General features: G+C 65.6%; 49 protein-coding genes and 1 other RNA gene. 23 read left to right on the forward strand and 27 right to left on the reverse strand.

Annotated elements, in window-relative coordinates; translation table 11 throughout:
* Window positions 1–641 precede the first annotated feature (641 nt).
* The 5 genes from trpS to AB4061_RS33750 all read right to left on the reverse strand — a co-directional run bounded on the left by trpS (window position 642) and on the right by AB4061_RS33750 (window position 7,635).
* Entirely contained in the window at window positions 642–1,664 is a 1,023-nt protein-coding gene (gene trpS / locus AB4061_RS33730; RefSeq protein ID WP_441640521.1) for a tryptophan--tRNA ligase, read from the reverse strand.
* A gap of 155 nt (window positions 1,665–1,819) precedes the next feature.
* The gene (gene rsmA, locus AB4061_RS33735) at window positions 1,820–2,641 is read right to left on the reverse strand and encodes a 16S rRNA (adenine(1518)-N(6)/adenine(1519)-N(6))-dimethyltransferase RsmA (protein ID WP_441640522.1); all 822 of its coding nucleotides are present in this window, start codon (window positions 2,639–2,641) and stop codon (window positions 1,820–1,822) included.
* A gap of 20 nt (window positions 2,642–2,661) precedes the next feature.
* Window positions 2,662–3,711, reverse strand: coding sequence for a 4-hydroxythreonine-4-phosphate dehydrogenase PdxA (pdxA, locus tag AB4061_RS33740; protein WP_441640523.1), 1,050 nt, complete (start codon window positions 3,709–3,711; stop codon window positions 2,662–2,664).
* 18 nt (window positions 3,712–3,729) lie between these two features.
* Window positions 3,730–5,220, reverse strand: coding sequence for a peptidylprolyl isomerase (locus AB4061_RS33745; protein WP_441640560.1), 1,491 nt, complete (start codon window positions 5,218–5,220; stop codon window positions 3,730–3,732).
* 9 nt (window positions 5,221–5,229) lie between these two features.
* Entirely contained in the window at window positions 5,230–7,635 is a 2,406-nt protein-coding gene (locus AB4061_RS33750) for an LPS-assembly protein LptD (RefSeq protein ID WP_441640524.1), read from the reverse strand.
* Window positions 7,636–7,791: 156 nt separating this feature from the next.
* On the opposite strand from AB4061_RS33750, the gene AB4061_RS33755 reads away from it, so the two are divergent.
* The 16 genes from AB4061_RS33755 (at window position 7,792) to AB4061_RS33830 (ending at window position 22,878) form a co-directional block, all read left to right on the forward strand.
* The gene (locus tag AB4061_RS33755; protein ID WP_441640525.1) at window positions 7,792–8,826 is read left to right on the forward strand and encodes an aminoglycoside phosphotransferase family protein; all 1,035 of its coding nucleotides are present in this window, start codon (window positions 7,792–7,794) and stop codon (window positions 8,824–8,826) included.
* 31 nt (window positions 8,827–8,857) lie between these two features.
* Window positions 8,858–9,610 carry an AzlC family ABC transporter permease gene (locus AB4061_RS33760; protein ID WP_441640526.1) on the forward strand — a complete coding sequence of 251 codons (753 nt, stop codon included), beginning with the start codon at window positions 8,858–8,860 and terminating at the stop codon, window positions 9,608–9,610.
* Entirely contained in the window at window positions 9,607–9,945 is a 339-nt protein-coding gene (locus AB4061_RS33765) for an AzlD domain-containing protein (RefSeq protein WP_043343742.1), read from the forward strand. Before AB4061_RS33760 ends, AB4061_RS33765 begins: the two co-directional genes overlap by 4 nt.
* Before the next feature lie 17 nt (window positions 9,946–9,962).
* Window positions 9,963–10,703 carry an N-acetylmuramate alpha-1-phosphate uridylyltransferase MurU gene (murU, locus tag AB4061_RS33770; protein ID WP_441640527.1) on the forward strand — a complete coding sequence of 247 codons (741 nt, stop codon included), beginning with the start codon at window positions 9,963–9,965 and terminating at the stop codon, window positions 10,701–10,703.
* Between the two features lie 81 nt (window positions 10,704–10,784).
* Complete coding sequence (locus AB4061_RS33775) at window positions 10,785–12,167, forward strand: aminopeptidase P N-terminal domain-containing protein (RefSeq protein WP_441640528.1); 1,383 nt, start codon at window positions 10,785–10,787, stop codon at window positions 12,165–12,167.
* Entirely contained in the window at window positions 12,164–12,673 is a 510-nt protein-coding gene (locus tag AB4061_RS33780; protein ID WP_441640529.1) for a hypothetical protein, read from the forward strand. The genes AB4061_RS33775 and AB4061_RS33780 overlap by 4 nt, the downstream gene beginning before the upstream one ends.
* A complete protein-coding gene (locus tag AB4061_RS33785) occupies window positions 12,654–13,901 on the forward strand; it encodes a UbiH/UbiF/VisC/COQ6 family ubiquinone biosynthesis hydroxylase (RefSeq protein WP_441640530.1) in 1,248 nt (415 codons plus the stop codon). Before AB4061_RS33780 ends, AB4061_RS33785 begins: the two co-directional genes overlap by 20 nt.
* A gap of 228 nt (window positions 13,902–14,129) precedes the next feature.
* Window positions 14,130–15,224, forward strand: coding sequence for a tRNA dihydrouridine synthase DusB (gene dusB / locus AB4061_RS33790; RefSeq protein WP_441640531.1), 1,095 nt, complete (start codon window positions 14,130–14,132; stop codon window positions 15,222–15,224).
* Window positions 15,221–15,454: a Fis family transcriptional regulator gene (locus AB4061_RS33795; protein ID WP_006156396.1), complete on the forward strand. Its 234-nt coding sequence runs from the start codon at window positions 15,221–15,223 to the stop codon at window positions 15,452–15,454. Before dusB ends, AB4061_RS33795 begins: the two co-directional genes overlap by 4 nt.
* 17 nt (window positions 15,455–15,471) lie before the next feature.
* A complete protein-coding gene (gene purH / locus AB4061_RS33800; RefSeq protein WP_441640532.1) occupies window positions 15,472–17,046 on the forward strand; it encodes a bifunctional phosphoribosylaminoimidazolecarboxamide formyltransferase/IMP cyclohydrolase in 1,575 nt (524 codons plus the stop codon).
* Window positions 17,047–17,602: 556 nt separating this feature from the next.
* Complete coding sequence (ruvC, locus tag AB4061_RS33805; protein WP_174427462.1) at window positions 17,603–18,148, forward strand: crossover junction endodeoxyribonuclease RuvC; 546 nt, start codon at window positions 17,603–17,605, stop codon at window positions 18,146–18,148.
* Between the two features lie 78 nt (window positions 18,149–18,226).
* A complete protein-coding gene (locus AB4061_RS33810; RefSeq protein ID WP_441640533.1) occupies window positions 18,227–19,414 on the forward strand; it encodes a glycerophosphodiester phosphodiesterase in 1,188 nt (395 codons plus the stop codon).
* A 165-nt stretch (window positions 19,415–19,579) separates the two neighbouring features.
* Entirely contained in the window at window positions 19,580–20,161 is a 582-nt protein-coding gene (gene ruvA / locus AB4061_RS33815) for a Holliday junction branch migration protein RuvA (RefSeq protein ID WP_441640534.1), read from the forward strand.
* Between the two features lie 47 nt (window positions 20,162–20,208).
* Complete coding sequence (ruvB, locus tag AB4061_RS33820) at window positions 20,209–21,264, forward strand: Holliday junction branch migration DNA helicase RuvB (RefSeq protein ID WP_441640535.1); 1,056 nt, start codon at window positions 20,209–20,211, stop codon at window positions 21,262–21,264.
* Window positions 21,265–21,439: 175 nt separating this feature from the next.
* Complete coding sequence (locus AB4061_RS33825) at window positions 21,440–22,024, forward strand: BPSL1445 family SYLF domain-containing lipoprotein (protein WP_441640536.1); 585 nt, start codon at window positions 21,440–21,442, stop codon at window positions 22,022–22,024.
* A gap of 128 nt (window positions 22,025–22,152) precedes the next feature.
* A complete protein-coding gene (locus AB4061_RS33830; RefSeq protein ID WP_441640537.1) occupies window positions 22,153–22,878 on the forward strand; it encodes a queuosine precursor transporter in 726 nt (241 codons plus the stop codon).
* Between the two features lie 26 nt (window positions 22,879–22,904).
* Here AB4061_RS33830 and AB4061_RS33835 read toward each other — a convergent pair whose 3' ends face one another.
* From AB4061_RS33835 to tyrS, 5 genes are all read right to left on the reverse strand, one after another.
* Entirely contained in the window at window positions 22,905–23,579 is a 675-nt protein-coding gene (locus AB4061_RS33835; protein WP_441640538.1) for a histidine phosphatase family protein, read from the reverse strand.
* Between the two features lie 89 nt (window positions 23,580–23,668).
* The gene (locus tag AB4061_RS33840) at window positions 23,669–24,328 is read right to left on the reverse strand and encodes a YbhB/YbcL family Raf kinase inhibitor-like protein (protein ID WP_441640539.1); all 660 of its coding nucleotides are present in this window, start codon (window positions 24,326–24,328) and stop codon (window positions 23,669–23,671) included.
* A 47-nt stretch (window positions 24,329–24,375) separates the two neighbouring features.
* Window positions 24,376–24,543 carry a hypothetical protein gene (locus tag AB4061_RS33845; protein ID WP_441640540.1) on the reverse strand — a complete coding sequence of 56 codons (168 nt, stop codon included), beginning with the start codon at window positions 24,541–24,543 and terminating at the stop codon, window positions 24,376–24,378.
* Between the two features lie 22 nt (window positions 24,544–24,565).
* Window positions 24,566–25,066 carry a D-aminoacyl-tRNA deacylase gene (gene dtd / locus AB4061_RS33850; protein ID WP_441640541.1) on the reverse strand — a complete coding sequence of 167 codons (501 nt, stop codon included), beginning with the start codon at window positions 25,064–25,066 and terminating at the stop codon, window positions 24,566–24,568.
* 19 nt (window positions 25,067–25,085) lie between these two features.
* Entirely contained in the window at window positions 25,086–26,327 is a 1,242-nt protein-coding gene (gene tyrS, locus AB4061_RS33855) for a tyrosine--tRNA ligase (RefSeq protein ID WP_441640542.1), read from the reverse strand.
* A 228-nt stretch (window positions 26,328–26,555) separates the two neighbouring features.
* Between tyrS and AB4061_RS33860 the strand changes: the two genes are divergently transcribed.
* Entirely contained in the window at window positions 26,556–27,935 is a 1,380-nt protein-coding gene (locus tag AB4061_RS33860; RefSeq protein ID WP_441640543.1) for a M23 family metallopeptidase, read from the forward strand.
* Between the two features lie 19 nt (window positions 27,936–27,954).
* Complete coding sequence (locus tag AB4061_RS33865) at window positions 27,955–29,097, forward strand: anhydro-N-acetylmuramic acid kinase (RefSeq protein ID WP_441640544.1); 1,143 nt, start codon at window positions 27,955–27,957, stop codon at window positions 29,095–29,097.
* 16 nt (window positions 29,098–29,113) lie between these two features.
* Here the strand turns inward: AB4061_RS33865 and AB4061_RS33870 are convergent, their stop codons facing one another.
* Entirely contained in the window at window positions 29,114–30,028 is a 915-nt protein-coding gene (locus AB4061_RS33870; protein ID WP_441640545.1) for a LysR substrate-binding domain-containing protein, read from the reverse strand.
* A 92-nt stretch (window positions 30,029–30,120) separates the two neighbouring features.
* Here AB4061_RS33870 and AB4061_RS33875 point away from each other — a divergent pair, with 92 nt between their 5' ends.
* Window positions 30,121–30,918 carry a phytanoyl-CoA dioxygenase family protein gene (locus AB4061_RS33875; RefSeq protein WP_441640546.1) on the forward strand — a complete coding sequence of 266 codons (798 nt, stop codon included), beginning with the start codon at window positions 30,121–30,123 and terminating at the stop codon, window positions 30,916–30,918.
* 74 nt (window positions 30,919–30,992) lie between these two features.
* On the opposite strand, the gene erpA is transcribed toward AB4061_RS33875, so the two are convergent.
* From erpA to rplM, 5 genes are all read right to left on the reverse strand, one after another.
* The gene (erpA, locus tag AB4061_RS33880) at window positions 30,993–31,361 is read right to left on the reverse strand and encodes an iron-sulfur cluster insertion protein ErpA (protein WP_017225530.1); all 369 of its coding nucleotides are present in this window, start codon (window positions 31,359–31,361) and stop codon (window positions 30,993–30,995) included.
* A 110-nt stretch (window positions 31,362–31,471) separates the two neighbouring features.
* A complete protein-coding gene (locus AB4061_RS33885) occupies window positions 31,472–31,885 on the reverse strand; it encodes a bactofilin family protein (protein WP_441640547.1) in 414 nt (137 codons plus the stop codon).
* 34 nt (window positions 31,886–31,919) lie between these two features.
* Complete coding sequence (locus AB4061_RS33890; protein ID WP_441640548.1) at window positions 31,920–32,669, reverse strand: DUF6776 family protein; 750 nt, start codon at window positions 32,667–32,669, stop codon at window positions 31,920–31,922.
* Window positions 32,670–32,939: 270 nt separating this feature from the next.
* Window positions 32,940–33,332, reverse strand: coding sequence for a 30S ribosomal protein S9 (gene rpsI / locus AB4061_RS33895; protein ID WP_006156414.1), 393 nt, complete (start codon window positions 33,330–33,332; stop codon window positions 32,940–32,942).
* A gap of 11 nt (window positions 33,333–33,343) precedes the next feature.
* Window positions 33,344–33,772: a 50S ribosomal protein L13 gene (gene rplM, locus AB4061_RS33900; protein ID WP_006156415.1), complete on the reverse strand. Its 429-nt coding sequence runs from the start codon at window positions 33,770–33,772 to the stop codon at window positions 33,344–33,346.
* Window positions 33,773–34,536: 764 nt separating this feature from the next.
* On the opposite strand from rplM, the gene AB4061_RS33905 reads away from it, so the two are divergent.
* Window positions 34,537–34,959, forward strand: a complete 423-nt coding sequence (locus AB4061_RS33905) for an OsmC family protein (protein WP_441640549.1) — start codon at window positions 34,537–34,539, stop codon at window positions 34,957–34,959.
* Window positions 34,960–35,046: 87 nt separating this feature from the next.
* On the opposite strand, the gene rnpB is transcribed toward AB4061_RS33905, so the two are convergent.
* The 5 genes from rnpB to AB4061_RS33930 form a co-directional block, all read right to left on the reverse strand.
* Window positions 35,047–35,388: RNase P RNA component class A (rnpB, locus tag AB4061_RS33910), an RNA gene on the reverse strand.
* Between the two features lie 43 nt (window positions 35,389–35,431).
* Window positions 35,432–36,268, reverse strand: a complete 837-nt coding sequence (locus AB4061_RS33915; protein ID WP_441640561.1) for a DUF3025 domain-containing protein — start codon at window positions 36,266–36,268, stop codon at window positions 35,432–35,434.
* Between the two features lie 95 nt (window positions 36,269–36,363).
* On the reverse strand, window positions 36,364–37,398 hold the full coding sequence (pyrC, locus tag AB4061_RS33920; protein WP_441640550.1) for a dihydroorotase: 1,035 nt from the start codon (window positions 37,396–37,398) through the stop codon (window positions 36,364–36,366).
* Between the two features lie 46 nt (window positions 37,399–37,444).
* A complete protein-coding gene (locus AB4061_RS33925) occupies window positions 37,445–38,785 on the reverse strand; it encodes a glycerate kinase type-2 family protein (RefSeq protein WP_441640551.1) in 1,341 nt (446 codons plus the stop codon).
* Window positions 38,782–39,870 carry a tartrate dehydrogenase gene (locus tag AB4061_RS33930; RefSeq protein ID WP_441640552.1) on the reverse strand — a complete coding sequence of 363 codons (1,089 nt, stop codon included), beginning with the start codon at window positions 39,868–39,870 and terminating at the stop codon, window positions 38,782–38,784. The genes AB4061_RS33925 and AB4061_RS33930 overlap by 4 nt, the downstream gene beginning before the upstream one ends.
* Window positions 39,871–40,000: 130 nt before the next feature.
* Here AB4061_RS33930 and AB4061_RS33935 point away from each other — a divergent pair, with 130 nt between their 5' ends.
* Window positions 40,001–40,831: a class II glutamine amidotransferase gene (locus tag AB4061_RS33935; protein ID WP_043343649.1), complete on the forward strand. Its 831-nt coding sequence runs from the start codon at window positions 40,001–40,003 to the stop codon at window positions 40,829–40,831.
* A 211-nt stretch (window positions 40,832–41,042) separates the two neighbouring features.
* On the opposite strand, the gene AB4061_RS33940 is transcribed toward AB4061_RS33935, so the two are convergent.
* The 6 genes from AB4061_RS33940 to AB4061_RS33965 form a co-directional block, all read right to left on the reverse strand.
* Window positions 41,043–41,777 carry an amino acid ABC transporter ATP-binding protein gene (locus AB4061_RS33940; protein ID WP_441640553.1) on the reverse strand — a complete coding sequence of 245 codons (735 nt, stop codon included), beginning with the start codon at window positions 41,775–41,777 and terminating at the stop codon, window positions 41,043–41,045.
* On the reverse strand, window positions 41,774–42,457 hold the full coding sequence (gltK, locus tag AB4061_RS33945; protein ID WP_441640554.1) for a glutamate/aspartate ABC transporter permease GltK: 684 nt from the start codon (window positions 42,455–42,457) through the stop codon (window positions 41,774–41,776). Before gltK ends, AB4061_RS33940 begins: the two co-directional genes overlap by 4 nt.
* 11 nt (window positions 42,458–42,468) lie before the next feature.
* Window positions 42,469–43,197 (reverse strand): amino acid ABC transporter permease, encoded by a 729-nt coding sequence (locus tag AB4061_RS33950; protein WP_441640555.1) that lies wholly within the window; start codon window positions 43,195–43,197, stop codon window positions 42,469–42,471.
* Window positions 43,198–43,260: 63 nt separating this feature from the next.
* Window positions 43,261–44,160: a glutamate/aspartate ABC transporter substrate-binding protein gene (locus AB4061_RS33955; protein WP_441640556.1), complete on the reverse strand. Its 900-nt coding sequence runs from the start codon at window positions 44,158–44,160 to the stop codon at window positions 43,261–43,263.
* 366 nt (window positions 44,161–44,526) lie between these two features.
* Window positions 44,527–45,834 carry a Glu/Leu/Phe/Val family dehydrogenase gene (locus AB4061_RS33960; RefSeq protein ID WP_441640557.1) on the reverse strand — a complete coding sequence of 436 codons (1,308 nt, stop codon included), beginning with the start codon at window positions 45,832–45,834 and terminating at the stop codon, window positions 44,527–44,529.
* A gap of 189 nt (window positions 45,835–46,023) precedes the next feature.
* A complete protein-coding gene (locus AB4061_RS33965) occupies window positions 46,024–46,995 on the reverse strand; it encodes a LysR family transcriptional regulator (protein ID WP_150987952.1) in 972 nt (323 codons plus the stop codon).
* A gap of 174 nt (window positions 46,996–47,169) precedes the next feature.
* Between AB4061_RS33965 and AB4061_RS33970 the strand changes: the two genes are divergently transcribed.
* Window positions 47,170–47,766, forward strand: coding sequence for a cysteine dioxygenase (locus tag AB4061_RS33970; protein ID WP_441640558.1), 597 nt, complete (start codon window positions 47,170–47,172; stop codon window positions 47,764–47,766).
* A gap of 60 nt (window positions 47,767–47,826) precedes the next feature.
* On the forward strand, window positions 47,827–48,285 hold the full coding sequence (locus AB4061_RS33975) for an Lrp/AsnC family transcriptional regulator (RefSeq protein ID WP_441640559.1): 459 nt from the start codon (window positions 47,827–47,829) through the stop codon (window positions 48,283–48,285).
* Window positions 48,286–48,603 lie beyond the last annotated feature (318 nt).

Consider the following 48,603-nt stretch of genomic DNA (forward strand, 5'->3'; position numbering starts at 1 on the left):
CTTTTTTGTCTTGCCAAAAAAGTAGGCAAAAAAGGCGCGCCGGATGGGGCGACACCCCCTCGGGATTTCACGAAAAGAGCGGCCGGGACCCAAACTCGCATCGCCTTAAGGCGATACTCAGACATGGGTCCCTCTTTTCCGCTCTTTTCATGAAATCCCGAGGCGCCCCATACGGCCTAGGTAAACCTTSACGGCTCGCTKCGCATCGCGCWYGGGTGTTTCCCGCCCCCAAGGCGGGAAACACGGCTTACCACAGAGGGATCAAGTTTCGATTCGGTGTAGCCGTGATTGCCGCCCCCTGGCGGAAATCACCTGCCCGCGATGCGCAGCGAGCCGTCTGCTTTTCATCTCCCGTTATGGGGCGCCTCGTCGCCGGGCGAAAAGAGCGGAAACGAGGAGGCCATGTTTGAGTATCGCCTTAAGGCGATGCGAGTTTGGCCTCCGGCCGCTCTTTTCGTCCGGCGACGAGGGGGGGTCGCCCCATCCGGGTCGCTTCTTTGCCTACTTTCTTGGCGAGACAAGAAAGTAGGTCGCCGCCCCGCAGGGGAGGTGAAACTGCCTTTGACTTTAAGCTTTTGACCTTGAAGTCGAACTTAAGCAGTTGAACTTAAGCAGTTGCAACCCCACGCCCCTCAAAAAACTCAGAACCGGAACGTTCCCAACGCCTCACGCACTTCATCCAGCGTAGCCTGCGTCACCAAGCGAGCCCGCTCCGTCCCCTGCTTCAAGATATCAAACACAGAGGCCGGATCCTTCGCCAGCTCCTCGCGCCGCTCGCGAATCGGCGCCAGCAGCGCCTGCAGCACCCCATCCAGCCTGCGCTTGAGCACCATGTCGCCTAAGCCGCCGCGCCGATAATGTTCCTTCAACTCGGCCACTTCCTCGACCGCCTCGTCGAACGCGTCGAGGTAGGTGAACACCACATTGCCCTCCACCTGGCCCGGATCGGACACCTTGAGGTGGTTGGCGTCGGTGTACATGCGCATGACCGCTTCCTTGACCTGCTCGGGCGAGGCCGCCAGCGAGATCGCGTTGCCTTGCGACTTGCTCATCTTGGCCTTGCCGTCGACGCCGGGCAGCCGGCCAAAGCGCGGGATCAGCGCGGCGGCTTCCGGCAGCACTTCGCGGCCAACCTGGTGGTTGATTCGGCGCGCGATCTCGTTGGTCTGCTCGATCAGGGGCGCCTGGTCCTCGCCGACCGGCACCACGGTGGCCTTGAAGCCGGTGATGTCGGCTGCTTGYGAAGCCGGGTAGCACAGGAAGCCCGCCGGGATATCGCGGCCGAAGCCGCGCGCCTGGATCTCATCCTTGATGGTCGGATTGCGCTCGAGCCGGGCGACCGTGACGAAGTTCAGGTACATCAGGGTCAGCTCTGCCAGCGCGGGCAGGTGCGACTGCACCGTGATGGTGGTCTTGGCCGGGTCGATGCCAACCGCGAGGTAATCGAGCGCCACCTCCAGCACGTTGCGCCGCACCTTGTCCGGATCGTGCGCGTTGTCGGTCATGGCCTGGGTGTCGGCCAGCAACAGATACTGCTTGTGGGTATCCTGCAGCGCCACGCGGCTCTTGAGCGAGCCAACGTAATGGCCCAGGTGAAGCTGGCCGGTGGGGCGGTCGCCGGTGAGGATGACCTTGCGCTGGGGCGCCTGCGTTTCGCTAGTCATGGCATTTCCTTGGGTAAGAGAAGCGCCGCGGTGCCGGTCAGCGCAGGCAGAGTGCTGCCAACCGGGCTGCGGCGGCTGGAGTCGGAATCAGGGGATGACGACGTGCCGCTGCGCTCAGCAGCGCCACCAATGGGAACGAGAGCCGGTAGCGCGCATCATGTAGCCGGGGTTTCAAGCTGGCGCGCCAGGCCGACGTACTCGGCCACGGGGACTTCCTCGGCGCGCCGCGCCAGGTCGAAGCCAAGCGCCTCAAAATCAACCTGGTCGCGCAGCATCGACAGTGTATTGCGCAGAACCTTGCGCCGCTGCGAGAACGCCGCAGCCACCACGTCGCCCAGCACCGTCAAGTTGCACGCGGGATACGGAGAGCGCAACTGGCCATCGGCCTGGCGCGGCCAGGGGATCATGCGCACCACGGCGGAGTCGACCTTGGGCGGCGGGTTGAACGAGGCTGGCGGCACGTCGAGCACATGCTCCATGTGATAGCGCACCTGCAGCATGATCGACAGCCGCCCGAAGGCCTTGCTGCCTGGCTCGGCCACCATGCGCTCGACCACTTCCTTTTGCAGCATGAAGTGCTGGTCGCGCACCTGGTCGGCAAACTCGGCCAGGTGGAACAACAGCGGGCTGGAGATGTTGTAGGGCAGGTTGCCGACGATGCGCAGCGGCTTGCCGGCTTCGCACAGCTTGCCGAAATCGAAGGCCAGCGCGTCGCCGGCGTGGATCACCAGCCGTTCACCGTAGCGGCGGCGCAAGCGCTCCACCAGGTCGCGGTCAAGCTCGACCACCTGCATCTGCGGCAGGCGCTCCAGCAGAGGCTGGGTCAGCGCGCCGAGGCCGGGGCCGATCTCGACCAGGGTGTCGCCGTGCTGCGGGTCGATGGCACTGACGATGCCGTGGATGATGCCGTCATCGACCAGGAAGTTCTGTCCGAATCGTTTGCGGGCCACATGGCCCTGGTGTACGTTGGAACGCATAGTTAGGTCTCGCTCGGGCGTCAGCGTGTTGCCACCAGCGGCGCGGCGCGCGGCCGGCCGTTGGCGTGGCCGGCCATGGCGATGGCGTTGCGGATCGCCTCGATCATGCTGCCGTGCTCGGCCTGGCCACTTGCGGCCAGATCGAGCGCGGTGCCATGGTCGACCGAGGTGCGGATAAAAGGCAGCCCCAGCGTGATGTTCACGCCGTGGCCAAATGTGCCGTACTTGAGCGGGGCCAGGCCCTGGTCGTGGTACATCGCCAGCACGCAGTCGGCCCCATCGAGATGACGGGGCTGGAACAACGTGTCGGCCGGGTACGGGCCGCGGGCATCGATGCCCGCGTCCACGGCATGGGCCAGCGCGGGAATGATCACATCGATCTCCTCATGGCCCATATGGCCGCTTTCGCCGGCATGCGGGTTCAGACCGGTGACCAGGATACGCGGCCGGGCGATGCCGAAATGCCGGCGCAGGTCGTGGTCGACGATGGCCAGCGTTTCTTCCAGCATGGACACGGTCAGCGCGTCGGGCACCGCGCGCAGTGGCAGGTGGGTAGTGGCCAGCGCCACGCGCAGCATGGCATTGCCATGCGCGGGCTGCGGGCCGGCCAGCATCATCACTACGCGCGGCACGCCGGCGCGCTCGGCCAGGTATTCGGTGTGCCCGGTGAAGGGCACGCCGGCATCGTTGATGGTGCTCTTCTGCACGGGCGCGGTCACCATGCCGGCAAAACGCCGCGTGCCGTCGGTCCCGCCCATGCAGCCATCGATAGCGGCATCGAGCAAGGCGAGCACGTAGCCGCCGTTGCGCGCATCCAGCCGGCCAGCATCGCAAGGCACGGCCAGAGGGATGTCGTCGCACACCACGCTGCCATCCGCAAGCCGGTACGCCCAGGCTTGCGCGACGCCCAGTGCGGCGGCGCGCGCCGCCAGCAGTCCCGCGTCGCCAAGCACGTGAAAACGCGCCTGCGGATGCTCGCCGGCAAGTTGCAGCAAGGCGCCAACGGTTATGTCGGGCCCAATGCCGGCGGGTTCCCCGGTGGTGATGGCTAGCGTGAGCGGCTTGGACATGGTGGCGACGCGTTCTGGTTAGCGCTGGCGGTTGACGCGGTATTCCACGTAGGCGGCCTGGCGCAACTGGCGCTGCCAGTCTTCATACGCCGCGCGCGCCTTCTGCTCGCGAAGCTCCGCGCGGGCAAAGTCGCGCTGCTTCTCCGGCGTGATCTCGGTCTCGCGGCGATTGAGCACCTGGATCAGATGCACGCCGAACTGCGTGACAATGGGCTCGGACACCTCGCCCGGGCGCAGGCGGCTCATGGCCTGCTCGAACTCCGGCACCAGCTCGCCCGGCGATACCCAGCCGAGATCGCCGCCGTTCTGCGCCGACCCATCCTGGGAGAAGCGCTTGGCCGCCTCGGCGAAATCGCCGCCGTGGGTGATCCGGTCGCGCAGCGTGGCCAGCTGGCGGCGTGCCTCGGCCTCCGGCATGTTGGGGCCCGTGCGGATCAGGATATGGCGCACCTGGGTCTGCGTGATGTGATTGCTGGCCGCCGGGTTCGACGCTGCCGGCGGCGCGGTGCGCTTGGCCACCAGCTTGAGCACATGGAAACCGTTAGCGCTCTCGATGACCTGGGGCGCCACGCCACCAGGCTGCAGGTCAAGCACGGCGTTGGCAAACAGTGCCGGCAGCCGGCCGATTTCGCGGAAACCGAGCGAGCCGCCCTGGGCGGCCTCGGGGCCGTCTGAGCCCTGTGCCAGCTGGGAGAAATCCGCGCCGCCCTGCGCCTGCTTGAGCAGGCCCTCGGCCTTGGCGCGCAAGGTGGCCTTCTGCGCTTCGGAGGCATCCTCAGGCACGCGCACCAGAATCTGGGCCACGTTGTATTCGGTGGGGCCGCTGTCGGCGGCGCCCTGGCCGCCACGGGCGGCGAGATAGTTGTCGATCTCGCCGTCATAGACCTGGATCTTGGAGTCGACTTCGCGCTCGCGCAGGCGGATCACCTGGACCTGCTTGCGCAGCTCGTCGCGGTACTTGGTCCAGGTCATGCCGCTACGCTCGACCTGGCTGCGCAGGTCGGTCGCATTGATGTGGTTTTGCTGCGCCACCGACTCAATGGCGCGATCGACTTCCTGGTCGGTCACCTTGATGCCGGCATCCTGCGCCGCTTGCGTCTGCACCCGCTCCATCACCAGCCGCTCGAGCACTTCGCCCAGCAGCTCGGCACGCGCCGGCACTGGCCGGTTGGCCTGGCGCAGCTGCGATTCGATCTCGTCGGCGCGGTCCAGCAACTCGCGCCGCGTGATCACGCTGTTGTTGACGATCGCCACCACCTCGTCCACCAGTTGCGAGCGCTGGGCGCTTGTGCCCGGCGGCGTCACGCCCAGGCGCGGCTGGCTCGGCGAGGCGGCAGCGCTGTCGCCGGCCTGGGGCATGAAGATGCCGGTAGCTTTCTGCCCGGGCGCCTTCAGCTGCGCCGCAGCCGGCAGCGCGAAGGCGGCCAGCAGTGCGGTCAACAGCAGGCTTTGCCAGCCGGTCAGGCGGGAAGACATCGAGGAGAGCGCGTTGAATTCTTGACGTTTCATCATGGTCCGTCATTCATAGTGGTCGAGCTGGGATGGGATAACAGGCCTGGCGAGGACGGGCTCATAACCCGGCACGTTCAGCCGCAGCACATCCAGCGGATTGGAACCGATCTTGGACAACCCGCGGAACTCCACCTGGAAGAAGATGCGTCCGGTGTAGCCCTGCGTGGTATTGCGGAAGCGCTGGTAGACCACACGGCCAACCCAGCAATCCGCTGCGTATTCGAAGCCGGCCAGCGCGTCCACCAGTTGGCTGGCACTCAGGTCAAACGCGACCCGGCCGATGCCGTAGGTGCGCTGTGTCAGCGGCCACTGGCTCGAAATCTCGAACTGGTCGATAGCGGCATTGTCCGTCACCGAGGTAGGGCGCCGGTACCGATAGCCGACATTCAGCGTCTTGCGCTGCTCCGGCCGCCACGAGAAGGCGATATTCGAGTAGATCACCCGATTGCTGTCCGGGTTGTACTGCACGCCAGCATCCAGGTAATAGCCCTTGAACATCTGGATCGTGGTCGCTGCCAGCAAATCCGAATATCCTGCTTTGGCCGGATCGGTGCCATTGAGCTGCACCCGCTGGCCAGTGAAGTCAAAGCGCTGCGCAATCGTGCCACGGAAGCGTTCGATGCCGCTGCTCGCCTCGATCAGGCGCGTGGTCACGCCGCCCGTCAGCTTGTTGTTGTCGGCGATACGATCATAGCCCGTGAACGGGTTCTCGCTGAAAATCTGGCCGTAGCCAAAGTCCGACTGCACCGTATCGAAAATCGGGAACTGGCTCTGGTCGCGGAACGGCGTGTAGACATAAAAAAGGCGTGGTTCCAGCGTCTGCACGTAGTTGACGCCGAACAGCCGGCTCACGGTCGGTGCCTCGCGCTCGAACGTCATGCCCGAATCCACGCTCATGGTCGGCAGGGCCCGGTTCAGCGTATTGGGCGTGCCTGCGGTGTTGGTGGACGACTCCATCTGATACTGCGTGGCATTGAACGTCACCTTGGGCGTGACGAACCAGCCTGGCCGGATGATCGGATAGCTGATCGAGGGCTGGATGAAGACACGTTCACCCTGCGGCAATTGCGTACCTGTCGTGCCCAGAGGAATGCGGAAGCGCGTGTAGTCGGCTTCCACTTGGATATCGAAACCACCCAGGTCATAGCGCGTGTACTTGCCATTGAGCTGAGGCACACGCTCATAAGAAGGCTGGCTAGGCGCGAGCGTCTGGAATTTCTGCACCCGGGCCAGCAGGGCAAAATCCTGCCAGTTGTAGGTGACGCCGCCTTCCTGCGTGTACTGGCGCAACGTCGCCTGTGTCACCGAGCGGGTCAGGTCATCGGGATACTGGGTGTCCGACACCTTGTTCAGGTTGACGTACGCATTCAGTCCCGGCGCTATGTTCTGGGCATGCTGGACCGAATACGCCCAACGGTTGGTCTTGGTCTTCTGGTCGTCTGGCAGGAATTCGCCGCGGATACGCCCGGAATAACCGCTGCCGATATAGCGGTAGTCGGTGCCAAGCTGCACCCCGCGCGAGCTCAGCACCCGCGGGAAGATCGTCAGGTCCCGATTGGGCGCGATATTAAAGTAATACGGGACCGTGAGGTCCATGCCCGAACGCGAGCTGTAGCCGAACAGCGGCGGCAGCACGCCGCTGCGGCGCTCGTTGTTGAGCGGGAAGCTGAACACCGGTGCCGCCATGATCGGCACGTCGAAAAAGCGCAGCACGCCGCCATAGGCGGTGCCTACCTGGCGGTCGCTGTCGATATCGAGCTCGCGCGCGCTGAAATACCAGTCCGCGTTATCCGGCGAACAGGTCGTGTAGGTGGCGCGCTTGATCGTGCTGAGGTTCTTGTCGATGAAATCGATGCGCTCGGCCTTGCCGGAGCCGCCGGTCTGCTGGAAGTAGTAGTCCGGCGACAGCATGTAGCCTTCGTTGGCCTCGACCCGCAGCCGGGCTTCCGGCCCAACCGAGAGCGAGCCGTCGCGGGAAATGCGGGCATTGCCGTGGACAAAAGCCTCGTCGCTGTCCTGGTCGTAGGTAAGCTTGTCGCCCTTGACCACGCCGCCATCGCGGCGCAGCTCGGCGTTGCCCTCGAGCTCCACGCCACGCTGGTTATAGCCGGTCATGCGGTCGCCCGAGACAAAGGTGGGCGGGTTGTCGCCCGGCTCGGCCGTCTTGGTCTTGGCCGTGCCCGGCTCGGCCAGGCGCGGCACCAGTTCGCCGGCTACCGGCGGGGCCTCGGGCACCACCTCGACGGCCGGCTCGGCCACCGGCAGGTCGGGAATGGTGGAGCTCACGGCCTGCGCGTGCGCACCCACCGACCAGCCGGCCATGGCCAACACGAGCGGGCGCAACGCGCTGCCGGGGAGTCGTGCCGGTGTCTTGCTAGCCTTCTGGTTCGGTGATCGTCGTAGTTCGGTCATGCGAGCGGGTCATGAGTCAGAGCGGCGGCGGCGGCCCAGCAACCGCCAGCCACCGCCGAAGCAGGCTGTCGGGCTGTAGGAGGCCCGCCTGGGAGCCGCCCCGGGGCCCGGGTCTGGTCGGGTATTATACGGGGCATCCTATTCTCCCTTTCCGGCATGGCAGCACATCCTCTCGACCCGCGTCTCGACCAGCTCAAAGTCTGGGTGTCCGGACTCGGTCCGGCCTGGTCCGTTAACCCCGACTCCTGCACCCCCGCATCGGCCGACGCCAGCTTCCGGAGGTACTTCCGGGCCAGCACCAGCCACCCCGACCATCCGAGCGTGATCGTGATGGATGCACCTCCCGCGCAGGAGGACTGCCGCCCCTTCATCCATGTCGCGGAACTGCTCGGCGCCGCCGGCGTGAACGTGCCCAAGGTACTGGCGCAAAACCTCGAGCAAGGCTTCCTGCTGCTCAGCGACCTGGGCAACACCACGTATCTCTCGCGGCTGGACGCGGCCAGCGCGCGCGGCCTGTATGGCGATGCCGCCGCCGCGCTCGTGAAGATCCAGCTCGCGACCCGCCCCGGCACCTTGCCCGCCTACGACCACGCGCTGCTGCAGCGCGAAGTCGACCTGTTCCCGCAGTGGTACGTGGCCCGGCACCTGGGCGTGACGCTCACGCCCGACCAGGAATCCGGCCTGGCCGAAGTGATGCAGACGCTGCTGGCCAACAACCTGGCCCAGCCGCGGGTGTATGTGCATCGCGACTATCACTCGCGCAACCTGATGGTGCTTGAGGGCGAGGCCAATCCCGGCATCCTGGATTTCCAGGACGCGGTGATCGGTCCCATTACCTATGATGCGGTGTCGCTGTGGCGCGATGCCTATATTGAATGGGACGAGCAGGAGCAGCTCGACTGGCTGATCCGCTACTGGGAGCGCGCGCGCAAGGCCGGGCTGCCGGTGGCGCCCGATTTTGGCGACTTCTACCGGGATTTCGAGTGGATGGGCCTGCAGCGCCACCTCAAGGTACTCGGCATCTTTGCCCGCTTGTACCATCGCGACGGCAAGGATGGCTACCTGGCCAACCTGCCGCTGGTGCTCAAGTACGCGCGCCAGGTGGCGGGCCGCTACATCGAGCTGCGCAGGCTGGTACGGCTGTTCGACGCCCTCGACGGCGTCGAACGCCCGGTCGGCTACACGTTCTGATGCCGGCGCAAGCCATGCCGGGCGCGCAGCCATGACATCCTGCGGCGATCCCACGGCCACGCTCACCCGCGGCGGCGAGTGGTGGGCTGGCGTGCGGGCACTGGCGCCGATGCTGCTCGGCGTGGCGCCGTTCGGCCTGATCTATGGCGTGCTGGCGGTCAACGCCGGCATGCCCGCGTGGCTGGCCTGCGCCATGAGCGCAATCGTGTTCGGCGGCGCCTCGCAGATGATCCTGACGCAACTGTGGGCGGCGGGCACGCCGGCGGTGCTGATCGCCGTGACGGTCGCCATGGTCAACCTGCGCCATGCGCTGTACTCGGCCACCATGGCCCCGGCGCTGGCGCACCTGCCGGGCCGCTGGAAGACACTCATCTCCTACCTGCTGACCGACGAGGCCTTCGCCGCCATGACGCGGCGCCTCAGCGACGACAACGAACACAAGCGCTACCGCCACTGGTTCTTCTTTGGCGCCGGCTTCGCGCTGTGGGCCAGCTGGCAGGTCTCGACGCTGGCGGGTGTGCTGGTGGGCGCCCAGATCCCGCGCGACTGGCCGCTCGATTTCTTCCTGCCGCTCACCTTCATCGCCATCATCGTGCCCGGCATCAAGCACCGCTCGCACGCCGCGGCGGCGCTGGTGGCCACGGCGCTGGCGGTGGCCTGCCATGGCATGCCGCACAAGCTTGGCCTGATGGTCGCGGCGCTGGGCGGGATTGCCGCGGGCATGCTGCTGCTGGGCAAGGACCGCAGGCAGCGCAAGCCGGCCGCGACGGAGCCCGCCGCATGAGCCAGCTCACCCTGCTGCTGGTGTTTATCGGCGCCGGCCTCGCCACCTTCCTGATCCGCCTGTCCTTCATTGCCGTGGAAGGCCGGGTGCGGCTGCCGTCGTGGTTCCGCACCGCGCTGCAGTTCGTGCCGGCCGCCATGCTGTCGGCGTTGATCGCGCCCGACCTGCTGATGCGCGATGGCCACGTCGACATCGGTCCCGGCAACGCGCGCCTGGTAGCCGGGCTGGTGGCCATTGTCATCGCCGCCAGGACGCGCAGCATCGGCTGGACCATCGCCGGCGGCATGGGTACCCTGATCGCGCTGACATACCTGCTGAACCACGCGCTGAAATAAGCGCCGGAGACCCTGCATTGAAAGCCATGATTTTTGCAGCCGGGCGCGGCGAGCGCATGCGCCCGCTGACCGATGCCCATCCCAAGCCGCTGCTGCCGGTGGGCGGCAAGCCGCTGATCGTCTGGAAGATCGAGGCGCTCGCGCGCGCTGGCTTCAAGGACATCGTGATCAACCACGCCTGGCTTGGCGAGCAGATCGAGCAGGCGCTCGGTGATGGCGACCGCTTCGGCGTGCGCCTGGCGTACTCGGCCGAGCCCAGCGCGCTGGAAACCGCCGGCGGCATTGCCCAGGCGCTGCCGCTGCTGTCGGCCGCGCCCAAGCGTGGCGAGATCTTCCTGGCGGTGTCCGCCGACATCTTCACCGACTACGACTTCCGCACCCTGCTGCCCCGCGCGCGCGCCATGGCCGGCGCGCCCGAGCCGCGCATGCACCTGGTGATGGTGCCCAATCCACCGTTCCATCCGGGCGGCGATTTTGCGCTCGGCTCCGACGGCCTGTTGTTGCCCACGCCCACGGCGACGGCGCCGAGCCTGACCTTTGGCAATATCGGCCTGTACGACACCCGGCTGTTCACCGCCATCGAGCCCGGCCAGAAAGTTGCCATGACGCCCTACTACCGCGCCGCCGTGGCGGCCGGGCTGGCCAGCGGAGAGCGCTTCGACGGCACCTGGGAGAACGTCGGCACGCCGGCCCAGCTGGCGGCCCTCGATGCCACGGTGCTAGCGCGGGCCGGCACCGCTTGCGCACCCCTGCCCTGAGCGGGTCCGGCCAGTCCAGGCCCGCGCCGGCAATCCGGCGGCGTTAGAATCGCCCTATTCCCCATCCACGTGGCCCAACACATGTCCGCACCCGACTCCGCCCTCCTTCTCGCCTGTCGCGACCGGCGCGCCCGCGTGCTGCAGCAATTACGCGCCGCCGGCGGCGGCGTGGCGATCCTGCCCACCGCGCCGGAAGCCATGCGCAACCGCGATAGCGACTATCCCTATCGCCACGACAGCTATTTCTATTACCTGACCGGCTTCACCGAGCCGGAGGCGGTGCTGGTCCTGGTGGCGCAGGCGTGCGGCGCCGAGCGCAGCATCCTGTTCTGCCGCCCCAAGCACGAGGAGCGCGAGATCTGGGATGGCTTCCGCTATGGCCCGGAAGGCGCGCAGGCGGCCTTCGGCTTCGACGAGGCACATTCGGTCGAGGAAATCGACACCCTGCTGCCCTCGCTGCTGGCCAACCACGCCGTGGTGGCCTACCCGCTGGCCGCCAACACCCGCACCGACATGCAGGTGCGGCGCTGGCTCGAAACGGTGCGCATGCAAGGCCGTGCCGGCGTGACCGCGCCATCGACGGCGCTCGACATCCGCACCATCCTCGACGAGATGCGCTTGTTCAAGGACGCCGGCGAGATCGCCACCATGCGCCGCGCCGCCGAGATCTCGGCCCAGGCCCATGTGCGCGCCATGCGCGCTTCACGCGAGGGCCTGCGCGAATACCACCTGGAAGCCGAGCTGCTCTACGAATTCCGCCGCCACGGTGCGCAGAGCGTCGCTTACAACTCGATCGTCGCCACCGGCCCCAATGCCTGCGTGCTGCACTACCGCGCCGGCCCCGCCGAGCTGCGCGACGGCGACCTGTGCCTGATCGACGCCGGCTGCGAGCTCGATGGCTACGCGTCCGACATCACCCGCACCTTCCCCGTCTCCGGCCGCTTTTCGCCAGCCCAGCGCGAGCTGTACGACCTGGTGGTGGCCGCGCAGGAAGCCGCCATCGCCGAGACCCGCCCCGGCGTGCCCTACAACGTGCCGCACGACGCCGCCACGCGGGTGCTGGCGCAGGGCATGCTTGATACCGGCCTGCTCGATGCAAACCGTTGCGGCGGCTTGGACGAAGTGCTCGCCAGCGGCAGCTACCGCCAGTTCTACATGCACCGCACCGGCCACTGGCTGGGCATGGACGTGCATGACGTGGGCGAGTACCGCGTGCCCGGCGCGGCGCCGGCCGAGGGCGAACGCGCCTGGCGTCCGCTCGCGCCCGGCATGGTGCTGACGGTGGAACCCGGCATCTACGTGCGCCCGGCACCGGAAGTGCCGGAGCGCTTCTGGCATATCGGCATCCGCATCGAGGACGATGCGGTTGTCACCGAGGGCGGCTGCGAACTGATGACGCGCGGCGTGCCGGTCAAGGCGGACGAAATCGAGGCGCTGATGCGCGACGCGGGAGGTGCACGATGATCAGTTGGCTACGCAAGCTACTTCCGAGCGGCGAGCGCACGCAGACCAGCCGCGCGCGCGCCGTTGATCCCGCGCAACCGTTCGTTGTCAACCTCTATGATGACCGCCTGGTCGTGCATCGCCCCGATGGCCAGCGCGAAGAACTCGAATGGGACGTGATCGAACGCGTGGTGGTGCGGGTCTCGAACCGCGAGCCATGGGCCGGGAAGGCCTGGCTGATCCTAGTGGGAGACCCCAAGGCCGACGGCACACCCCGGGGCTGCGTGGTACCGCTCGACGCGGCCAATCATGCGGCGCTGGTGGAACGCCTGCAGGCGTTTCCCGGCTTCAACCAGCAGAAGCTGGACAACGCCCTGAGCGACGCGGCGGCGGGCAAGCACCGTACCGATGCCAATTGCTGGAAGCGCGGCGCGCAGCCGGCGGAGTCCGGCGCCATGGGCAATGCAAGCAACGACAGCAACCCCGTCGCCCAGCCAGGCAGCGAGCATGAGCCCGGCCAGCACTGAAGCCTCTGCGGACAGGGATATCGCCATCGTCGGCGCAGGGCCGGTAGGCCTCGCGCTGGCCAGCCTGCTGCTGCGCAAGAGCCCATGGCGCCTGACCTTGATCGACGCCGCCACGCCGGCGCGCGCGTCCCGCGATCCGCGCGCCATCGCGCTGTCGTACGGCAGCCGCCAGCTGCTCGAGCAGATCGGCGCGTGGCCCCGCGCTGTCACCCCGATCGAGCATATCCATGTGTCGCAACGCGGGCGGTTCGGCCACGTCAAGCTCCACAGCCACGACTACGACGTACCCGCGCTGGGCTATGTGGTGCGCTACGGCGAGCTGTGCGAGGCACTTGAGCGTGCGCTGGCCCAGGCCGTCCAGGCCAGCCCCGCCCCCGCTGGCGAACGCCTGCGGCGGATCTACGAGACGCGCATCGATCATCTGGAGCAATCTGGTCCCGATACGGCTGCTGCCAGCCCGGTGCGCCTCTCCGGCCATGACCATGACCAGCAGCCCACCGCCTTCGGCGCGCGCCTGGTGGTGCAGGCCGAAGGCGGCCTGTTCCACCAGCAGTCCACCCGCGCGGAGCGTGGCGCGCAGGGACAGAAATTCCGGCGCGACTATGGGCAGACCGCCATCGTGGCCCACGTGGCCTGCTCGCGCCCGCAGCCCGGCTGGGCCTGGGAGCGTTTTACCGGGGAAGGGCCGCTGGCGCTGCTGCCGCATGAAGAGCACGGCACGCCCGGCTACGCCCTGGTCTGGTGCTGCCCGCCGGAACAAGCGGCGCGCCGGCTCGCGCTGTCCGAAGGGGAGTTCCTTGCTGAACTTGAACAAGCCTTCGGCCCGCGCATGGGCCGCTTCACCGGCATTGGCAAGCGCCATGCCTTCCCGCTTGGGCTGAACGCGGCGCCCGTCACCGTGCAGGGCCGCGTGGTGGCGGTCGGCAATGCGGCGCAGACGCTACATCCGGTGGCCGGCCAGGGCCTCAACCTCGGCCTGCGCGACGCCTTTGCCCTGGCGCTCGCGCTGCGCGCCGACTGCAGCCCGCAGGCCCTGCAGGCGTTTGCGGCGCAACAAAAGCTGGATCGGGCCGTCACCATCGGCGTGACCGACCTGCTGCCGCGCGTGTTCGGCGTTTCCTACCCGCTCGCTGCCCACGCGCGTGGGGCGTCCCTGGCGGCGCTCGCTTGCCTGGGACCGCTCAAGGACACGCTGGCGCGTCAGATGATGTACGGCATGCGCCGCTAAAGGCTGCCAAGGGCCGCCGGCGGCCCTGTCGTCAACATTGTTTGCAATCCGGCCCGGTGCAATATTTGCTCAAATCTTGAGCAGCCCGGGCCGTTTGGCGGTAAAATCCTGCCCTCGCACATGCCCACTGAATGACGCCGAGCAATGCTTCGGCAGGGCATGCCATTTTCATTTTTGTCTAGTTGCGGGCCGCCTTGCGGCCCCTCGTCAGTCGCTACAGTCGCTATCGTGCAAATCGGACCGCACCAACTCCGCAACAACCTGTTCGTCGCGCCCATGGCCGGTGTGACGGACCGGCCATTCCGCCAGCTGTGCAAGCGGCTGGGGGCGGGCTATGCGGTGTCCGAAATGGTCGCATCCAACGCACAGCTGTGGAAGAGCGAGAAGACCATGCGGCGCGCCAACCACACGGGCGAAGTCGAGCCCATCGCGGTGCAGATCGCCGGCGCCGAGCCGGCCATGATGGCGGAGGCCGCGCGCCACAACGTAGAGCGCGGCGCGCAGATCATCGACATCAACATGGGCTGCCCGGCCAAGAAGGTGTGCAATGTGGCCGCCGGCTCGGCGCTGCTGCAAAACGAGCCGCTGGTGGTGCGCATCGTCCAGGCGGTGGTCGCCGCCGTGGCCGAGGTCGATCCGCGCGTGCCCGTCACGCTCAAGATCCGTACCGGCTGGGACCGCCAGAACCGCAATGCGCTTCGCATCGCGCGCATGGTGGAGGACGCCGGCATCAGCATGCTCACCGTGCACGGGCGCACGCGCGCCGACCTGTACAAGGGCGAAGCCGAGTACGAGACCATTGCCGCGGTCAAAGCCGCGCTCTCCATCCCCGTGGTCGCCAATGGCGACGTCACCACGCCGCAAAAAGCCAAGCATGTGCTGGCCGTGACCGGCGCCGATGCCATCATGATCGGCCGCGCGGCGCAGGGCCGGCCCTGGCTGTTCCGCGAGATCGAGCACTACCTGGTCACCGGCGAGCTGCTGCCGCCGCCGGAAGTGGCCGAGATCCGCGCCATCATGAACGCGCACCTGGAAGACCACTACGACTTCTACGGCGAGTTCACCGGCGTGCGCACCGCGCGCAAGCACATTGCCTGGTACACGCGCGGCCTGGCCGGCGCCAACCTGTTCCGCCACCGCATGAACACGCTGGACAGCACCACGGCCCAGCTCGCCGCGGTCAACGAATTCTTCGATGAGCAGGCGCTGCTGTCCGAGCGCCTGGTTTATGTGGAAGACGGCGCGGACGGCACGGATGATGCCGACGACGAGAAACGCAACAAGTCGAACAACAACAATAACGGGGAGTTGCTTGCCGCATGAGCCGCAACGCTATCGACCAGTGCATCCGGGACAGCCTGGGTGCCTACTTTCGCGACCTGGACGGTGAAGAGCCGTCGAATATGTACAACATGGTGCTCGAAGCCGTGGAACGGCCGCTGCTGGAAGCAGTGATGGCGCGCGCCGAGCGCAACCAGTCGCTCGCGGCCGCCTACCTGGGCATCAATCGCAATACGCTGCGCAAGAAGTTGCAGCAGCACGGTTTACTTTGAAGCGTCTCCCCATAGCCATGATCAAGCAAGCCCTCCTCTCCGTATCCGACAAGACCGGCATCGTCGAATTTGCCCGCGAGCTCAACTCGCTCGGCGTCGCGCTGCTCTCCACCGGCGGCACCGCCAAGCTGCTGGCCGATGCCGGCCTGCCCGTCACGGAGGTGGCCGACTACACCGGTTTCCCCGAAATGCTCGATGGCCGCGTCAAGACCCTGCACCCGAAGGTGCACGGCGGCATCCTGGCCCGCCGCGACCTGCCCGAGCACATGGCGGCTCTCGCAGAGCACAACATCCCCACCATCGACTTGCTGGTCGTGAACCTGTACCCGTTCCAGCAAACCGTGGCCAAGGATGACTGCTCGCTGCCGGACGCCATCGAGAACATCGACATCGGCGGCCCCACCATGCTGCGCTCGGCCGCCAAGAACCACCGCGACGTCACCGTCATCGTGGACCCGGCCGACTACGCGCCGGTGCTGGAGGAAATGCGCGCCAACGCCAACAGCGTCGGCTACGACACCAACTTCCGCCTGGCCACCAAGGTGTTCGCCCACACCGCGCAGTACGACGGCGCCATCACCAACTACCTGACCAGCCTCGGCGCGGACAAGTCGCACCAGACCCGCAGCGCCTACCCGCAGACGCTGAACCTGGCCTTCGAGAAGGTGCAGGAAATGCGCTATGGCGAGAACCCGCACCAGTCGGCCGCCTTCTATCGCGACCTGAAAGCCTCCGATGGCGCGCTGGCCAACTACACGCAGCTGCAGGGCAAGGAACTGTCGTACAACAACATCGCCGACGCCGATGCGGCATGGGAATGCGTCAAGACCTTCGGCGCCGCCACCGGCGCGGCCTGCGTGATCATCAAGCACGCCAATCCGTGCGGCGTGGCCGTCGGCGCCAACGCGCTGGAAGCCTACGAAAAAGCCCTCAAGACCGACTCGACCTCGGCCTTCGGCGGCATCATCGCCTTCAACGTCGAGCTGGACGAAGCCGCCGCCCAAGCCGTGGCCAAGCAGTTCGTCGAAGTGTTGATCGCCCCGTCGTTCAGCGCCGGCGCACGCGCCGTGTTTGCTGCCAAGCAGAACGTGCGCCTGCTGGAAATTCCGCTGGGCAACGGCCTCAACCCGTATGACTTCAAGCGCGTCGGCGGCGGCCTGCTGGTGCAAGGTCCCGACGCCAGGAACGTCCAGCGGGACGAGCTGCGCGTTGTGACCAAGCGCCAGCCCACGCCCAAGGAAATGGACGACCTGATGTTCGCCTGGCGCGTGGCCAAGTTCGTCAAGTCGAACGCCATCGTGTTCTGTGGCGGCGGTATGACGCTGGGCGTCGGCGCCGGCCAGATGAGCCGCGTGGACTCGGCCCGCATCGCCAGCATCAAGGCGCAGAACGCCGGCCTCACGCTGGCGGGCTCGGCCGTGGCATCGGACGCCTTCTTCCCGTTCCGCGACGGCCTGGACGTAGTGGTGGATGCAGGTGCCACCTGCGTCATCCAGCCAGGCGGCTCGATGCGCGACGACGAAGTGATCGCCGCGGCCGACGAGCGCAATATCGCAATGGTGCTGACCGGCGTTCGTCACTTCCGCCATTGAGGTCCGGGCTGGGCACTTGAGCGCATCGCGGCATCGCAAGCGCCCGCCCTCTCCCACGGCCCCTCCCCCGCATGCGGGAGAGGGGAGCAAACCAGCGGCAAGATCAACCGATTGGTGTAGCCGTGTGAAGCGCCCGAAGGGCGGGCCACACCCCAACGCAATGCGAAGCGAGCCGTGAAGGTTTACCTAGGCCGTATGGGGCGCCTCGGGATTCGGCGAAAAGAGCGGAAAAGAGGGACCCATGTCTGAGTATCGCCTTAAGGCGATGCGAGTTTGGGTCCCGGCCGCTCTTTTCGTCGAAGCCCGAGGAGGTAGTCGCCCCATCCGGCGCGCCTATTTTGCCTACTTTTTTGGCAAGACAAAAAAGTAGGTCGCCGCCCCGCAGGGGTGGTGAAACTGCAGTTGCAGTTGCAGTTGCAGTTGCAGTTGCAGTTGCAGTTGCAGTTGCAGTTGCAGTTGCTTTTGACATTAGGCAGTTGCAATCGCAATTGCAGTCACCCCTACCCTCCCAACGTTACAATCCCCCATCACCCATTAAAAGCCGAGCCCGACCCTCATGCGTATCCTCGGCATCGACCCCGGCCTCCGTACCACCGGCTTCGGCGTGCTGGAAAAGCACGGCAACAAGCTAACCTACATCGCCTCCGGCACCATCAAGAGCGACGGCGACAGCGGCCTGCCTGCGAGGCTGAAAACCCTCTTCGACGGCATCAGCGAAGTCACCCGCACCTACGCGCCCGATTGCGCCGCGATCGAGAAGGTATTCGTCAACGTCAACCCGCAATCCACGCTGTTGCTGGGCCAGGCCCGCGGCGCGGCGATCTGCGGGCTCGTCACGCATGGCCTGCCGGTGTTCGAGTACACGGCACTTCAGTTGAAGGTGGCGGTGGTCGGCTACGGCCGCGCCAACAAGGAGCAGGTGCAGGAAATGGTGATGCGCCTGCTGAGCCTGACGGGACGCCCCAGTTCCGACGCGGCGGATGCCCTGGGCATGGCAATCTGCCATGCCAATGGCAGCAACACGCTCACCGCCCTGACCGGGCTGGCCCCGGACCTGGTACGCAAGGGCATGCGGGTACGGCGTGGGCGCCTGATCGGCTGAGCGAGCCCAGGCGGCCAAGCAGCCGCTTGCACCGTCAAGTCTCTTACAATCGAGCGATTGCCCGTCAAAGGATGCCGCATGCTCCGCTCGCCTCGCGCGTTCCGCGCCTTGAATCCGCCCCGCTCTGCTCGCCTGCCGGCGCTGTTGTCCGCGCTGGCCGCCGCGGTTCTCGCCGGCTGCGCCGCGCTGCCACCCGTGGCCACTGTCCCGGCAGCCCCTGCCCCTGGCCCGGCCCCGGCCGTGCCCAAGGCACTGGTGATCGGGCATCGCGGCGCGAGTGCGCTGCGCCCTGAGCACACGCTGGCGTCCTATCAACGCGCCATCGACGACGGTGCCGACGTGGTGGAGCCCGACCTGGTGATGACGCGCGACGGCGTACTGGTGGCCCGGCACGAGAACGAGATCGGCACCACGACCAACGTGGCGGAGCTGCCCCAGTTCGCCAGCCGCAAGCGCATCAAGGTGATCGACGGCGAACGCCTGAATGGCTGGTTTACCGAAGACTTCACGCTGGCCGAACTCAAGACGCTGCGTGCGCGCGAGCGTATCGCGCAGGTGCGCAAGGCCAATACCCAGTACAACGACAAGTTCGAGATCCCCACCTTCGACGAAATCATCGAGCTGGTGGCCAAGGCATCGCAACACAGCGGGCGCGTGATCGGCCTGTACCCGGAAACCAAGCACCCGAGCTATTTCCGCGGCATCGGCCTGCCGCTGGAGGAGAAGCTGGTGGCCACGCTGCAAGCCCATGCGTACACGCGCAGCGCGCCGGTGTTCGTGCAGTCCTTCGAGACCGGCAACTTGCGCGAGATGCGCCAGCGCCTGGCCCAGGGCATGCCTAATGTGAAGCTGATCCAATTGATGGGCGGCGCGAAGAACCGGCCTGCCGACTGGCGCCTGGCCGGCGACACCCGCACCTACGCCGACATGATGACGCCGATCGGCTTGCGCGAAGTGGCCAGCTATGCCAACGGCATCGGCCCGGAGAAGTCCAGCGTGGTGCCCCGCGACGCCAATGGCAACCTCGGCACGCCGACTGCGCTGGCGCGCAACGCGCACGCGCAAGGCTTGCTGGTCCATCCCTATACCTTCCGTCCCGAGAACACCTTCCTGCCGCGCAACCTGCGCACCGGCGGCGACGATGCCACGCGCAGCCCAGGCGGCATGGTGCGCGAAGTGCAAGCCTTCCTCGCCGCCGGCATCGACGGCTTTTTCACCGACGATCCCGCGCTGGGACGCGAGGCGGTGGACACGCTGGGCCGATAGCCGATAGCCGATAGTCGATGGCCAACATGGTCCGCCGCGCCGGTACGCCGCACGCTGGGCTACACTGGCGGCCTTCGCGATGGCGGGCCTTCCCCCGCGCTGGCCGCCGCCGCAATCCCTTCCCACCCCGGCGCGCGCGCCGTAATTCGCTGCAGACACTACACCATGATCGGACGCATCGCCGGCACCCTCATCGAGAAGAATCCCCCGCACCTGCTGGTCGATTGCCACGGCGTCGGCTACGAGATCGACGTGCCGATGAGTACCTTCTACAACCTGCCTGCCGTCGGCCATCCCGTCACCCTGCTGACCCAGCAGATCGTGCGCGAGGACGCGCACCTGCTGTATGGCTTTGGCAGCGCCACCGAGCGCAACACCTTCCGCGAGCTGATCAAGATCACCGGCATCGGTGCGCGCATGGCGCTGGCGGTGCTCTCCGGCATGTCGGTCGGCGAACTGGCGCAGGCCATCACGCTGCAGGAAGCCGGACGGCTGACGCGCGTGCCGGGCATCGGCAAGAAGACCGCCGAGCGCCTGCTGCTCGAACTCAAAGGCAAGCTGGGCGCCGAGCTTGGGGCTGCGCCAGGCAGCACGCCGGTGCACGATAACGCCGTCGACATCCTCAACGCGCTGCTTGCGCTCGGCTACTCGGAGAAAGAGGCAGCGCTGGCGATCAAGCCGGTGCCGGCCGGCACCGGCGTGTCCGACGGCATCAAGATGGCGCTGAAGTCCCTGTCCAAGGGCTGAGCAAGCCGGAAGGGCTACAATCCAACCACTTTGCCCGCCTCCGTAACATGATCGAAACCGACAAGCTAGCCACCGAGCGGGGCGCCGATCGCGTCATCGCCCCCACCGCTGTCTCCCCTAACGAGGAGGCCTTCGAGCGGGCGCTGCGTCCCAAGCTGCTCGACGAATACGTTGGCCAGGAAAAAGTGCGCGGCCAGCTCGACATCTTCATGCACGCCGCGCGCAACCGGCGCGAAGCGCTCGATCACGTGTTGCTGTTCGGGCCGCCGGGGCTGGGCAAGACCACGCTGGCGCACATCATCGCCCGCGAGATGGGCGTCAACCTGCGCCAGACCTCCGGCCCGGTGCTGGAGCGCCCGGGCGACCTGGCGGCGCTGCTGACCAACCTGGAAGCCAACGACGTCCTGTTCATCGACGAAATCCACCGGCTGTCCCCGGTCGTCGAGGAAATCCTGTACCCGGCGCTCGAGGACTACCAGATCGACATCATGATCGGCGAAGGCCCGGCCGCACGCTCGGTCAAGCTGGACCTGCAACCCTTCACGCTGGTCGGCGCCACCACCCGCGCGGGCATGCTGACCAACCCGCTGCGCGACCGCTTCGGCATCGTGGCAAGGCTGGAGTTCTACACCGCCGAGGAGCTGTCACGCATCGTCACGCGCTCCGCCCWGTTGCTGGGTGCCCGCATCGACCCGCTGGGCGCGCTGGAAATCGCACGCCGCGCGCGCGGCACGCCGCGGATCGCCAACCGGCTGCTGCGCCGCGTGCGCGACTTTGCGGAGGTCAAAGGAGACGGAAATATCACTCGCAGCATTGCGGACGCCGCCCTCGCCATGCTCGACGTGGATGCGGTCGGCTTCGACCTGATGGACCGCAAGCTGCTGGAAGCCATCCTGCTCAAGTTCAGCGGCGGCCCGGTGGGCGTGGATAACCTGGCCGCCGCCATCGGCGAGGAGCGCGACACCATCGAGGACGTGCTCGAGCCCTTCCTGATCCAGCAGGGCTACCTGCAGCGCACGCCGCGGGGGCGCATGGCCACGGCAGCCGCCTACCGGCACTTCGGGCTGGCGGCGCCCGGCGAGAGCGATTCGGCCCCAGCCTGAGCGGCATCGAAACCCGCATTAAGTCATTTCGAGGCCCGCAGACAATTCTTTTGTCGTGCATTGCTGGCTGCTTCCTCCTTGTCCACAATGACTTAGCCCCGACCGCCAAGGCAAGGCGACAACTGACGGCAGATGCCCGACGGCCGGCTAACTGATCCCAGACAGGAGAGAGCACATGAATCGACGCCACTTTGTCACCCGGCTGGCGGGCTCAAGCCTGGTCGTGGCCACCGCATTCGCGGCTGGCTGCACCACCACCGGCGCCTATGCGCCAACCGACGCTGCGGCCAAGAAGAAAGAGATCGACGCGGGTGCCGACGGGGCGCTCAACCGGCTGTTCGCGACGGTCGACAGCTCGCGCGAGCTGGCCTCGCGCGCCCAGGGCATCCTCGTGTTCCCGCGTGTGCTGTCGGCAGGGCTGGTGGTCGGCGGCGAATACGGCGAGGGCGTGCTGCGCGCCAAGGGCGCCTCGGTGAGCTATTACCGCACCACCTCGGCCTCGGTCGGCGCGACCGCCGGCGGCCAGTCCAAGTCCGTGGTGCTGATGTTCATGACGCCCGATGCCTACAACAAGTTCGTCAACAGCAGCGGCTGGACGGTCGGCGCGGATGCCGGCGTGGCGCTCGCCAAAATCGGTGCCAACGGCAAACTCGATACGATCACCGGCCAGCAGCCTGTGATCGGCTTCGTGCAGACCAATGTCGGGCTGATGTTCGATGTGTCGCTGGACGGCTCCAAGATCAGCAAGCTGAACATCTAGCCGCAGCCCGCTCAGGCAGCCCTGGCGCGGGGCGACCCGGCCAGGGCGCGCGCTCGTCTACAGTGTGGCGGGGCAAGGTGGGGGCGCGGCTGGCATAATCGCCCAAAAATCGCCCCTGGAACACCCCGATGACCATGTCAAGCGCCACGCCCGCCCATAGCGGGCGCGTCTATCGTTACTACGATCTCGTGATGGTGGCTTTCGTCACGGTCCTGCTGTGCTCCAACCTGATCGGCGCAGCCAAGGCGGCCCAGGTCACGCTGCCGGTGATCGGCCCGGTGACCTTCGGCGCGGGCGTGCTGTTCTTCCCGATTTCGTACATTTTTGGGGACGTGCTGACCGAGGTCTACGGCTACGGGCGCGATCGCCGGGTGGTCTGGGCCGGATTCGCGGCGCTGGCGTTCGCCACCTTCATGAGCCTGGTGGTGCTGAGAATGCCGGTGGCGCCCTTCATGAGCGATTACCAGAAGAGCCTGGAAGACGTCTTCGGCAATACCTGGCGCATCGCGCTGGGCTCGCTGATCGCCTTCTGCTGCGGCAGCTTCACCAACAGCTATGTGCTGGCCAAGATGAAGCTGTGGACCAATGGCCGCTGGCTGTGGACCCGCACCATCGGCTCCACGCTGGCCGGCGAGCTGGTCGATTCCTCGCTGTTCTACGTGATCGCCTTCTACGGCATCTGGCCGATGGAAAAGGTGATCCAGGTCGCCATTGCCCAGTACTTCCTCAAGACCACGTGGGAAGTGGTGATGACGCCGGTCACCTACAAGGTGGTGAACTTCCTCAAGCGCGCCGAGCGCGAAGACTACTACGACCGCAATACCGATTTCACGCCCTTCCGCCTGCGGGTGTAAGGCGCGCCCGGCGCAGCCAGCACGGCTCAGGGCACCCTGCGGTCGACTTCGTCCAGCGTCACCGCTTCCAGGTGGCCCACGTCCGCCCATTGCATGACCGTGAGCCGCACGCTGTCGCAGCGCAGCCGGTTGATGCTGGCATTGAGCAACTCATGCCGGCGCGGCGCCTCCAGCGTCATGTCGTTGGCTTCGCGGTACAGGCAGTCCAGCACGCCGCCGTGGGCCACCAGGGCAATGCGCTCGCCGGGATGGCGGCGCCCGAGCGCCAGCGCGGCTTCCACCGCGCGCTCATGAAACGCCAGCAGGGACTCACCGCCATCGGGCGCGTAGTCGGGAACCCGCGCCTGCCACCTGGCGAAATCCTCGGGCATCTGCTCGGCCACTTCCGCGTAGGTCATGCCCTCGAGCGAGCCATAGCAGCGCTCGCGCAAGCGGGGATCGGGCTGCACCGCCAGGCCGAGCGCCTCGGCCAGCGGCGCCGCCGTCTGCATCGCGCGCGACAGGTCGCTGGCGTAGACCGCATCGATCGGCTCGACCGCCAGCGCCTGGGCCAGGGCATCCGCTTGCGCCACGCCGGTGGCGTTGAGCGGGATGTCGAGCTGGCCCTGCAGGCGCCGCTCGCGGTTCCATGCGGTCTCGCCGTGGCGGATCAGGATCAGGTGGGTGAAGGCCAGCGAATGCGGCCCGGGCAATTGCGACATGCCGTTTCCTTTAGGCGATTTAGGCGGCGCTACGCTGTGCTGTCGTGGCGCCCCTGGCGCGCAGCGCTTGCGCGCCGCGCGGCCCGTGCTTACTGCGCCGGCTGGCCGGCGAGCTTCGGATTGAGGGTATAGGTGCCGGTGCAGGCAGCCTGCGCCAGCACGTGGCCCTGGATGGCCTCGCGCACCTGGGCCCCGGTGAAGGTGCCCTCTAGCGGCAGGCGGTCCAGGTCGAGCGCGTAGACGGTAAACACGTAGTGGTGCACCAGGCTGTCGTTCCACGGCGGGCACGGGCCGTCGTAACCGTAGTAGTCGCCCTTCATGTCCGGGTCGCCGGCGAACCAGCCGGTGTAGTCGTTCAGGCCGTGGCGCAGCCCGCCTGCCGCGGCCGTGCCGCCGGTGGCCTCGGGGCCCGGCTTGCCGCGCGCGATCACGCCATCGCTGTGGGTGCCCACGGAGATGGTGCGCAGCCCCATCGGAATATCCACCAGCACCCAGTGAAAGAAGTCCACGCGCGGCAGCGAAGCGGGCACTTCGCGGCCTTCCTGGTTCACGTCGTCGCCACGGCTGGGCACGTCCGGATCGTGGCAGATCAGCACGAAGGAACGCGTTTCGGCCGGGGCCTCGTCCCAGTGCAGGTCGGGATTGCGGTTGCTCGACAGCGTCACGTGGGTGGCGGGGTCGATCGCGCCGAAAGCGAACTCGATGGGAATCGGCCCGTTGTCGCTGAATGCCTTGCTCCAGAGCTTCATGTTTCTCTCCTTGCTGGGTTGCGCCGCGCACTGCGCGGCATGCGGGATCAGGCCAAGGCCGGTCCCGGCGGTGACGTGCGGCGGCGGTAGCTGAGCTGCAGCAGGCCGTCGTCGAAGGCGCGGTGCGCCACCAGTTGCCAGTCCACGCTGCCATCCGGCGAAGCGATCATGCCGTCGAGGCTGGTGGCGATGTAGAGGGTGACTGTCTGGGTCATGTCCGGTCGGGCCGCCGCCGCATCAGCGGCTGGCCTGGGCTGGCTGAGCGTGGACGGACGGCGCGGACGGCGGCACGCGCAGCCAGAAGGTGACCGGACCATCATTGACCAGGCTGACCTGCATCATGGCGCCGAACTCGCCGGTCTGCACCTCGCCGTGCGCGGCGCGCGCACGCGCCACGAAATGGTTGTACAGGCGCTCGCCATCGGCGGGCGCCGCGGCCGGGGTGAAGCTGGGCCGCGTGCCGCTGTTGGTATCGGCGGCCAGCGTGAACTGCGACACCACCAGCAGGCCACCGCGCGTGCCGCGGCCATCGATGTCCTGCACGGGCAGGTTCATCTTGCCGGCCTCATCGGAGAACACGCGGTAGGCCAGCAGCTTGGCGAGCAGGCGTTCGGCCTGCGCTTCGGTGTCGCCGCGCTCGGCGCAGACCAGCGCCAGCAGCCCGGCGCCGATCTCGCCGGCGGTGCGGCCGTCGACAGTGACGCGGGCCTGGGTGACCCGCTGGATCAACGCAATCATGAGCCGTTCCTGCCCGGCCTCAAGCCAGCGTCACGCGTGCGAAGCGGCGCTTGCCCACCTGCACGACGTAGCTGCCGGCCTCGACCTTCAGCCCCTTGTCGCTGACGATGGTGCCGTCGATCTTGACGCCACCCTGCTCGATATTGCGGTTGGCTTCCGACGTGGACGGCACCAGGTTGGCCTGCTTGAGCAACTGGCCGATGCCCAGCGGTGCGCCGGAAAGGCTGACCTCGGGGATTTCGTCGGGCACGCCGCCGCGCGCGCGGTGGTTGAAATCCTCGAGCGCGCGGTCGGCGTCGGCTGCGCTGTGAAAGCGCGTGACGATCTCCTGGCCGAGCATCACCTTGCAGTCGCGCGGATTACGGCCCAGCGAGATCTCCTGCTTCATCAGGTCGATCTCGCTCATGGGGCGGAACGACAGCAGCTCGTAGTACTTCCACATCAAATCATCCGAGATGCTCATCAGCTTGCCGAACATCTCGCTCGGGGCTTCGGTCACGCCGATGTAGTTGCCCTTGGACTTGGACATCTTCTCCACGCCATCCAGGCCCACCAGCAGCGGCATGGTCAGGATGCACTGCTGCTCCTGGCCGTATTCCTTCTGCAGCTCCCGGCCCACCAGCAGGTTGAACTTCTGGTCGGTGCCGCCCAGCTCCAGGTCGGCCTTGAGCGCGACGGAGTCGTAGCCCTGCATGAGGGGGTAAAGGAACTCATGCACCGAAATCGGAATCCCAGTGCGGAAGCGTTTGGTGAAGTCGTCGCGCTCCATCATCCGCGCCACGGTGTACTTGGCCGCCAGCTGGATCATGCCGCGCGCGCCCAGCGGATCGCACCACTCGCTGTTGTAGCGGATCTCGGTCCTGGCCGGATCCAGCACCAGGCTCGCCTGGCTGTAGTAGGTCTGGGCGTTGGCCTCGATCTGTTCGCGCGTGAGCGGGGGACGGGTGGCATTGCGCCCGGACGGATCGCCGATGGTGGAGGTGAAATCGCCGATCAGGAAAATGACCTGGTGGCCCAGGTCTTGCAACTGACGCATCTTGTTGAGCACCACCGTGTGGCCGATATGGATATCGGGCGCGGTGGGGTCCAGCCCCAGCTTGATGCGCAGCGGCACACCGGTGGCCTCGCTGCGCGCGAGCTTGGCCAGCCATTCGGATTCGACCAGCAGTTCGTCGCAACCGCGCTTGGACACCTCCAGGGCGTGCATCACGGTGGGCGTGAGGGGGTAGGAAGTGGCAACGCCGGAGGAAACTTCAGTCATGACGTAAGTCTTTGAAAAACATGAGAATTCAGACGGCGGCACAAAACGGCTTGCGGCCGGTTTTGGTATAATCCGCGCTTCTTGTGCAAACGGGAATGTTCCCGTGGGCCAACCGCCATTCTAGGCGGCAAACCAATATGGCAGGCGCCGCACCTCCGGGGAGGAAGGCAGACGAGGCAAAAAATCGTCGCGGCAACGCAGCCCGAAACAAAGAGTGAATTTTACGTGATGTGGTCCAGACTCCGCGAAGTTTTCGCGCGTGAGCTGGTGGTTCTGGTCGATCCTACCAATGCCCTGCACGCCCGTCGGCGCAAGCAGTTGACAGCGGCGGTGGGTACGGTGTTCACGCTGGGCATGGCAGCCGCCATGGGCGTGGCCCCCCGTAGCGCCTTCGACGACCCCCAGGCTCCGCGTGTCCGGGAGGCGATACGCCTGCCCGATCTACGCACGCAACTCGAACAGCTTACCGAAACCGACGCCACCTTTGTGCGCGAAGAGCGCATGCAGCGCGGCGACACCATTTCCAGCCTGCTCAAGCGGCTCGGCGTGGACGACCCCGATGCGCAGGCCTTTATCCGGCGCAACACCACGGCGCGCGGCCTGTTCGACCTCAATCCCGGCCAGACGGTGCAGGCCGAGGTCGACGAGAACAACCTGCTGGTGTCGCTGCAAGCCAACCTTGGCGGTGACGCGAACGCCTCCCGCGAACTGGTGATCGAACGCGCGGGCGACCCTGCCGATCCGGTCTACAAGGCCCGCGTGCAGTCGGTGAAGAACGAGCTGCACTATGAGATGCTGTCCGGCGCCATTGCCTCGGGTGGCTTCTTCAAGGCCATGGACGCGGCCAATGTACCCGACGAGATCGTCCAGCAGATGCTCTCGATCTTCTCCGGCGTGATCGATTTCCACCATGACATCACCAGCGGAGACCGCTTCCGCATCGTCTACGAAGCGGGCTTCCGCGATGGCGCGTTCGTGCGCAACGGGCGCGTGATGGCGGTCGAGCTGATCAACCACAACCAGTTGCACCAGGCACTCTGGTACGCACCGGAAGGCAGCAAGCAGGGCGCGTACTACACCTTTGACGGGCGCAGCATGAAGCGGCCGTTCCTGCGCTCGCCGGTGGAGTTCTCGCGCGTGTCGTCGGGCTTTGGCGGACGTGACCATCCGCTGCACCACCACTGGGCACAGCACAAGGGTGTGGACTTTGCCGCACCCACGGGCACCAAGGTGATGGCCACCGGCGACGGCGAAGTCGAGTTTGCCGGCCAGCAGAACGGCTACGGCAACATCGTCATCCTCAAGCACCATAGCGGCTACTCCACCTACTACGCGCACCTGTCCGGCTTTGCCACGATGAAGCGCGGGCAGCATGTGTCGCAAGGCGAGGTCATTGGCTACGTCGGCCAGACCGGCTGGGCCACCGGCCCGCACCTGCACTACGAGTTCCGCGTCAACGATGTGCCACTGAACCCGCTGGCCATCGCCRCGCTCGACACGCCTGCGCTGTCCGGCCCGGCGCGCCAGCAGTTCCTCAGCTATACCAGCGAGATGCTCAGCCGCATCAACGCGCTGCGTACCTACAACGTGGCTTCGGCCAGCAATTGATCCATCGAGCCAGCCCAGCATGCCAACCTCGTCCCCAGACTGCTTTATCGGCATCATGTCCGGCACCAGCATGGACGGCGCGGACGGCGTGCTGGTCGATTTCTCTGGGCCACGGCCCGCGGTGCTGGCGGCAGCCTTCCAGCCCTTCCCGGCCGAGCTGCGCGACGCGTTCAGCGCGCTGCAGCAGCCCGGCGACGATGAAATCCACCGCGAGGCGCTGGCCGCCAATGGGCTGGCGCGTGTCTATGCGGCTTGCGTGGCAACCCTGCTGCGCGATGCCGGGCAGACGCCCGACGCCATCGCGGCGATCGGTGCGCACGGCCAGACCGTGCGCCATCGGCCCGGCTTGTACGACGGCATCGGCTATACCCGCCAGAGCCAGCAACCCGCGCTGCTGGCAGAGTTGACGGGTATCGACGTGGTGGCGGATTTCCGCAGCCGCGATGTAGCGGCCGGCGGCCAGGGCGCACCCTTGGTACCGGCGCTGCACCAGGCGCTGTTCGGCGACGCCACCCAGACACGGGTGGCCTGCAATATCGGCGGGATCTCCAATATCAGCGTGTTGCCCGCCACCAGCGAAGGCGGCGCGGCGCGGCCGGTCACCGGCTTCGACTGCGGCCCGGGCAACGTGCTGCTCGATTACTGGATCGACCGGCATCACGGCCTGGCCTACGATGCCGACGGCACCTGGGGCGCCAGCGGCAAGGTCAACCAGGCGCTGCTGGCGCGCCTGCTGGCCGAGCCTTATTTCAGCGTGGCCCCGCCCAAGAGCACGGGCCGCGACCTGTTCCATCCCGCCTGGCTGGAAAATCATCTTTCCCAGCACGGCACGGCACTCGATCCCGCCGACGTGCAGGCCACGCTGGCCGCGCTGACCGCCGGGGCCATCGCCCACGATGTCAAGCAGCACGCGCCCGACGCGGCGCGGCTGATCGTGTGCGGCGGCGGCGCCCGCAACCGCCTGGTGATGGCGTTGCTGGCGCAGGCGCTGCCCGCTGTCACGGTGCAAAGCTCGGACGATCTGGGCGTTCCCGTATCACAGGTGGAGGGCATCGCTTTTGCCTGGCTGGCGCGGCAGATGCTGCGCGGGGCGCCGGGCAATGTGCCTACCGTCACTGGCGCGGCCGGCCCGCGTGTCTTGGGCGCGCTCTACCCCCGATAGCAACACCTAGCCACCCTCACGCCGGCTCGGCGTGGCCTGCCTCGCAAACCCACTGGATAAACGCTTGCGCAACGGGCGAAGGCCGCATGGCTGGCGAACGCGCCAGCACCACGCGCTGCGGCGTCACGGCCTCGCGCAGCGGCAAGCAAACGATGGGCTGCCCGTCATAGCTGTGATCGCCCGCCGGGCGCGTGCATGACAGCGCCACGCCATAGCCGTGCGCCACCAGGCCGCGCTGCATCTCGAAAGTCTGCGTGTACTGGTGCAGTTGCGGGCGCAAGCCGTGCGCCCAGAACAGCGAGAGGAAGTACTCACGTGTTTGCGCAATATCCTCCAGGATCAGCCGTTCGCCAGCCAGGTCTTGCAGGCTCACGCTTGGCTGCACGGCCAGCGCATGACCGGCGTGCAGCAGCGCGTAGGGCGCAAGCCGGGCAAGTACCCAGCGCGCAATGCGCTGGTCGAAGCCGAGGTCGTAGGTCAGCGCCAGCTCCGCCTTGCCGGCAGCGAGCGTGCGATGGACCGTGGCCAGGTCGGCCTCGAACAGCGTCACGGCAACATGTGGATGCAGGCGCCGGAAGCCGGCCAGCAGCCGCGGTGCGTAGTAGGCGCCGAGATCCTGGAAGCACGTCAGCGACAGTTGCCCGCTAAGGCCGCGCGCCTGCGCCTGGTCCACGCCATCGGTTGCCAGGCCGGCGGCCAGCGCCAGGATGTCGCGGGCGCGGCCCAGCAGGCGCTGGCCAGCCGGCGTCAGCTCCAGACCGCGGCTGACCTGGCGGCGAAACAGGATTTCGCCCAGCGTTTCCTCGAGCTGCGCCACGGCCTGCGACACGGAAGGCTGCGACACGTGGCGCGCGCGGGCAGCCGCGCTAATGCTGCCGTGCTCGGCGGCCGCGACAAAGTACTCGAGCTGGCGGAAGGAGAATCCAATCATGATTTCCTATACTACAGCATAGGAAATATATTCTTTTCCTATTGCCACCCTGCCCCGATACTCGTCCCAAGCCAGCCACCCATGGGACACTCATGCACATCACCGCAGCCGAAATCGAGACCTACCAGCGCGACGGCGCCCTGGTATTGCGCGGCGCTTTCACCGATTGGGTGACACCGCTGCGCGAAGGATTCGAGCAGAATCTCGCGAAGCCGGGCCCGTTTGCCATCGAAAACGTCGGCAGCGCTGAGCGCGGCCGCTTTTTCGAGGACTACTGCAACTGGGAGCGCATCCAGCCGTTCGCCGACTTCATCCGGCGCTCACCGGCCGCAGCCATCGCCGGCCACATCATGCAGGCTGAGGCCGTCCAGGTGTTCCACGAGCACATCCTGGTCAAGGAACCGGGCACGGCAAAGCCCACGCCGTGGCACCAGGACCTGCCCTACTACTGCGTGGATGGCTTGCAGACCGCGAGCTACTGGATCCCTCTGGACCCGGTTACCACCGCCAATACCTTGCGTGTGGTGCTGGGCTCGCACCGCTGGCCCAAGTTGGTCAGGCCCAAGCGCTGGGCCARCAATGAGAATTTCTATGCTGGCAGCGACCAGTTCATGGAGATGCCGGATGTGGACGACGGCAGCCACACAATCCTGATACCGGAGCTGGAGCCGGGCGATGCCGTGGTGTTCGACTTCCGCACGGTACATGGTGCCGCAGGCAATACCGGCACGGGACGGCGCCGCGCCTTCTCGGCACGCTTCCTGGGCGACGACGTGCGCTATCTGGAGCGGCCTGGCCGCACCTCGCCGCCCTTCCCCGGAATCAGCCTGGCCAGTGGCGAGCGGATGCGCGAGGACTGGTTCCCGGTGGTCTGGCGCCGGGACGCATAAATAAAAAAGCGCACCAAGGTGCGCTTTTTTATTGCCGCGAGAACCTGTCGGAAACCGCGGCGCTCTTGCGAGCCTTACACCGAGAACGAAGAGCCGCAACCGCAGGTGGTGCTTGCGTTGGGGTTCTTGATCACGAACTGTGCGCCGTTGATGTCTTCCTTGTAATCGATCTCAGCGCCCACCAGATACTGGTAGCTCATCGAGTCGATCAACAGCGTGACGCCATTCTTGTCCAGCGTGGTGTCGTCCTCGTTCACCTCTTCGTCGAAGGTGAAGCCATACTGGAAGCCGGAACAGCCGCCGCCCTGCACGAACACGCGCAGTTTCAGATCGGCATTGCCCTCTTCCTCGATCAACTGCTTGACCTTGTCGGCAGCGCTGTCAGTAAAGACGAACGGGGCCGGCATGTCCTCGGTAACGGGTGCCTCTGCGACTGCGTTCATGGGGTTCTCCTATGTAGATACGCCTGTATTTTAAGCGCTCCGGGAAGATCGTGCCGAAACCCCGTGAATTCAAGGGGTTCTGTTGGTGCAATCAGGCCACGGGTGCCGTATCAGGCGGATTCTTGCGTGCCGGATGCCAGAACCAGGTTGGGCAGCGCCTTGGGTTGCGCATTGCCGAGCGGCACAAGGCGGCCTTCCACCAATGCCCCCTGGTGCATTTCCAGCGCGGCGTAGTGCACCTCGCCCTCCACGCGGGCGTGCGGTTGCAACTCCAGCAGTTCAGTCGCGTGCACAGGTCCGGTGACCGTGCCGTTGAGAATCAGGTGCCCGACCCGGACTTCGCCCTCGACCACGCCTTTTTCGCTGATGACCAGCATGCTCGCCTGGTCGGCAGCCGCCGTCACATTGCCGCGTACCCGGCCATCCAGGCGCAGGCCGCCCGAAAACGTCAGGTCGCCCTGGATCACGCTGTGCTGGCCGATCAGGGTATCGATCGACAAGCCTTTCTTCTTGGAAAACAACATAGGTCCCTTTTTTCGTTGCTGGCCCAGCGCACCCTTACGGCATGGCCGTCTGGGTCGCGCGCAACTGACCGTTTTGCAAAATTCGTACCGTGACCGCCCGTACCGTGGCGCCGGCAGGCAGCGCAAAGGCACTTTCGATCCGCTGGTAGTGCATGACCCGCAGGTCAGGCAGCGAACCAGCGCCATTTTCCGGCAGGCTCAAGGTGACCGGCTTGCCATCCCGCATCAGCGAAACGACCAACTGTAGCTCACCATGGAACTCAGGCAAGGATGAAAAAGCCTTGGATCCACCCTGCATTATCAGCAATCGATAGTGCATCTTCAGCGGGTCGGCTTCATCAAGACCCACGCGAAAACTCCGCACATGGATGCCGGACGTATTGCCGCTGGCCGGGAGCAGGCCCTCGAAAAATGCCAGGTCTTCCTTGAGTTGGGCGACCTCGCCTTCCGCCGTCTTCAACTGCCCGGTCAGCGCCTCCTGGGCGCTGCGGGCCATCTGCAACTGCGCCTCGGCGGTGTTGGCCACCGCCTGCAAGCGTTCGTGCTGAGCCGTCATCGCCGCCACCTGCTCGCGCAGGGCCTTGTTCTCCGCCGTCATATCCGGCGCACCAGCCAGCCGCCGGCCAGCGTCGTACGCCCAACGCGCAGCGACCACCACCACCACGAGCACGACGACGAGCGCCGCGGCGGCGCCCAGCGCACGCAGCGGCCACGGCAGATGCGAACGCACCGCCAGGCTCCCGGATAGCGAGCCCCGGCGCGGGCGCAGCACACGATACTTCATGCGCCGCGGGCTCGCGGCACCGGCAGGCGGACGCGGTACGGGTCGGCAGGCCTTCGCATCCAATGCATCATGGTCGGGTTCTCCGGGCGGCAAGAGCAGGGATTGTATCCGGGGCGATGCAAAGTATTTGTAAAACGTGGTGATAGCCTGCCGTTACACGCCATTGCGCGCGCCTTCACGAGCGCTAGCGGCAAAAAAAAACCGCACGGCGAACCGTGCGGTTTTTTCTGAACGGCCAGATCCGGTTGAACCGGACCTGCCGAACACACATTAACGCTTCGAGAATTGCTTCCGACGACGCGCCTTGTGGAAACCGACCTTCTTACGTTCCACTTCACGCGCATCGCGCGTGACGAAACCGGCCTTGGACAGCGACGGCTTCAGGGTGGCATCGTAGTCGATCAGTGCACGGGTGATGCCGTGGCGCACTGCGCCGGCTTGACCCGTTTCACCGCCGCCAGTGACGTTGACCTTGATGTCGAAGGTCTGTGCGTTGGCAGTCAGTTCGAGCGGCTGGCGCACGATCATCAGCGAGGTTTCGCGAGCGAAATACTCGTTGATGGGCTTGCCATTGACGATGATATCGCCCTTGCCCGACTTGATGAAGACCCGAGCCACTGCGCTCTTGCGGCGGCCAGTACCGTAATTCCAATTTCCGATCATGGATGGCCCCCTTAGATTTCCAGCGCTTTAGGCTGCTGCGCTTCATGCGGATGCTCGGCTTCGGCGTAAACCTTCAGCTTCTTGATCATCGCATAGCCCAGCGGGCCCTTCGGCAACATGCCCTTCACAGCTTTTTCCAGGGCGCGGCCCGGGAAACGTTGCTGCATCTTACCGAACGTCGTTTCGTAAATGCCGCCCGGGTAACCCGAGTGACGATAGTACTTCTTGTCGGTTTCTTTGGTACCCGTGACACGCAGCTTGCCTGCGTTGACGATGATGATGTAATCACCCGTGTCGACGTGCGGAGTAAATTCCGGCTTGTGCTTGCCGCGCAGTCGGCGTGCCACTTCGCTGGCAACACGGCCGAGGACTTTGTCCGTCGCGTCAATCACGTACCAGTCGCGCTTAACCTCTGCAGGCTTTGCGGAAAAGGTCTTCATGATTTTTCCTGAGACTTGTAGAACCTGCCCGAAACATTGACTTTACGTCGTCGGCCGACCCTTAGGATCTGACCTTCCTGCTTGTATGTGCAGGCTCTCCCTGAATTCCTTCCCGCGGGCATGACGGAAAAGCCTACGAGTATACTGCGGACTGCGGCCCGAGCACAAGGAAAGTTAGGGAAGAACACCAAGATGATGCCCCTCCGTGTGCTGTTCGCCATCCAGGATGCCAGCGAACAGCATAGAAGCAACCCATGAGGCACTTACGGCGGGATGCGCTTCGGGCCTGGCAGGCGCAGAATAAAAAAAACCCAAGCTATTGAGCTTGGGTTTGAATCCACCAAAGGAGGAGGGTGGAGGAGACACTGGGAGACCGACGGGGCTGGATCGAGGTGCGGGCCGACGAATGTGGCTGAAACCATCCGATTCGCTTTCGCACTCTGCGCCGTGTTGCGCGCCGTCGTTCAATGATTCAAATTATACATGAGCGCCCTCTCAGCGCAAGGAAATTTGCACTGCGAAATGACATTCCGCATTGTAAAAAATCATCAAGAGGCACAAGACGATTTTTTATACAATAAAATCAATAACTTAAGAATTGACTGCGCTGTCACGGTACTGTCATCTTAGAAGAGAGCTTCAGTTTCCGGGAGAAATGCCGAATTATGGCGCTTCCAGACAAGTGGCCTATACTCAAAAAGCAAGCTTTGAAATCGCGTGTTCTTGATCGAATACGCACTCACTAGAACGCAGGATCGAACAAAATGGAATGCAAAGTAACTTGGATGGGCACCGACGGCATGAGCTTCGTGGCCGAGACGGGCAGTGGCCATATCGTGGCGATGGACGGTGCACCCGAGGGCGGCGGCCACAACCTGGCCCCGCGTCCGATGGAAATGGTCCTGCTGGGCACCGGCGGCTGCACCGCCTATGACGTGGTGCTGATCCTGAAGAAGAGCCGGCAGGATGTGCGCGGCTGCAGCGTGAAGCTGCACGCGGAGCGCGCCAGCGAAGACCCGAAGGTCTTCACCAAGATCAACTTCCATTTCACGGTGAGCGGGCGCAACCTGAACCCCGGCGCGGTCGAGCGTGCCATTCACCTGTCGCACGACAAGTATTGCTCGGCCTCGATCATGCTGGCCAAGACGGCGGAAATCACGCACACGATGGAAATTGTAGAGGTGTAGGGTGTAGGCGCCTGGCGCCTGGCCAGCCCGTGGGAGCCGGCGGTGGCGCCCCCATTGGGATGGGTGCGCGCCACACTAAAGAATCAGAAGCAAAGCAGGCCGATAAGCCGGATTCTGTGCGCGCCGGCTTCCTTGCGGTTGCCGGCACGTGACAATCATTCCTCTAGGCCGGTCGTTACCGACCGGCTCAAGCTCCCTACCCGCAGGCTCAGCGGGCCGCCTCAATGCCTGCCTATTTGGGATTGCTCCAGGTGGAGGTTACCGCGTTTCACCCTTCCCATCGGGCGAACCCGATGGCAAGACTCGTCTCTGTGGCCCTATTCCGCACGTTGCCGTGGATGGCTATTAGCCAACACCCTGCCCTATGGAGTCCGGACTTTCCTCCCCTTGCACCACGAGGGTGCAAGCAGCGATTGTCTGGCCTGCTTTGCGGCCCGCAGTCTAACACCGTTTGGCCGCGAACCGGCCACCCTCATGCGGCCTGCGCGCGGCGCCCGCGACGAAACACCGTGGTATCCGCGTAATAGGCCGGATCGCGATTGGCTTCGCACCAGCCGGGAATGCCCAGCACCGGCAACGGCGCAAAGCGGCCGCTGTGCAATTCGGCCGCTTCGAGCGAGGCGCACACGGAATCGTCGAGCGAGCCGGGCAGCGCAGCGCCTGCAGCCGGCGGGACGGCCAGTGGCCACGCATGCGCGGTCAGGGCCTTATAGGGCCGCACCAGCTTCTCCAGCAGAGCGTGGCCGAAGGGCACCACGCTACAGCGGGCAGTGCTGTCACGGCTTCCGGCATGCTCGCTACCGTCCCAGACATCCCGCCGCGCCACGAACAGGTGCTCCCAGCCAAAACCGCGCAAAACGGACTCCAGGCCACTGTCGGCACTCAGGAACAGGATGGCGTTCTCGTCGAACAAGGTCGCGGCATCGCGCAGGCTGCCACGGCGGCCCTGCACGCCTGCCACCGCGATAGCGTGGGCCTGCAGCCGGTTCAGCACGCGTTTGGCACGGGGAAAATGCAGCCAGATGAGCGCATTGAAGAAATCGTGCAGGTTGTCGCGCGTCGGCACGGCGCCGGTGGCGTAAATATGTGCCTCGTAGGCCGTGCCGGCGGGCAATTCGGCTTGCGCAACGAAACGCAGCGGCACGCCGCGGGCATTGCGCAGCGCGCGCTGCGCGGCCACTTCGCTGAGGACGGCGCGCAGGTCGGCGCCACCTTGCAACGCACTGACCAGCGCCGAGCCGATGGTGGCAAACGGCCGGAACCACGGCTGCGCCCAGTCGATCTGCGCCACCGCGGCGACCAGCGCCAGCCCGGCTGCGGCGTCGGCATCCCGTGACGCCGCAGCCGGCCGGACCTGGCTTTCTGCTTGCACTGCCGCTTCCGCCTCCGCTTCGCCAGCGCGGCTTAGCGGGCCTTCCAATGCAGCGTCTCGCCGCCGCGCAGCGGCACCAGCGTGGTATCGCCATATGGCAGCTCGGCCGGCAGCTCCCACGCCTCGCGGACCAGGGTGAGCGTGCCGCTATTACGCGGCAGGCTGTAGAACGCCGGGCCGTTGAAGCTGGCGAAGGCTTCCAGCTTGTCCAGCGCACCGGCGGCTTCGAAAGCTTCGGCGTAGAGCTCCATGGCGTGCAGCCCGGTATAGCAGCCGGCGCAGCCGCAGGCATGCTCCTTCAGCCCGCGCGCGTGGGGCGCGCTGTCAGTGCCGAGGAAGAAGCGCTCGCTGCCAGACACGGCCGCGGCCACCAGAGCTTCGCGGTGGGTCTCGCGTTTGAGCACCGGCAGGCAGTAATAGTGCGGGCGGATGCCGCCGGTGAAGATGGCGTTGCGGTTGTACAGCAGGTGATGCGCAGTGATGGTGGCGGCGACCGGGCCTTCGGCGTCGCGCACGTACTCGGCCGCATCCTTGGTGGTGATGTGCTCGAACACCACCTTGAGCGCCGGGAAATCGCGGCGCAGCGGCGTCATGACCTTGTCGATGAAGACGGCTTCGCGATCGAAGATGTCGATCGCCGGATCGGTCACTTCGCCGTGCACCAGCAGCGGCAGGCCCACGCGCTGCATGGCTTCCAGGGCTGCCGCGCAGTGACGCAGGTCGGTCACGCCGGCATCGCTGTTGGTAGTGGCGCCGGCCGGATACAGCTTGACCCCGTGCACGAAGCCGCTGGCCTTGGCCGCAACGATCTCCTCGGCCGTGGTCTTGTCGGTCAGGTACAGCGTCATCAGCGGCTCGAACGCCATGCCGGCCGGCAGTGCGGCCAGGATGCGGTCGCGGTAGGCCGCGGCCTGCGCCACCGTGGTCACGGGCGGCTTCAGGTTGGGCATGATGATGGCGCGGGCGAACTGGCGAGCGGTATCCGGCAGGACGGCGGCGAGGGCGATGCCGTCGCGCAGGTGCAGGTGCCAGTCGTCCGGGCGGGTAATGGTGAGAGTCTGGGTCATGGCTTTCGTGGGCCGGCCGGCAGTCACGGCTGGCGCTTGTCMGGGATTACAGAATCAGGATGGCGCGGTAGTCATTCACATTGGTCCGCGTGGGGCCCGTCACCACGAGGTCGCCGGCGGCATCGAAGAAGCCCCAGGCATCATGCGCGTCGAGCCGGGCGCGCGCCGGTGCACCGGCAGCCTGCGCACGCGCGGGCGTGGACGGGTCCAGCAACGCGCCGGCATTGTCCTCCGAGCCGTCGATGCCGTCGGTGTCCGCCGCGATGGCGTACACATTATCAACGCCATCCAGCTCCAGGGCGAGCGACAGCAGGAACTCCGAGCACCTTCCGCCACGGGGCTTTCCAGCCGCCCCGCCACCGCCCTGCGGCAACGTGACGGTGCATTCACCACCGGAAATCAGCACCACGGGCACCGCGAATGGCGCATTGTACGCGCGTATCTCGCGCACCAGCGCCGCGTAGACTCGGGCAACTTCCTGCGCCTCGCCGGTCACCGTGTCGCCCAGTACCACCGGCTGGATGCCGCGCGCGCGGAAGTGATCCGCTGCCGCCATCAGGCTGCCGTGTGCGGTAGCGATCACACGATTCTCAACCCGCGCGAACAGCGGATCGCCGGGCTTGGGCGTTTCCGCCACTTCGCCGCGCGCACCGCGCTCCAGGTAAGCCTGCACCACCGGCGGGACCACCGCACCGTAGCGGCGCAGGACCGCCAGGGCATCGGCGTAGGTACTGGCGTCGGGCACGGTGGGACCGGAGGCGATGGCGCTGGGGTCATCCCCGGCCACGTCTGACACGATCAGCGTGGTCACCGGTGCGCGGCAAGCCTGGGCGAGGTGCCCGCCCTGGATGCGCGACAGGTGCTTGCGCACGATATTCATGTCCGTGATGGGAGCGCCGCAGCGCAGCAGCTCCTGCGTGGCGGCCTTGAGGTCCGCCATGGCGATGCCGTCGGCCGGCAGCGACAGCAGGCTGGAGCCGCCGCCGGACACCAGCACGATCAGCCTGTCATCCGGCCCGAGCTCGCCCGCCCGCGCCAGGATCTCGGCCGCGGCGCGCTCGCCAGCCTCGTCCGGCACCGGGTGGCCGGCCTCTATCACGCGCACGTGTTCGGTCGGCAGGCCGTGGGCGTAGCGCGTCACCACCAGGCCGTCGAGCTGCACCGCGCTGCTCCGGCTGGCATATGCCCGCTCCACGGCCAACGCCATCGAGGCCGCAGCCTTGCCAGCGCCTACCACCAGGGTGCGCCCGCCAGCCTGGGGCGGCGGCAGGTGGTCCGCCACGATGCTCAGTGGGTCCGCTGCCGCCACTGCGGCATGGAAGCTATCCAGCAGCAAGGCGCGCGCGTCGGCCGCGGTGGCCGGCAAAGGTTGGGCGGCCGTGCTCACAGCGCGCGCGCGATGGCCTGGCCCAGGTCCGCCGTGCCGGCCTTGCCGCCAATGTCGCGGGTCAGCGGGGCATGTTCCGGCCCGGCCGACAGCACCTTCTCGATGGCACCCAGCACGGCCGCGCCGGCTTCCGGCTGGCCCAGGTGCTCCAGCATCATGGCGCCGCACCAGATCTGGCCGATCGGGTTGGCCACGCCGCGCCCGGCGATGTCCGGCGCGGAGCCGTGCACGGGCTCGAACAGGCTGGGGAAGGTGCGGTCCGGATTGATATTGCCCGAGGGCGCGATGCCGATGGTGCCGGTGCAGGCCGGGCCCAGGTCGGACAGGATGTCGCCGAACAGGTTGCTGGCGACCACCACGTCGAACCAGTCCGGATGCTGGACGAAGTGCGCGGTGAGGATGTCGATGTGGTACTTGTCAACCTTCACGCCGGGGTAGTTGGCAGCCATGGCCTCCACCCGCTCGTCCCAGTACGGCATGGTGATGGAGATGCCGTTGGACTTGGTGGCCGACGTCAGATGCCTGGCCGGACGCTTTTGCGCCAGCTCGAAGGCGAACTTGAGGATGCGGTCCACGCCCGTGCGCGTCATCACCGTTTCCTGGATCACCACCTCGCGGTCGGTGCCGGGGAAGATGCGCCCGCCGATGCTGGAGTACTCGCCCTCGGTGTTCTCGCGCACTACGTAGAAATCGATGTCGCCCGGCTTGCGCGCATTGCCGTCGCGGTCCACCAGCGGGCTGCGGATACCGGGCATCAGCCGCACCGGGCGCAGGTTGACGTATTGGTCGAAGGAGCGCCGGAACTGCAGCAGCGAGCCCCATAGCGAGACGTGGTCGGGCACGGCGTCCGGCCAGCCCACCGCGCCGAAGTAGATGGCGTCGTACTTGACCAGGGTGTCGAACCAGTCGTCCGGCAGCATCTTGCCGTGGCGGGCGTAGTAGTCGCAACTGGAGAAGTCGAAGTGATCGAACTGCATGTCGATGCCGAACCGGCGCGCCGCGGCGTCCATCACGCGCAGGCCCTCAGGCATCACTTCGGTGCCAATGCCATCGCCGGGGATGACTGCGATCTTGTACTTGCTCATGTCTCGAGGGCCCGCTGCATGGTATGGAAATCGGGGAAAAACGCGCTGCGCTTGGCAGATAACCCGGGCAGGCCGGATAATGGAACATTCTATTGCAATCCGGCAGCCTGCTGCCGGTCCGGTGCCCGCCATGTGCCAGCTGCTCGGCATGAACTGCGCCACGCCGACCGACGTGACGTTCTCCTTTACCGGCTTCGCCGCCCGCGGCGGCGTCACGGACCACCATGCCGATGGCTTTGGCGTGGCGTTCTTCGAGGACAAGGCCTGCCGCCTGTTCATCGACAACCAGTCCGCCGGCACCTCGCCCGTGGCTGAGCTGGTCAAGCGCTACCCGATCAAATCCAAGAACGTCATTTCCCATATCCGCAAGGCGACCCAGGGCACGGTGCGGCTGGAAAACTGCCATCCCTTCATGCGCGAGCTGTGGGGGCGGCACTGGATCTTTGCCCACAACGGCGACCTGAAGGACTTCTCGCCTTTCCTCTCGGGGGTCTACCAGCCGGTCGGCGACACCGATAGTGAACTCGCCTTCTGCACGCTGATGCAGGGGCTGCGCAAGCGCTTCCCCGGCTCGCAGCCGCCGCTCAACGAGCTGTGCCACGCGCTGGCGGACATCACGCGCGAGATCACGCAGCACGGCGTGTTCAACTACCTGCTGTCCAATGGACAGGCGTTGTTCTCCCACTGCTCCACGCGCCTGTACTACATCGTGCGCCAGTGGCCGTTCTCCACCGCCCACCTGATCGATGCCGATCTGTCGATCGATTTCGCCCAGGTCACCACGCCCGATGACCGCGTGGCGGTGATCGCCACCGCGCCACTGACCGACAACGAAACCTGGACCGCCTTCGCGCCCGGCGAGCTGATGATGTTCGAGGAAGGCCGCTCGGTGATGACGCTGACGGTGCCGATCCCGCCGGAAGTCCAGGCCAAGAACGCGGCCAACAGCGCCTGCACCTAAGAGGCCATTTCAAAAAGATGCTGGCGTCGTTGCGCGGCCTTGGCCGATCCACTTGTACTGTCTGCGGCCGCGCGCCTAGCCAGAACCGCTTCGCTTCATTTTGAAACGGCCTCTAAGCCTGCGGCAGCGCCACGCGCCAAACAAAAAGGGACGCCTCGGCGTCCCTTTTTGCATCCTGCCACCCATCAGCGCGAGGAGGCAACTGCCCGCATCAGTGATGCAGGATCTTCGACAGGAACTGCCTGGCCCGCTCGGAGCGCGCTTCGATATTGCCGAAGAACTCCTCCTTGGCGCAGTCCTCGACGATCTTGCCCTGGTCCATGAAGATCACGCGGTTGGCGACCTTGCGCGCGAAACCCATTTCGTGGGTCACGCACATCATGGTCATGCCTTCCTGCGCCAGCTGCACCATCACGTCCAGCACTTCGTTGACCATCTCCGGGTCCAGCGCCGAGGTCGGCTCGTCGAACAGCATGCAGATCGGATCCATCGACAGCGCGCGGGCAATTGCCACGCGCTGCTGCTGGCCGCCCGACAGCTGGCCCGGGAACTTGGCCGCCTGGGCTTTGAGGCCCACGCGATCCAGGTACTTCAGGCCCTTCGCCGTAGCCTCTTCCTTCGAGCGGYCGAGCACCTTCATCTGGGCGATGGTCAGGTTCTCGGTGATCGACAGGTGGGGGAACAGCTCGAAGTTCTGGAACACCATGCCCACGCGCGAACGCAGCTTGGGCAGGTTGGTCTTGGGCGAGCCCACCGAGGTGCCATCCACCGTGATGTCGCCCTTCTGGAAGGGTTCCAGCGCGTTGACGGTCTTGATCAGCGTCGACTTGCCCGAACCCGAGGGGCCGCACACCACCACAACTTCGCCCTTGGCGACCTTGGTGGTGCAATCGGTCAGCACCTGGAAGGCGCCATACCACTTGGAGACGTTATTGATTTCAATCATACGGCCACCTTTTTCTGGTAACGCTTGACCAGCAGCGATGCGGAGAAACAGATAATGAAATACACCAGCCCGGCGAACAGCAGCATCTCCACGATGCGGCCGTCACGCTCGCCAATGCCGTAGGCCTGGCCAAAGAAGTCCGCCAGCGCGCTCACGTAGACCAGCGACGTGTCCTGGAACAGGATGATGCCTTGGGTGAGCAGCAGCGGCACCATGTTGCGGAAGGCCTGCGGCAGGATCACCAGCCGCATCGACTGCCCGTAGGTCATGCCCATGGCCTGCGCGGCGAACATCTGCCCGCGCGACACGCTCTGGATACCCGCGCGGATGATCTCGGAATAGTACGCCGCCTCGAACAAGGCAAAGGCAATCAGCGCCGAGGTCATGCGCAGGTCGGATGCCTGCGACAGGTTGAACGCCTTTTGCAGCAGCTGCGGGATGATCAGGAAGAACCACAACAGCACCATCACCAGCGGAATCGACCGGAAGATGGTGACGTAGCCCTGCGCGAACCAGTTCAGCGGCTTGACGGAAGACAGCCGCATCATCGCCAGGATGGTGCCCCAGACGATGCCGACCACCACCGCGGTGACGGTGATCTTGAGCGAGACCAGCATCCCCTCGCCCAGCACGTCCAGCGTGGTCGCGTTGATCGAGCTGAAATCGAATGTATATGCCATGACGTGTCCTCTTACTTGCCGCCGATGAAGCCGGGCACGCGGGTGCGGCCTTCGACCCAGCGCATGAGCAGCATGACCACGATATTGATCAACGCGTACATGATGGTCACCGCGATGAAGGACTCATACGGGCGCGCCGTGTAGTCCACCAGTTGGCGCCCCTGCGCCGCCAGCTCCAGCAGCCCGATGGTCGACGCCACAGCGGAGTTCTTGAAGATGTTCAGGAACTCCGAGGTCAGCGGCGGCACGATGACGCGGAACGACATCGGCAACAGCACGTAGCGGTAAGTCTGTGCGAGCGTGAAGCCCATCGCCAGGCCGGCATTCCTCTGGCCGGGCGGCAGCGAGTTGATCCCCGAGCGCACCTGCTCGCAGACCCGGGCCGCGGTAAACGTGCCCAGGCAAAGCATGGCTGCAATGAACTGCTGCGCGAACGGGTTCATCTGCTTGATCGCCTCGCCACCGGGCAACAGCTCGGGCATGACGAAATACCAGATAAACAACTGCACCAGCAGCGGGATATTACGGAAGATCTCTACGTAAGTGGCGGCCAGGCCGGACAGCCACTTGTTGGGCACCGTGCGCAGTACGCCGAGTACAGAGCCGATGACGAGGGCGATGATCCACGACGAGAGCCCGAGTGCAATGGTGACCTTCAGGCCGGAAATCATCCAGTCCAGGTAGGTCTCGTTCTGGGCCGCTTGTTCGAGGAATACACCCCAATGCCAGCTGTAGTTCATGATGTGTCCTCAAAAAGAAACGGAAGGACATGCCTTCCGTTTCACACAACCGGAATCCCAGTATCAGTCGAGTGCCTTGTCGTTCGGCGTCTTGAACAGTGCCTTCATGTCTTCCGACAGCGGGAAGTCCAGGTTCAGGCCCTTGGGCGGGACCGGCTGCTGGAACCACTTGGTGTACAGCGTGTTGATCGAGCCATCCTTCATCATGCCCGTGATCACGGTGTCCGACAGCTTCTTGAACTGTGCGTCATCCTTGCGGATCATGCAGCCATACGACTCGCGCGATTGCGCCTTGCCAACCACGATCCAGTCGGCCGGATTCTTGGCCTTGGCGCGCTCGCCGTACAGCAGTGCGTCGTCCATCATGAAGGCGACGGCGCGGCCCGATTCCAGCGTCAGGAACGACTGGCCATGGTCCTTGGTGCTGATGATGTTCATGCCCAGTTTCTGGTCATCGTTCATCTTGCGCAGCAGGCGTTCCGAGGTGGTGCCGGCGGTCGTCACCACGTTCTTGCCCTTGAGGTCGGCCCAGTCCTTGATGCCGCCATCCTTCTTCACCATGATGCGGGTGCCGATGATGAAGATGCTGGTGGTAAACGATGCTTGCTTCTGGCGCTCGAGGTTGTTGGTGGTCGAGCCGCACTCGATGTCGATGGTGCCGTTCTGCAGCAGCGTGATGCGGTTCTGCGAGGTGATCGGGATTTCCTTGACCTGCAGGTTCGGCAGCTTCAGCTGATCCTTGATCGCTTCCACGATCTTGACATTGACATCGTAGGAATAACCGACCTGGCGCACGCCGCCCAGGTTGTAGTTGAACGGAATCGACGACTCACGAACGCCAAGCGTAATCACACCGGTGTCTTTGATCTTCTGCAGCGTGCCCGTCAGTTGCTCGGCAGCTTGCGCGGTACCGCACAGCACGCCAGCAGCAATCATCAGGGAAGCCAACTTGGCAACATTCATAACATCTCCTTGACCATGAAGAGAAAGGCGGGACTCTAACAAAAATCCACCCGCCGACGAAATAGTATTGCGCAGGCAAGCACTCAAGACAACGGGTTTTTCCCCTAACAGCGCCATTTAAGGCATGGTTTGCAAGGCAAACGAGGCATGCCTCCACTGCCCTGAAACCGTTGCGCCAACGCGTCGGGCCAGCCTTGCCGCAAGGCCTCGCCAGCACGGACGCCCCCCCACGTGCGTGGGGGCAGCGAGCGCATACGACAACGCGGCTGCCGGGAAGCCCGGCAGCCGCGTTACCAATCCTGGATGGACTTGTTGCGCCGCAGCATCGCCAGGTAGCGACGCTGCGGCGCCAAGCCGCGTCAGGTATCAGGGATAGAGACCGCGCATTTCGCGCGCCTGAAGAATCCGCGTGCACGCCACGATGAAGGCGGCCGTGCGCAAGGTAACCTTATTGTCCTGAGCGACCTGCCAGATCGCCCGGAATGCCTCTTGCATGATTCGTACCAGGCGCTGGTTGATTTCCTCTTCGGTCCAGAAGAAGCTGGAAAAGTCCTGTACCCATTCGAAATAGGAGACCGTAACACCGCCAGCATTGGCGATGACGTCGGGCGCCACCAGGATATTGCGCTCGCGCAGGATGTCGTCGGCCTCGGGCGTGGTCGGGCCGTTCGCACCTTCGATGACCATGCGTGCCTTGATGTGGGGCGCGTTCTGGGCTGTGATCTGGCCTTCCAGCGCGGCCGGGATCAGGATTTCGCAATCCACCTGCCAGAATTGCTCGGCGGAGATGGTCTCGCCCTGGAAACCTTCGATGGTGCCGCTGTGCGAGGCATATTCCATCATGGCGGGCACGTCCAGGCCGGCCGGGTTGTACAGCGCGGTGCGGTGGTCCTGCACCGCCACCACCTTGGCGCCTGCCTCATGGAACAGCTTGGCGGCCACGGCGCCGACGTTGCCGAAGCCCTGCACGGCAACGCGTGCGCCCTTGATCTCAAGGCCTAGGTTGCGCGCCGCCTCGGAACCCACCACGAACACGCCGCGGCCGGTTGCCTCGCGGCGGCCCAGCGAGCCGCCCAGCGAGATCGGCTTGCCGGTCACCACGCCGGTGGCGGTGCTGCCGGAATTCATCGAGTAGGTGTCCATCATCCATGCCATCACCTGTTCATTGGTGTTGACGTCGGGCGCCGGGATGTCCTTGTTGGGCCCGATGATGAAGTTGATTTCGCTGGTATAGCGGCGCGTGACGCGCTCCAGCTCCGAGCGCGAGAGCGTGCGCGGATCGACGCGGATACCGCCCTTGGCGCCRCCGTACGGCACGTTGACCGCGGCGTTCTTGACCGACATCCAGGCCGACAGGGCCATCACTTCCGACAAGGTCACGTCCTGGTGGAAGCGCACGCCACCCTTGCCCGGGCCGCGCGACATGTTGTGCTGCACGCGATAGCCTTCGAAGTGGGCAATGGTGCCGTTATCCATCTCGATCGGCACGTCCACCACCAGCGCGCGCTTGGGGCGCTTCAGGGTCTCGACCCAGCGGGCCAGCGAGCCCAGGTAAGGCGTGACACGATCGACCTGCTGCAGGTAGATGCCCCAGGGCCCGAGCGCATCGGCGTTCAGGTAGGAAGGCAAGGAGTGGTTCTTGACGGCAGGATTGGACGGCGCTGCGGAAGACATCGTTTGGTTCCGGTGTGAAGGTGCCGCCAGCTTAGGGGAGGCGGCCCCGCCGAAGCCAATGCCGTTTGATTATCCCGTTATGCATGCTTTGCATAACCTTTGACCAAGGCTCTGTACTGCCCCCTGTACTGCCCTGTGCCGGCCTTGCCCGCTATGTGGCGGTGTGCCCGGCGCACCAGCTGCGCGCCTTCAGGGTTTCGGCAGTGCGGGCAAGGCCTGCGCGGCCAGCGAAGACCACACGCGCTCCACCAGCTGGCGCTTGTTGCGAACCTGCGCACTGCGCCGCTCGTTGACGTGTTCGCCCGGCTTCTCCCGGTAAAGCCGGATTTCCATGTCGATCGAGAGCGGCGCGCCGCGCGCGGCCTCCGCGCGCACCAGCCGGTGCTGGACCAGTTCCTCGCGCACCGCGCTCTCCGGCAGGAAGGCCATGCCATGTCCGGACAGCGCCATCACCTTGAGCGCCTCGGCCATATCGGTCTCGTAGCATTTGTCGAGCTTGAGCGCGTCGGTGGTTTCTGACAGCAGCATGTCGACCATGCGGCCAAGGAAGGCGTTGGGCGTGTAGCTGAGGAAGGGCACCGGCTTCTTGTCCGTGCCCGGCAGCCGGTACAGAGGCTTGCCGGTGGCGTCCGGCACGCTGTATGGCGACAGCCGCTCGGTGCCCAGCACCATCATGTCGTAGTGCGCGGGATCGAGCTGGATGGCCTGGCGCGCATGGTGGTAGACCATCACCAGGTCGCAGCCGCCATCGACCAGCGCCAGCACGGCGTCGTGCACGTTGAGCGCACGCAGCCGGCACGGCAACGTGCCGATCTCGCGCTCCACCGCCTTGAGCCATTCGGGGAAGAACGTCAGCGACAGCGTGTGCGGCACCGCGAATTCCAGCACCTGGGCATTAGCCGAACGCTGCCCCCGCATCAGCGCGCGGGTCTCGCTGACCTGCGCCAGCATGGCCAGGGCCTGCTCGTAGAACACCTTGCCCGCCGGCGTCAGGCTGGTGGGATAGCTGGAGCGGTCGATCAGCTCCGTGCCCACCCAGGACTCCAGCGACTGGATCCGGCGCGAGAACGCGGGCTGCGTCACATGACGCTGCTCGGCCGAGCGCGAGAAGCTGTGCGTCTCGGCCAGGCTGACGAAGTCTTCAAGCCACTTGATTTCCATGAGGCGGCATTATCCACCGGCTGCCCGCGGTTTTGCCACCGTCAGGAATACTATTCTATTCATTTGATTTTTATTAGAATGTACTTACACTTACATCCAGATTTGCACGACAAGACGCACGTGCTTGCTACGGGACGGACGCTATGATGGTCTCAAACCAACAAGGAGCCCTTCATGGCCACCCAGCAAGCCGCCGTTACCGATATTGCCAGCCACGCACGTAGCGCCGGCGTCCTTGGCACCCTCGACGCGGCCAGCGGCCAGCCGGAGCTCTTTGCCCCGCTGTCCGACGGCATGTCGTCCGCCTTTGCCGCCAGCGCGCGCATGGTGGCGCAAGGCATCGAAGCCTGCCTGCCGGATGCCGCCACGCTGCTGGCGCTGCTGCCGGAATCGCTGCGCGAAGGCTCGGCCGAGGGCTATGTGCGCCACCTGGTGCACGCCGATCCGCTGGCGCGCTTCTCCGCCATGCTGATTGTCTGGCGGCCGGGGCAGCATAGCCCGGTGCACGGACACCAGACCTGGTGCGCCTACCGGGTGCTGCGCGGCACGCTGCACGAGCGCCACTACCGCTGGGACGCGCAAAAGCGGCAGGCGCATCCGTGCGGCGAGATCACGCGCACGGTGGGCGATACCTTTAGCGTGCCGGCTGGGCTGCGCCATATCCATGCGCTCGGCAACGACAGCGACGCGGTGGCCGTGTCGCTGCATATCTATGGGGTGGACCAGGAACACATCTGCAGCGGTGTGAACCTGCTGGTGGACGCGGCCTAAGTCGTGCGGCCGGCGAGCGGCCAGGCACCCGAACGACGCTGCGCGCCAACAGGATTTGCCATGGACCGATACGACCGCCAGATACTTGCCGCTCTCCAGGAAGACGCCACCGTGCCGGTGGCCGAGCTAGGCGAGCGGGTGGGCCTCACCTCCACGCCGTGCTGGCGGCGCGTGCAGAAGCTGGAAGAGAGCGGCGTAATACGCAAGCGCGTGGCGCTGCTGGACCCCACGCTGCTGAATGTGGGCGTGACGGTATTCGTCTCGGTCCGCACCAGCCAGCACAGCGTCAAATGGCTCAAGACCTTTCATGACCTGGTCGCCTCGATCCCCGAGGTGACTGAGTTCTACCGCATGGCTGGGGATACCGATTACCTGCTGCGCGTTGTGGTCCCGGATATCGCGGCCTATGACCGGGTCTACAAGAAGCTGATTCAGGGGGCTGAGCTGGCTGATGTTAGTTCTAGTTTTGCTATGGAGCAGATCAAGTATACGACGGCTTTGCCTTTGGATTATGCGTGATTGGGGTTGGTCGCTATTGCTAGACGACGTCCCCCTGCGGGTTGTGATCGGCGTTGGCCTTTGAGCCCAAGGGCCATACGACATCCCCCGCAGGGGGATGTCGTATGGCCCTTGGGTCCAAAAACCAACACCGCTCAAAGAGAAACAGCGACCAACCCCGCAGAGCAATGGGGCCTGTCAGAAATTTTGTGTTTAGGGCATAACATGTCGCCAAGGAGCATGTATGCCACGCAAGACGAAGACCAGCCAAGCCGCAGACCGTGAACTGCCGGCCATTCCCGAAGACCTGATCGCCCATTTCGTTAAGGGTCCCATGAC

It is taken from the genome of Cupriavidus sp. YAF13 (genome assembly GCF_052113425.1).
Classification (GTDB): Bacteria; Pseudomonadota; Gammaproteobacteria; order Burkholderiales; family Burkholderiaceae; genus Cupriavidus.

Bases quoted from the DNA above. Each gene is read 5' to 3' on its own strand.
- rsmA (WP_441640522.1), bottom strand. From the start codon at position 2,641: ATGCGTTCCAACGTACACCAGGGCCATGTGGCCCGCAAACGATTCGGA.
- pdxA (WP_441640523.1), bottom strand. From the start codon at position 3,711: ATGTCCAAGCCGCTCACGCTAGCCATCACCACCGGGGAACCCGCCGGC.
- AB4061_RS33745 (WP_441640560.1), bottom strand. From the start codon at position 5,220: ATGAAACGTCAAGAATTCAACGCGCTCTCCTCGATGTCTTCCCGCCTG.
- AB4061_RS33750 (WP_441640524.1), bottom strand. From the start codon at position 7,635: ATGACCGAACTACGACGATCACCGAACCAGAAGGCTAGCAAGACACCG.
- AB4061_RS33755 (WP_441640525.1), top strand. From the start codon at position 7,792: ATGGCAGCACATCCTCTCGACCCGCGTCTCGACCAGCTCAAAGTCTGG.
- AB4061_RS33760 (WP_441640526.1), top strand. From the start codon at position 8,858: ATGACATCCTGCGGCGATCCCACGGCCACGCTCACCCGCGGCGGCGAG.
- AB4061_RS33765 (WP_043343742.1), top strand. From the start codon at position 9,607: ATGAGCCAGCTCACCCTGCTGCTGGTGTTTATCGGCGCCGGCCTCGCC.
- AB4061_RS33775 (WP_441640528.1), top strand. From the start codon at position 10,785: ATGTCCGCACCCGACTCCGCCCTCCTTCTCGCCTGTCGCGACCGGCGC.
- AB4061_RS33780 (WP_441640529.1), top strand. From the start codon at position 12,164: ATGATCAGTTGGCTACGCAAGCTACTTCCGAGCGGCGAGCGCACGCAG.
- AB4061_RS33785 (WP_441640530.1), top strand. From the start codon at position 12,654: ATGAGCCCGGCCAGCACTGAAGCCTCTGCGGACAGGGATATCGCCATC.
- AB4061_RS33795 (WP_006156396.1), top strand. From the start codon at position 15,221: ATGAGCCGCAACGCTATCGACCAGTGCATCCGGGACAGCCTGGGTGCC.
- purH (WP_441640532.1), top strand. From the start codon at position 15,472: ATGATCAAGCAAGCCCTCCTCTCCGTATCCGACAAGACCGGCATCGTC.
- ruvC (WP_174427462.1), top strand. From the start codon at position 17,603: ATGCGTATCCTCGGCATCGACCCCGGCCTCCGTACCACCGGCTTCGGC.
- AB4061_RS33810 (WP_441640533.1), top strand. From the start codon at position 18,227: ATGCTCCGCTCGCCTCGCGCGTTCCGCGCCTTGAATCCGCCCCGCTCT.
- ruvA (WP_441640534.1), top strand. From the start codon at position 19,580: ATGATCGGACGCATCGCCGGCACCCTCATCGAGAAGAATCCCCCGCAC.
- AB4061_RS33825 (WP_441640536.1), top strand. From the start codon at position 21,440: ATGAATCGACGCCACTTTGTCACCCGGCTGGCGGGCTCAAGCCTGGTC.
- AB4061_RS33830 (WP_441640537.1), top strand. From the start codon at position 22,153: ATGACCATGTCAAGCGCCACGCCCGCCCATAGCGGGCGCGTCTATCGT.
- AB4061_RS33835 (WP_441640538.1), bottom strand. From the start codon at position 23,579: ATGTCGCAATTGCCCGGGCCGCATTCGCTGGCCTTCACCCACCTGATC.
- AB4061_RS33840 (WP_441640539.1), bottom strand. From the start codon at position 24,328: ATGAAGCTCTGGAGCAAGGCATTCAGCGACAACGGGCCGATTCCCATC.
- AB4061_RS33845 (WP_441640540.1), bottom strand. From the start codon at position 24,543: ATGACCCAGACAGTCACCCTCTACATCGCCACCAGCCTCGACGGCATG.
- dtd (WP_441640541.1), bottom strand. From the start codon at position 25,066: ATGATTGCGTTGATCCAGCGGGTCACCCAGGCCCGCGTCACTGTCGAC.
- tyrS (WP_441640542.1), bottom strand. From the start codon at position 26,327: ATGACTGAAGTTTCCTCCGGCGTTGCCACTTCCTACCCCCTCACGCCC.
- AB4061_RS33865 (WP_441640544.1), top strand. From the start codon at position 27,955: ATGCCAACCTCGTCCCCAGACTGCTTTATCGGCATCATGTCCGGCACC.
- AB4061_RS33870 (WP_441640545.1), bottom strand. From the start codon at position 30,028: ATGATTGGATTCTCCTTCCGCCAGCTCGAGTACTTTGTCGCGGCCGCC.
- erpA (WP_017225530.1), bottom strand. From the start codon at position 31,361: ATGAACGCAGTCGCAGAGGCACCCGTTACCGAGGACATGCCGGCCCCG.
- AB4061_RS33885 (WP_441640547.1), bottom strand. From the start codon at position 31,885: ATGTTGTTTTCCAAGAAGAAAGGCTTGTCGATCGATACCCTGATCGGC.
- AB4061_RS33890 (WP_441640548.1), bottom strand. From the start codon at position 32,669: ATGAAGTATCGTGTGCTGCGCCCGCGCCGGGGCTCGCTATCCGGGAGC.
- rpsI (WP_006156414.1), bottom strand. From the start codon at position 33,332: ATGATCGGAAATTGGAATTACGGTACTGGCCGCCGCAAGAGCGCAGTG.
- rplM (WP_006156415.1), bottom strand. From the start codon at position 33,772: ATGAAGACCTTTTCCGCAAAGCCTGCAGAGGTTAAGCGCGACTGGTAC.
- AB4061_RS33905 (WP_441640549.1), top strand. From the start codon at position 34,537: ATGGAATGCAAAGTAACTTGGATGGGCACCGACGGCATGAGCTTCGTG.
- pyrC (WP_441640550.1), bottom strand. From the start codon at position 37,398: ATGACCCAGACTCTCACCATTACCCGCCCGGACGACTGGCACCTGCAC.
- AB4061_RS33930 (WP_441640552.1), bottom strand. From the start codon at position 39,870: ATGAGCAAGTACAAGATCGCAGTCATCCCCGGCGATGGCATTGGCACC.
- AB4061_RS33935 (WP_043343649.1), top strand. From the start codon at position 40,001: ATGTGCCAGCTGCTCGGCATGAACTGCGCCACGCCGACCGACGTGACG.
- gltK (WP_441640554.1), bottom strand. From the start codon at position 42,457: ATGGCATATACATTCGATTTCAGCTCGATCAACGCGACCACGCTGGAC.
- AB4061_RS33950 (WP_441640555.1), bottom strand. From the start codon at position 43,197: ATGAACTACAGCTGGCATTGGGGTGTATTCCTCGAACAAGCGGCCCAG.
- AB4061_RS33955 (WP_441640556.1), bottom strand. From the start codon at position 44,160: ATGAATGTTGCCAAGTTGGCTTCCCTGATGATTGCTGCTGGCGTGCTG.
- AB4061_RS33965 (WP_150987952.1), bottom strand. From the start codon at position 46,995: ATGGAAATCAAGTGGCTTGAAGACTTCGTCAGCCTGGCCGAGACGCAC.
- AB4061_RS33970 (WP_441640558.1), top strand. From the start codon at position 47,170: ATGGCCACCCAGCAAGCCGCCGTTACCGATATTGCCAGCCACGCACGT.
- AB4061_RS33975 (WP_441640559.1), top strand. From the start codon at position 47,827: ATGGACCGATACGACCGCCAGATACTTGCCGCTCTCCAGGAAGACGCC.